This is a genomic window from Streptomyces sp. NPDC007991 (assembly GCF_042958445.1).
Taxonomy (GTDB): domain Bacteria; phylum Actinomycetota; class Actinomycetes; order Streptomycetales; family Streptomycetaceae; genus Streptomyces.
The window spans coordinates 1-57671 of record NZ_JBIBJD010000024.1 but is presented as its reverse complement, the minus strand read 5'-3'; the positions used below and the strand labels follow the sequence as shown (position 1 = coordinate 57671).

46 protein-coding genes and 1 pseudogene (1 of these 47 running past the window's edge) are annotated in these 57671 nt (G+C 72.0%); 22 read left to right on the top strand and 25 right to left on the bottom strand.

The genetic code is table 11. The features are described from left to right. From ACFZDA_RS40655 to ACFZDA_RS40635, 5 genes are all read left to right on the top strand, one after another. Window positions 1-1831: the 3' portion of a BTAD domain-containing putative transcriptional regulator gene (locus ACFZDA_RS40655; RefSeq protein ID WP_391091453.1), read on the top strand. Its footprint begins 1418 nt before the window's first position; the window shows 1831 of its 3249 coding nt (coding positions 1419-3249); the start codon falls outside the window, past its left edge; it ends in the stop codon at window positions 1829-1831. A gap of 190 nt (window positions 1832-2021) precedes the next feature. Next, window positions 2022-3077: a glucose-1-phosphate thymidylyltransferase gene (locus ACFZDA_RS40650; protein ID WP_391091475.1), complete on the top strand. Its 1056-nt coding sequence runs from the start codon at window positions 2022-2024 to the stop codon at window positions 3075-3077. Continuing rightward, window positions 3074-4063 carry a dTDP-glucose 4,6-dehydratase gene (rfbB, locus tag ACFZDA_RS40645; protein WP_391091451.1) on the top strand — a complete coding sequence of 330 codons (990 nt, stop codon included), beginning with the start codon at window positions 3074-3076 and terminating at the stop codon, window positions 4061-4063. The genes ACFZDA_RS40650 and rfbB overlap by 4 nt, the downstream gene beginning before the upstream one ends. Then, window positions 4060-5451, top strand: a complete 1392-nt coding sequence (locus ACFZDA_RS40640; protein WP_391091449.1) for an NDP-hexose 2,3-dehydratase family protein — start codon at window positions 4060-4062, stop codon at window positions 5449-5451. The genes rfbB and ACFZDA_RS40640 overlap by 4 nt, the downstream gene beginning before the upstream one ends. A gap of 35 nt (window positions 5452-5486) precedes the next feature. After that, complete coding sequence (locus ACFZDA_RS40635; protein WP_391091447.1) at window positions 5487-6452, top strand: UbiA family prenyltransferase; 966 nt, start codon at window positions 5487-5489, stop codon at window positions 6450-6452. A gap of 229 nt (window positions 6453-6681) precedes the next feature. Here ACFZDA_RS40635 and ACFZDA_RS40630 read toward each other — a convergent pair whose 3' ends face one another. The 5 genes from ACFZDA_RS40630 to ispH form a co-directional block, all read right to left on the bottom strand. Beyond that, window positions 6682-9096 carry a LuxR C-terminal-related transcriptional regulator gene (locus tag ACFZDA_RS40630; protein WP_391091445.1) on the bottom strand — a complete coding sequence of 805 codons (2415 nt, stop codon included), beginning with the start codon at window positions 9094-9096 and terminating at the stop codon, window positions 6682-6684. A gap of 612 nt (window positions 9097-9708) precedes the next feature. Continuing rightward, window positions 9709-10878 (bottom strand): flavodoxin-dependent (E)-4-hydroxy-3-methylbut-2-enyl-diphosphate synthase, encoded by a 1170-nt coding sequence (gene ispG / locus ACFZDA_RS40625; protein ID WP_391091443.1) that lies wholly within the window; start codon window positions 10876-10878, stop codon window positions 9709-9711. Next, the gene (locus ACFZDA_RS40620; RefSeq protein ID WP_391091441.1) at window positions 10875-12725 is read right to left on the bottom strand and encodes a 1-deoxy-D-xylulose-5-phosphate synthase; all 1851 of its coding nucleotides are present in this window, start codon (window positions 12723-12725) and stop codon (window positions 10875-10877) included. The genes ispG and ACFZDA_RS40620 overlap by 4 nt, the downstream gene beginning before the upstream one ends. 4 nt (window positions 12726-12729) lie before the next feature. Next, on the bottom strand, window positions 12730-13773 hold the full coding sequence (locus ACFZDA_RS40615; protein ID WP_391091439.1) for a polyprenyl synthetase family protein: 1044 nt from the start codon (window positions 13771-13773) through the stop codon (window positions 12730-12732). Window positions 13774-13798: 25 nt separating this feature from the next. After that, complete coding sequence (gene ispH / locus ACFZDA_RS40610; RefSeq protein ID WP_391091437.1) at window positions 13799-14749, bottom strand: 4-hydroxy-3-methylbut-2-enyl diphosphate reductase; 951 nt, start codon at window positions 14747-14749, stop codon at window positions 13799-13801. A 266-nt stretch (window positions 14750-15015) separates the two neighbouring features. Between ispH and ACFZDA_RS40605 the strand changes: the two genes are divergently transcribed. Continuing rightward, window positions 15016-16182, top strand: a complete 1167-nt coding sequence (locus tag ACFZDA_RS40605; protein ID WP_391091435.1) for a transposase — start codon at window positions 15016-15018, stop codon at window positions 16180-16182. Between the two features lie 198 nt (window positions 16183-16380). Here ACFZDA_RS40605 and ACFZDA_RS40600 read toward each other — a convergent pair whose 3' ends face one another. Continuing rightward, window positions 16381-16620, bottom strand: coding sequence for a hypothetical protein (locus tag ACFZDA_RS40600; RefSeq protein ID WP_391091433.1), 240 nt, complete (start codon window positions 16618-16620; stop codon window positions 16381-16383). 503 nt (window positions 16621-17123) lie between these two features. Next, window positions 17124-17885: a GDSL-type esterase/lipase family protein gene (locus ACFZDA_RS40595; RefSeq protein WP_391091431.1), complete on the bottom strand. Its 762-nt coding sequence runs from the start codon at window positions 17883-17885 to the stop codon at window positions 17124-17126. Between the two features lie 415 nt (window positions 17886-18300). Between ACFZDA_RS40595 and ACFZDA_RS40590 the strand changes: the two genes are divergently transcribed. After that, a complete protein-coding gene (locus ACFZDA_RS40590) occupies window positions 18301-19521 on the top strand; it encodes a transposase (RefSeq protein WP_391091429.1) in 1221 nt (406 codons plus the stop codon). A gap of 67 nt (window positions 19522-19588) precedes the next feature. On the opposite strand, the gene ACFZDA_RS40585 is transcribed toward ACFZDA_RS40590, so the two are convergent. Both ACFZDA_RS40585 and ACFZDA_RS40580 read right to left on the bottom strand, forming a co-directional pair. Further along, window positions 19589-21166: an FAD-binding protein gene (locus ACFZDA_RS40585; protein ID WP_391091427.1), complete on the bottom strand. Its 1578-nt coding sequence runs from the start codon at window positions 21164-21166 to the stop codon at window positions 19589-19591. Between the two features lie 192 nt (window positions 21167-21358). Next, the gene (locus tag ACFZDA_RS40580) at window positions 21359-23251 is read right to left on the bottom strand and encodes a helix-turn-helix domain-containing protein (RefSeq protein ID WP_391091426.1); all 1893 of its coding nucleotides are present in this window, start codon (window positions 23249-23251) and stop codon (window positions 21359-21361) included. Between the two features lie 283 nt (window positions 23252-23534). Between ACFZDA_RS40580 and ACFZDA_RS40575 the strand changes: the two genes are divergently transcribed. Continuing rightward, on the top strand, window positions 23535-24308 hold the full coding sequence (locus ACFZDA_RS40575; RefSeq protein WP_391091424.1) for a methyltransferase domain-containing protein: 774 nt from the start codon (window positions 23535-23537) through the stop codon (window positions 24306-24308). A gap of 72 nt (window positions 24309-24380) precedes the next feature. Continuing rightward, entirely contained in the window at window positions 24381-26528 is a 2148-nt protein-coding gene (gene pabB / locus ACFZDA_RS40570) for an aminodeoxychorismate synthase component I (RefSeq protein WP_391091422.1), read from the top strand. A gap of 302 nt (window positions 26529-26830) precedes the next feature. Here the strand turns inward: pabB and ACFZDA_RS40565 are convergent, their stop codons facing one another. From ACFZDA_RS40565 to ACFZDA_RS40550, 4 genes and pseudogenes are all read right to left on the bottom strand, one after another. Beyond that, a complete protein-coding gene (locus ACFZDA_RS40565; protein ID WP_391091420.1) occupies window positions 26831-27499 on the bottom strand; it encodes a transketolase C-terminal domain-containing protein in 669 nt (222 codons plus the stop codon). Window positions 27500-27620: 121 nt separating this feature from the next. Then, window positions 27621-27782 carry a hypothetical protein gene (locus ACFZDA_RS40560; protein WP_391091481.1) on the bottom strand — a complete coding sequence of 54 codons (162 nt, stop codon included), beginning with the start codon at window positions 27780-27782 and terminating at the stop codon, window positions 27621-27623. After that, window positions 27782-28054: pseudogene (locus ACFZDA_RS40555) on the bottom strand (isochorismatase family protein); the annotation flags it as partial. The gene ACFZDA_RS40560 and the pseudogene ACFZDA_RS40555, both read right to left, overlap by 1 nt. Window positions 28055-28614: 560 nt before the next feature. Beyond that, window positions 28615-29472 (bottom strand): BTAD domain-containing putative transcriptional regulator, encoded by an 858-nt coding sequence (locus ACFZDA_RS40550; RefSeq protein WP_391091418.1) that lies wholly within the window; start codon window positions 29470-29472, stop codon window positions 28615-28617. A gap of 209 nt (window positions 29473-29681) precedes the next feature. On the opposite strand from ACFZDA_RS40550, the gene ACFZDA_RS40545 reads away from it, so the two are divergent. Continuing rightward, window positions 29682-30335, top strand: a complete 654-nt coding sequence (locus ACFZDA_RS40545; RefSeq protein WP_391091416.1) for a TetR family transcriptional regulator — start codon at window positions 29682-29684, stop codon at window positions 30333-30335. A 48-nt stretch (window positions 30336-30383) separates the two neighbouring features. Here the strand turns inward: ACFZDA_RS40545 and ACFZDA_RS40540 are convergent, their stop codons facing one another. From ACFZDA_RS40540 to ACFZDA_RS40530, 3 genes are all read right to left on the bottom strand, one after another. Next, window positions 30384-31118 (bottom strand): SDR family oxidoreductase, encoded by a 735-nt coding sequence (locus ACFZDA_RS40540; RefSeq protein WP_086559795.1) that lies wholly within the window; start codon window positions 31116-31118, stop codon window positions 30384-30386. 152 nt (window positions 31119-31270) lie between these two features. Beyond that, on the bottom strand, window positions 31271-32140 hold the full coding sequence (locus ACFZDA_RS40535; RefSeq protein WP_391091414.1) for an NAD(P)H-binding protein: 870 nt from the start codon (window positions 32138-32140) through the stop codon (window positions 31271-31273). Then, window positions 32137-32766, bottom strand: a complete 630-nt coding sequence (locus ACFZDA_RS40530) for a ScbR family autoregulator-binding transcription factor (RefSeq protein WP_391091412.1) — start codon at window positions 32764-32766, stop codon at window positions 32137-32139. Before ACFZDA_RS40530 ends, ACFZDA_RS40535 begins: the two co-directional genes overlap by 4 nt. A gap of 123 nt (window positions 32767-32889) precedes the next feature. On the opposite strand from ACFZDA_RS40530, the gene ACFZDA_RS40525 reads away from it, so the two are divergent. Beyond that, a complete protein-coding gene (locus tag ACFZDA_RS40525; RefSeq protein WP_391091411.1) occupies window positions 32890-33831 on the top strand; it encodes a ScbA/BarX family gamma-butyrolactone biosynthesis protein in 942 nt (313 codons plus the stop codon). Window positions 33832-34045: 214 nt separating this feature from the next. Here ACFZDA_RS40525 and ACFZDA_RS40520 read toward each other — a convergent pair whose 3' ends face one another. Both ACFZDA_RS40520 and ACFZDA_RS40515 read right to left on the bottom strand, forming a co-directional pair. Next, window positions 34046-34183 (bottom strand): hypothetical protein, encoded by a 138-nt coding sequence (locus ACFZDA_RS40520; protein WP_391091409.1) that lies wholly within the window; start codon window positions 34181-34183, stop codon window positions 34046-34048. Between the two features lie 35 nt (window positions 34184-34218). Continuing rightward, entirely contained in the window at window positions 34219-34878 is a 660-nt protein-coding gene (locus ACFZDA_RS40515; protein WP_391091407.1) for a TetR family transcriptional regulator, read from the bottom strand. A gap of 285 nt (window positions 34879-35163) precedes the next feature. On the opposite strand from ACFZDA_RS40515, the gene ACFZDA_RS40510 reads away from it, so the two are divergent. From ACFZDA_RS40510 to ACFZDA_RS40500, 3 genes are all read left to right on the top strand, one after another. Further along, complete coding sequence (locus ACFZDA_RS40510) at window positions 35164-36486, top strand: nucleotide sugar dehydrogenase (RefSeq protein WP_391091405.1); 1323 nt, start codon at window positions 35164-35166, stop codon at window positions 36484-36486. A 107-nt stretch (window positions 36487-36593) separates the two neighbouring features. Then, the gene (locus tag ACFZDA_RS40505; protein ID WP_391091404.1) at window positions 36594-37802 is read left to right on the top strand and encodes a nucleotide disphospho-sugar-binding domain-containing protein; all 1209 of its coding nucleotides are present in this window, start codon (window positions 36594-36596) and stop codon (window positions 37800-37802) included. A 72-nt stretch (window positions 37803-37874) separates the two neighbouring features. Then, window positions 37875-39491 carry a DHA2 family efflux MFS transporter permease subunit gene (locus ACFZDA_RS40500; RefSeq protein ID WP_391091402.1) on the top strand — a complete coding sequence of 539 codons (1617 nt, stop codon included), beginning with the start codon at window positions 37875-37877 and terminating at the stop codon, window positions 39489-39491. Here ACFZDA_RS40500 and ACFZDA_RS40495 read toward each other — a convergent pair. The 3 genes from ACFZDA_RS40495 to ACFZDA_RS40485 form a co-directional block, all read right to left on the bottom strand. Continuing rightward, complete coding sequence (locus ACFZDA_RS40495) at window positions 39472-40302, bottom strand: alpha/beta fold hydrolase (protein WP_391091400.1); 831 nt, start codon at window positions 40300-40302, stop codon at window positions 39472-39474. The two genes, ACFZDA_RS40500 and ACFZDA_RS40495, sit on opposite strands and share 20 nt — an antisense overlap. A 78-nt stretch (window positions 40303-40380) precedes the next feature. Continuing rightward, window positions 40381-41835, bottom strand: a complete 1455-nt coding sequence (locus ACFZDA_RS40490) for a polysaccharide deacetylase family protein (protein ID WP_391091399.1) — start codon at window positions 41833-41835, stop codon at window positions 40381-40383. A gap of 126 nt (window positions 41836-41961) precedes the next feature. Further along, window positions 41962-46035, bottom strand: a complete 4074-nt coding sequence (locus ACFZDA_RS40485) for a helix-turn-helix domain-containing protein (RefSeq protein WP_391091396.1) — start codon at window positions 46033-46035, stop codon at window positions 41962-41964. Between the two features lie 129 nt (window positions 46036-46164). Here ACFZDA_RS40485 and ACFZDA_RS40480 point away from each other — a divergent pair, with 129 nt between their 5' ends. The 8 genes from ACFZDA_RS40480 to ACFZDA_RS40445 all read left to right on the top strand — a co-directional run bounded on the left by ACFZDA_RS40480 (window position 46165) and on the right by ACFZDA_RS40445 (window position 54349). Further along, window positions 46165-47286: a SpoIIE family protein phosphatase gene (locus ACFZDA_RS40480; RefSeq protein ID WP_391091394.1), complete on the top strand. Its 1122-nt coding sequence runs from the start codon at window positions 46165-46167 to the stop codon at window positions 47284-47286. Window positions 47287-47428: 142 nt separating this feature from the next. Continuing rightward, window positions 47429-48346 carry an L-threonate dehydrogenase gene (gene ltnD / locus ACFZDA_RS40475; RefSeq protein WP_391091392.1) on the top strand — a complete coding sequence of 306 codons (918 nt, stop codon included), beginning with the start codon at window positions 47429-47431 and terminating at the stop codon, window positions 48344-48346. Between the two features lies 1 nt (window position 48347). Then, window positions 48348-49634, top strand: coding sequence for a 3-oxo-tetronate kinase (gene otnK / locus ACFZDA_RS40470; protein WP_391091390.1), 1287 nt, complete (start codon window positions 48348-48350; stop codon window positions 49632-49634). Then, window positions 49631-50341 carry an aldolase gene (locus ACFZDA_RS40465; protein ID WP_391091388.1) on the top strand — a complete coding sequence of 237 codons (711 nt, stop codon included), beginning with the start codon at window positions 49631-49633 and terminating at the stop codon, window positions 50339-50341. Before otnK ends, ACFZDA_RS40465 begins: the two co-directional genes overlap by 4 nt. A gap of 49 nt (window positions 50342-50390) precedes the next feature. Next, a complete protein-coding gene (locus tag ACFZDA_RS40460; RefSeq protein WP_391091386.1) occupies window positions 50391-51698 on the top strand; it encodes an MFS transporter in 1308 nt (435 codons plus the stop codon). Window positions 51699-51731: 33 nt separating this feature from the next. Continuing rightward, window positions 51732-52523, top strand: coding sequence for a 2-oxo-tetronate isomerase (gene otnI, locus ACFZDA_RS40455; protein ID WP_391091384.1), 792 nt, complete (start codon window positions 51732-51734; stop codon window positions 52521-52523). 22 nt (window positions 52524-52545) lie between these two features. Then, a complete protein-coding gene (denD, locus tag ACFZDA_RS40450; protein WP_391091382.1) occupies window positions 52546-53592 on the top strand; it encodes a D-erythronate dehydrogenase in 1047 nt (348 codons plus the stop codon). Window positions 53593-53602: 10 nt separating this feature from the next. Beyond that, the gene (locus ACFZDA_RS40445; protein ID WP_391091380.1) at window positions 53603-54349 is read left to right on the top strand and encodes an FCD domain-containing protein; all 747 of its coding nucleotides are present in this window, start codon (window positions 53603-53605) and stop codon (window positions 54347-54349) included. A 107-nt stretch (window positions 54350-54456) separates the two neighbouring features. Here the strand turns inward: ACFZDA_RS40445 and ACFZDA_RS40440 are convergent, their stop codons facing one another. The 4 genes from ACFZDA_RS40440 to ACFZDA_RS40425 form a co-directional block, all read right to left on the bottom strand. Further along, a complete protein-coding gene (locus ACFZDA_RS40440) occupies window positions 54457-55314 on the bottom strand; it encodes a GDSL-type esterase/lipase family protein (protein ID WP_391091378.1) in 858 nt (285 codons plus the stop codon). A 37-nt stretch (window positions 55315-55351) separates the two neighbouring features. Further along, window positions 55352-56425, bottom strand: coding sequence for a GDSL-type esterase/lipase family protein (locus ACFZDA_RS40435; RefSeq protein WP_391091376.1), 1074 nt, complete (start codon window positions 56423-56425; stop codon window positions 55352-55354). Between the two features lie 66 nt (window positions 56426-56491). Next, on the bottom strand, window positions 56492-57547 hold the full coding sequence (locus tag ACFZDA_RS40430) for a glycosyl hydrolase 53 family protein (protein WP_391091374.1): 1056 nt from the start codon (window positions 57545-57547) through the stop codon (window positions 56492-56494). 10 nt (window positions 57548-57557) lie between these two features. Next, window positions 57558-57671 (bottom strand): hypothetical protein (locus ACFZDA_RS40425; protein WP_391091472.1); only part of this gene is annotated, 114 nt, incomplete at its 5' end.

Here is a 57671-nt window from a genome sequence, read left to right as displayed (position 1 = left end):
CCCCGTGGTCTCCGTCTGCCGGCGTCTCGACGGCATTCCCCTCGCCCTGGAGATGGCGGCGACCCGGGTCCGTGCGCTGGGCGTGCAGGAGCTGGCCGCCCGCCTCGACGACCGGTTCACGCTCCTGGCCACCGGGGCCCGGGACGCCCCGGCGCGTCAGCGTACGCTGCGCGCGGTCATCGACTGGAGCTGCGGCCTGCTCGGCACGCAGGAGCGCGCCGTCCTGCACCGCCTGGCCGTGCACGCCGACGGCTGTTCCCTCGCGGCGGCGGAGGAGCTGTGCGCGGGTCCCGGCGTGGACCACGCGGAGGTCCTCGACCTGCTGGCCCGTCTGGTGGACTGCTCCCTGGTCGTCATGACCGACGGGGTCGAGGGGCCGCGTTACCGGCTGCTGGAGTCGGTCACGGCGTACTGCCTGGAGCAGTTGTGCGAGTCCGGTGAACTCGACGCCCTCCAGGTGCGCCACCGCGCCTACTACACCTCCTTCGCCGAGCGCGCCAGGCCGCATCTGCGCGGTCACGGGCAGCGGGAGTGGCTGCGCCGCCTCGACGCCGAGACGGCGAACCTGCGCACTGCGCTGGAGAGCGCCGTGCGCAGCGAGGACGGCGAGGGGGCCTTGCGGCTGGTCAACGCCCTGGCGTGGTATTGGCACCTGCGGGGCCGCAACCGCGAGGCGGAACGCTACCTGGCCACGGCCCTGTCCCTCGTCCCGCGGGCCCCGGCCACCCCGGCGGTCGCCGAGGCGACCGCCTGGCTGGGCGGAACCAGGCTGCTCCTGGGCGGCAGCAAGGCCCCGCTGGCCGAGTACCGTGCCGCGCTGCGCCCCTACGAGGAGCTCGACGAGCCGGCCGGCGAGGCGCACGCCCAGTGGTTCCTGGGGTCCAACCTGTACGGCGTCGGAGACCTGGCGCCCAGTGAGGAACTGATCGAGCGGGCGTTGATGACCTTCCGTTCACTGGAGGACCGCTGGGGCACGGCGGCGGCGCTGAGCAGCCAGGCCTTCATCGCCAAGCTGCGCGGCGACTTCGGCGCCCTGCGCAGGTACGGCGAGCAGAGCCTGGAGATCTTCCGCGAACTGGGCGACCGGTGGGGGCAGTTGCGTGCCATGGTGCCGCTGCAGACCCTGGCGGAGGTGGTCGGCGACTACCGGCAGGCCGGGCGGCTCCTGCGGGACGGGCTGCGCATGGCCGAGGATCTCGGGCTGTGGCCCGAGGTGTCGTTCCACCTCTCGGGTCTCGGCCGGATCTCCCTGCTGACCCGTGACTACGCGATGGCCGGGGAGTACCACGAGCGGGCCAGGCGGCTCGCCGTGGAGCAGTCGGACGACTTCGGCGAGCAGTTCGCCGAGATCGGGCTCGGGATGGGGGCCCGCCGGCAGGGCGATCTGGACACCGCCGAGCATCACATGCGCAACGTGCTCGACGTGCACCGGCGCATGGGCTACCAGCCCGGCGTGCCGTCGCTGATCCTCGCCGAGCTGGGGTTCATCGCGGAGCTGCGCGGTGATGTACGCACCGCCCAGGCGTTGCAACGGGACGGCCTCGCGGCAGCGCGGGAATCGGGTGATCCGCGCGCTGTCGCCCTGGGCCTCGAGGGCCTGGCCGGCGCGGAACTCCTGGCGGGCAGCGCCGAGCGGGCGGCGTGCCTCCTCGGCGCGGCCGCCGCGGCCCGGGCCCGGGTGGGCACTCCCCTGCCCGAGGGCGAGCGCGACGACGTGGACCGGATCGCCGCGGGCGCCCGTGCGCGGCTGGGCGAGGACGGCTTCACGGCCGCTTTCGAGCGGGGCGGGACGCTGAGTCCCGAGGAAGCCGCACAGCAGTCCCCGGCCTAGCGGGCGCTCACCCGCATTGCACCCCCGCCGAGGGCGGGTATTGAAGACTCTGTCACGTCAAGCAGGACATGACAGAGTCCAAGAACATATCGACGAGCGCCCGCAGTGGCGCCGTTAGCCTCACTTACGCACTCCCGGAAAACCCAACGGACATCACCCATTGGCCGAAGAATCAATCCGGAAGGACAAAGTGAAGGCTCTAGTACTGTCCGGCGGGATGGGAACCCGGCTTCGGCCCCTCACCTATTCCACGCCGAAACAGCTGATTCCGGTCGCCGGCAAGGCGGTCCTGGAACATGTCATCGACAATATCCTGGCGGCGGGCATCTCCGATATAGGCGTGGTCGTCGGCCCCCGGGCGGACCAGATCCGCGAAGTAATCGGCGACGGCTCCCGGTTCGGAGCCCGGATCACCTACATTCCGCAGGCCCAGCCGCTCGGACTGGCCCATTGCGTGCTGATCGCCCGGGAATTCCTGGGCGACGACGATTTCCTGATGTACCTCGGCGACAATGTGCTGCCGGAAGGAATCACGGAGATCGCCCGCACGTTCGCCGCGCAACGGCCCGACGCCCAGATCGTCGTCCAGAAAGTCGCCGACCCGCGGGCTTTCGGGGTCGCCGAGGTCGACACGTCGGCCACGGTGACCCGGCTGGCCGAGAAGCCGGCCACACCCCGCAGTGATCTCGCCCTGATCGGGGTCTATTTCTTCACGCCCGCCATTCACCGCGCGGTCGGCCGGATCCGGCCGAGCGCCCGGGGGGAGCTGGAGATCACCGACGCCATCCAGTGGCTTGTGGAGGACGGGGCCTGTGTGAAGGCCAGTGAATACCTCGGTTTCTGGGCCGACACCGGGAACGTCGACGCCGTCCTCGAATGCAATCGCAGGCTGCTCGACGAACTGAGCCCGCAGCGGCTCGGCGAGGTGGACGACGCCAGCGACCTGTGCGGCCCGGTGGTGCTGGCGCCGGGCGCGCGGGTGGTGCGCTCCCGCATCGAGGGGCCGGCCTTCATCGGTCCCGGGAGCGTCGTGGAGGACAGCCACATCGGGCGGTACACCGCGATCGGCGGCGACTGCACGGTGCGGCACACGCACATGGAGGACTCCATCGTGCAGGACGGGTCCTCCCTGTCGGACCTGCGCGGACTGAGCGGCTCGCTCATCGGCAGGACCGCCTCGGTGACGGCCACCCGCCGCCACCGGCTGATCGTCGGAGACCACTCCCGGGTGGAGGTCGCGTCATGAGAATCCTGGTGACAGGAGGCGCCGGCTTCATCGGCTCGCACTACGTGCGCGCCCTGCTCGAGGACCGCTGTCCGCAGGCCGTCGGCGCCCGGGTGACCGTCGTCGACAAACTGACCTACAGCGGCAACCGGGCCAACCTGCCGATCGGCGCGGAGCGTCTGGAGTTCGTCCACGGCGACATCTGCGACGCCGGGCTGCTGCGCGAACTGCTGCCCGGCCACGACTCGATCGTGCACTTCGCGGCCGAGTCGCACGTCGACCGCTCCCTGACGGCGGCGGCCGACTTCATCCGCACCAACGTGCTGGGCACCCAGGTGCTGCTCGACTGCGCGCGGGAGTGCGGAGTGGAGCGGATCGTGCACGTCTCCACCGACGAGGTCTACGGGTCGATCGCGTCGGGCTCGTGGACCGAGACCTCGACGCTCGCGCCGAACTCGCCGTACGCGGCGTCCAAGGCCGCCTCCGACCTCGTGGTCCGCTCGTACTGGCGCACCTACGGCATGGATGTGTCGATCACGCGCTGCTGCAACAACTACGGCCCGTACCAGCACCCCGAGAAGCTCATCCCGCTGTTCGTCACGAACCTCCTGGAGGGCAAGCCCGTGCCGCTGTACGGGGACGGCCACAACGTCCGCGAGTGGCTGCACGTCGACGACCACTGCCGTGCCGTGGAGATGGTGCGCACCGGGGGCCGGGCCGGGGAGATCTACCACGTGGGGGGAGGCGTCGAGCGGACCAACGTGGAACTCACCCACCGGCTGCTGGATCTGTGCGGCGCCGATGCCTCCGCGATCCGCCGGGTGGCCGACCGGCTCGGGCACGACGACCGCTATTCCCTCGACGACACCAAGATCCGCGAGGAGCTGGGCTTCGAGCCGCGGGTGCCGTTCGAGCAGGGACTGCGCGAGACCGTCGACTGGTACCGGGACCACCCCGGCTGGTGGAAGGACATCAAGCGCGCCACCGCAACGGAGGTGAACCGATGAGCACGCTGACGACGACGGCCTCGCGGCACCGCGACGGCCAAACGGCCGACACGGACCGCCTGGTCCGCTCGGCACTCTCCCCGCACGGCCGCGGCCCGCGCACCGAGCAGGTCGGACCGTGGCTGGACGAGCACGCCCGGACCCACAGGTTCCGGGTGGAGCGCATCCCGTTCGCCGGCCTCGACGGCTGGTCCTTCGCGCCGGGTACGGGCAACCTCGTGCACCGCAGCGGCCGGTTCTTCTCGATCGAGGGCATCCACGTCGCCCACCCCGAGAACCCGGTCCCCGAGTGGCGCCAGCCGATCATCAACCAGCCGGAGGTCGGCATCCTCGGCATCCTGGCCAAGGAGTTCGACGGTGTCCTGCACTTCCTGATGCAGGCCAAGATGGAGCCGGGCAACCCCAACCTGCTCCAGTTGTCGCCGACCGTACAGGCGACCCGCAGCAACTACACCAAGGTGCACCGGGGCGCGGACGTGAAGTACCTCGAGTACTTCGTGAACGTGCCGCCGGAGCGGGTGATCTCCGATGTGCTGCAGTCGGAGCACGGCTCGTGGTTCCTGCGGAAGGCCAACCGCAACATGGTGGTGGAGGCCGAGGGCGACGTTCCGCTGGAGGAGGGATTCTGCTGGCTCACCCTCGGGCAGATCGGCGCGCTGCTCCGTCTGGACAACGTGGTGAACATGGACGCGCGTACCGTCCTGGCCTGCGCGCCCGCGCAGCCGGCCGAGCCCAGGGCCCTGCATTCGGACCTGGGACTGCTCTCCTGGATCACCGCCGAACGCTCCCGACATGACCGCCGGGTGCGGTCGGTTCCGCTCGCCGAGGTGACGGACTGGGTGCGCGGCGACTGGTCCATCGAACATGTGCCGGAACGCTACTTCCGAGTGATGGCGGTCGCCGTGGAGGCCGCCAACCGGGAGGTGGCGCAGTGGACCCAGCCGTTGATCGAGCCGCTCGGACTCGGGGTCACCGCGTTCGTGACCCGTCGTTTCGGCGGCGTCCCGCACCTGCTCGCGCAGGCCCTCCCCGAAGGTGGGCTGCTGGACACGCTGGAGCTGGCCCCGACGGTGCAGTGCACACCGGAGAACCACCGCCATCTCGACCCCGCACAGCGCCCCCCGTTCCTGGACCTGGTGCTCGGCGCCGACGACAAGCAGATCCGCTACGAGGCCGTGCACTCCGAGGAGGGCGGTCGCTTCCACCACGCACAGAGCCGTTACCTGATCGTCGAGGCGGACGAGTCGCAGGCACCGACGCAACCGCCTCCCGGGTACTGCTGGGTCACGCCCGGGCAGCTCAACTCCCTCGTGCGGCACAGCCATTACGTCAACGTGCAGGCGCGAACACTGCTCGCCTGCCTCAACACCGCCGCGGTGACGCTCTGAGGGGCGTCCCCGGCCCGACAGTAAGGACTCACTTCATGGCGGCTGCGGGTACGCAAGTAGCCACCGGAACGGGCGTTTCGCCGCGACTGGGGCGGTACGCCAGGCTGGTCAAGTTCCAGTTCGTCCTCGACTTCTTCCTCGCCCTGCTCATCGTGTGGACGGCCATGGAGCCGGACACCCGCTTCGACGGGCCCGTACTCCTGACACTGCTGGTGTTCGCGCTGGGGAAGGTGGGCGTGCTGTCCGCGGTGATGACGCTGGACGACGTGACCGGCGTCAAGGACGGCAGCGACACGGCGAACTACCTCTCCGACGGCAACACCGAACTGCGTCCGCTCAAGCGCAAGCCGTTGCTCACCGGCGAGCTCACCGTGCACCAGGCGCAGCGGTTCGGGTACGTCGCCCTGGGCTGGGGTGCCCTGTGGTGGCTGGTGGCCGTGGTCGTCGCACCCCACGTCCCGGTGTGGGGCGCCGTGGTCACCACGCTGCTCCTCGTCTTCAGCGTGCAGTACTCCTGGGGGCTGAAGCTGAGCTACGTCGGGCTGGGAGAGGCGCTGCTGCTCTTCTCGGCCACGGCGTTCGTGCTGTCCCCCTACTCCCTGACCGTCGGGGAACTGCCCGCCCTGGTCCTGGTGGAGGCTCTGCTGTTCGGATTCGGGCAGCTGCTGATATCGGGTTACTCCAACACCCAGGACATCAGCGGCGACGCGGCGGTCGGCCGGCGCACCGTCGCGGTGATGGCCTCCGAGCGCGGCAACAAGGTGTTCCTGGGGGCGCTGACGGCGCTGAACATCCTGGTGATCCTTGGCCCGTGGGCGGCGGGCTGGATACCCGGCTGGTTCGTGCTGGCGACCGTGCCGCTCATGGCGCTGCGGCTGCGCCAGTACGGCTCGTTCCTGCGCGACGGTCACGCGCTGCTGGCGCGCAGCCGCGGCGTGGTGGTCTTCCGGACGACCGTCGCCTGCGTGCTGCTGTTCAACGTGGCACACCACTGGTCCTGAGCGCGCGGGGCCCGGTACGCGACGCGGTGGCGTCCGCCGCCGCCGAGCCTGCCGGGCCCCGCCTTTCGTGCGCGGACCGCGCGGCCGGCGGCAGCGGCCGGACGGAGAGCGGGGCCTGTCGTCGGGAGCACGCCGCGGGCGCGGGTCCGGCACGCACACCGCCGCGTGGTCGCCGACCGGCATCGGCCGGCAGCGTCGGTGTGCCGCGGCCCGGTCCGGACGACGGGCCTCAGGCCCCGAAGACCCGTGCGTCGGCGGGCCGTGCGGGTGACGGCCGATCCCGGCGCCCGGAGTTGTGCTTGGACATCCAGCTGGCGACCTGGACGCGCGACGTGCACGCCAGCTTGCGCATGATCTTGCGTACGTGGTTCACGGCGGTCCACTCGGCGATGCCCAGCCGGCGGGCGATCTCCCGGTTGGTGAGGCCGTTCGCCACCAGTTCGGCGACCTCGCGCTCCCGAGGGGTGAGCGGGTTGACGGCGCCGTCCGGTGCGTCGGGGTCCGGCTCGACGCCGTCCGAGGGGGTCAGCACGGCGGCGACGGCGGCGTCCGGCTGCGACTTCCGGCCCACGGCCGCCAGCTCCGCGGCCTCGTCGTCGCCCAGGCGCACCCGGGTGAGTGCGGCGACGGCGTCCACCTCCATGCGCACGGGCCCGGGCGCGACGCAGCCGGTGGCGGCCCGGATGCCCGCGGCGGCGCCCAGGGCGCGTGCCGCCCGGCGCCAGGTCTCCATCGACTGGCCGCGGCAGCGGGTCAGCAGGAGCGTGAACTTCTCCAGGCCCAGCGCGCACAGCGCCAGGTGCTTCAACCCGGCGATGCCCTGGAGGGCGGACCGGTACAGGTCGAGGGCACGGTCCTGGTCGCCCAGGGCGAAGGCCACGTCGCCCAGGACGAGGCGGGTGAGCGCGATGCTGCGCACGTCCCGCTGCTGCTCGAAGAAGGCCAGCGCGTCCTCGGCGAGCCGGCGGGCGCCGGCGGCGTCGCCCTCGGCACGGCGGACCTCCGCGAGGATACGCAGCACCTCGGCGTGTTCGGCGCCGTCACCCCCCGCGGTGGCGGCCACACAGTCCTCGAGGCGGCGGTCGGCCTCGGCCAGGTCCCCGCGCTGGAGCGCGACGAGCCCGGCCCCACGCACGCAGGCGGCCACCGCGGCATGGTCGCCCAGTTCCTCGAACGCGGCCCGGGCCTCGGCAAGGCACTCCTCGGCCGCGGTCATCTCACAGGCGCTCATCAGGAGTTCCGCCAGCGACAGACGCGCGGTGGCCTGCTGGCGCAGGGTGAGGCCGTTCCCGGCGTCGAGTCCGGAGCGCAGCCGCGTGATGCCCTCCCTGACCTCCCCGCGGGCCTGCCAGTACTCGTGCAGGCTCGCGGCGATCCTGACCACGCCCGCCGTGTCGCCGGACCGGGCGAGGAAGTCCAGGGCGCCGATGAGGTCCTGCCGCCAGTAGTCGATCAGGAGCAGCCACCGGCTCTGCTCGGGGCCGCGCAGCCCGCTCTCGGCGCTCTCGGCGAGGTCGGCGCAGAACGTGGCGTGGGCCGTGGCGAGTTCGTCGCTCTCCCCCAGGGTGTGCGCCTCCTCCAGCAGGAACTGTCTGGTGAGGCCGAGCATCGAGATGATGAGTTCGCCGTCCGCGCACTCGTCGGTGCGCAGCAGGCTCTTGTCGACGAACATCTCCAGCAGCCGCTGGAGTTCGGTGACGTCGCCCGGCCACATGGCCTGGGCGGTGGGCAGGTCGAAGGCCCGGTGGAACACGGCGAGCCGCCTCAGCAGGGCACGTTCGTGCTTGTCCAGAGCTTCGAGCTGACGGGCGATGGCCGCGCTCATGGCGCGGTGCCGGGACAAGGTGTCGAACTCGGTCCCGGACAGGGCGTCGAGGCCGGTGTCCAGTTCGTCCAGGAGCCGCTGCGGCGAGAGCATCTTCATGCGGGACGCGGCGAACTCGATCGCCATGGGCAGGCCGTCGGTCCGCCGGCACAGCCGGACGACCGCGTCGCGGTTGTGCTCGGTCAGCGCGAAGTTGGGGCGGCTGACGGCGGTGCGTTCCACGAACAGCTTGACGGAGGGGATCTCCCGCAGCTCCGCCAGGCCGGGTTCCCCGTCGGCCGGGGGCAGCTCCAGCGGGCCGAGGCGCAGCAGCACCTCGCCGTAGACGCCGAGCCGCTCGATCCCGGTCATCAGGACGGTGAGCCGGGGGCAGTCGTTGACGAGGCGGGTGACGACCGGTACGAGCGCGGCACGCATGCGGTCGCAGCCGTCCAGGAGGAGCAGGCACCGGCGGGACTGGAGGTACTCACGCAGGAGCGTGTGCACGGGCCGGTCCGTGCCGGTGTCCAGGCCGAGGGTCTCGGCGAGCACGGTCTCGGGGTCCTGGCCCGGGCGGACGTCGTTCAGATCCACGGCCCATCCGCCGTCCTCGAAGGAGCCGACGACGTCGGCGAAGGCCGCCGCGGCGAGTCTGCTCTTGCCGACACCGGCCGGACCGGTGACGGTGACGACGTGGACGGCCGCCTCTCCGAGGAGTCCGCGCAGTTCGGCCCGCTCCTCCTGCCGGCCCACGAGCCCGTGGCCCGCGACGGTGAGCACCCCCGGTCCGCCGGCGCTGAGCTCGTCACTGATGGTGGTGCTCGAACTGATCGGGTACATAGGCAGCCCCCATGGATCAACGGACACACGTGATGAATCGATCCCGCTTGCTCGTGGGCAAGCCCGTGCGCAGGACGAGCCGGGGCGTTGCAGCGCCGTGCCGTGCCGTGCGCGGTGGGCCGGCGCGGGAGGGCAGCGGAGAGCCGGCCGGGCGTCGGCATCGCGAGGCGCCGGGACGGAACGCGCCACGGCCGGAGGAGCCGAAAGGTTCCTCCTCAGCTTGCCGGGCGCGGGAACTCCGGTCCGTGGCCGCGTGCGACTTCCGTCGACGCCACGTGCAGTCACCCCCGTTTCATCCTGTTCCGGACAATGCCAAGGTAGTTCCATCGATATCTTGAGCGAATCGATCCGGCCATGTCGAGGTGCCCACCGCGCGCCTCGCCTGCGACCCGGCGCTTGTTCGGGGGCTCGTGAGCACCCTCGGTATCCTGTTTGTTCGCTTTCGTCGGGCCTCCCGACTCCTCCGACGGGGCTTCGTCGAGGACCCATGCGCACACGGCCGGTTGGCGCAAAACCTCCCCGGGCGGCGGTGGAGAATGTCAACTCCCCGGGCGCAGCACGACGACCCGCGGGCAACCCGCGGGCCGTCGTCGGGGCGGAGCAGGGAGAGGGTCAGGACGGCGTGACGATCACCGGGCCCGGCCCGTCGGCCGACGTGCCCTGCTCCTCGGCGATCCGTACGGCCTCCTCCACCAGCGTCTCGACGATGAGAGACTCCGGAACGGTCTTGATCACCTCCCCCTTCACGAAGATCTGCCCCTTGCCGTTGCCGGACGCCACACCGAGGTCGGCCTCCCTGGCCTCGCCCGGCCCGTTCACCACACACCCCATGACGGCGACCCGCAGCGCGGCGGGGAACCCCTCCAGCGCGGCGGAGACCTTCTCCGCCAGGGTGTGCACATCCACCTGGGCCCGCCCGCAGGAGGGGCAGGAGACGATGTCCAGCCCGCGCTCGCGCAGGGCCAGCGCCTCCAGGATCTGCGTGCCGACCTTGACCTCCTCCACCGGCGGCGCCGACAGGGAGACCCGGATGGTGTCGCCGATCCCCTCCGACAGCAGCGCCCCGAACGCCACCGCGGACTTGATTGTGCCCTGGAAGGCCGGTCCGGCCTCCGTCACGCCGAGGTGCAGGGGGTAGTCGCAGCGCTGCGCGAGCAGCCGGTAGGCGGCGATCATGACCACGGGGTCGTTGTGCTTCACGGAGATCTTGATGTCGCGGAAGCCGTGCTCCTCGAACAGGGAGCACTCCCACAGCGCCGACTCGACCAGCGCCTCCGGGGTGGCCCTGCCGTACTTCTCGAGCAGCCGGCGGTCCAGCGAACCGGCGTTGACGCCGATCCGGATCGGGATGCCGGCGTTCGCCGCCTCCTTGGCGATCTCCCCCACCCGGTCGTCGAACTTCTTGATGTTCCCCGGGTTGACGCGAACGGCGGCGCACCCGGCGTCGATGGCCGCGAACACGTACTTGGGCTGGAAGTGGATGTCGGCGATCACCGGGATCGGCGACTTCCTGGCGATGGCGGGCAGCGCCTGCACGTCGTCGGCCGAGGGGACGGCGACCCGGACGATCTGGCAGCCGGCCGCGGTCAGTTCGGCGATCTGCTGGAGCGTGGCGTTGACGTCCGCGGTCACGGTCGTCGTCATCGACTGCACCGACACCGGCGCGTCGCCGCCGACCGGTACCGACCCCACCATGATCCGGCGGGACGTGCGCCGCCGGGCCAGCGGCGGCAGATCGGCCCCCGGCCTGACAGCGGGCATTCCGAGACCAACCGTCGTCATCGTGTCTCTCCTCCGCGTTCCCGTTCGATGAGGCGGGCCATCTCCCGCTCGAAGTCGATCACCGGGGCGTCGATCCGGTTCTCCGCCGGTTCACTGATCTCCTCCACCACGGCCCTGGCGATCTCCTGCGCGGTCAGTCCGCAGCCCGAGAGCACCTCGGCGCGGCTGCCGTGCTGGAGGAAGCGCCGGGGAATGCCGAACTCCCGCAGCGGAGTGCGCACCCCTTCGTCGCGCAGGAACTGGGCGATGGCCGAGCCCACGCCGCACATACGGCTGTTGTCCTCGACGGTGATGGCCAGGCGGTGCCGGCGCGCCATGTCGGCGAGCGTCGGATTGACCGGCGTCACCCACCGCGGGTCGACCACCGTCGCGCCGATGCCCTGCGCCCACAGCACCTCCGCCACCTGCAACGCCACCCGGGCCAGCGCGCCCACCGAGACGATCAGCACATCGAGCGGCCCGGCCCGGTGCAGCACGTCGGTGCCGGCGAACGTGATCTTCGCGGGTATGTCGTCACCCGTCGGCCCCTTGGGGAAGCGCACCAGGGTCGGGCCCTCCTCCCACTCGACGGCCTCCCCGAGCAGTTCGGCAAGCCGGGCGCCGTCGCGTGGGGCGGCGATCCGCAGCCCGGGCACCACCTGAAGGACCGACATGTCCCACATGCCGTTGTGGCTCGGGCCGTCGTCGCCGGTGACGCCGGAGCGGTCGAGGACGAATGTCACCGCTCTGCGGTGCAGTGCCACGTCCATCAGCAACTGGTCGAAGGCGCGGTTGACGAAGGTGGAGTAGATGGCGACGACCGGGTGGACGCCGCCCAGGGACATGCCCGCGGCCATGGTGACCGCGTGCTGCTCCGCGATGCCCACGTCGATGACCCGCTGGGGGAACCGCTCCTGCATCGGCAGCAGACCGGTCGGCTCCAGCATGGCCGCCGTGATCGCCACGACGTCCGGACGGCGCTCGGCGATGCGGACGAGTTCGCGCCCGAAGACGGACGTGAACGACGGCCCGGCGGAGCCCTTCAGCGGCCGGCCCGTCTCGGGGTCCATCGGCTTGATGGCATGACCCCGGTCCAGTTCGTTCTGCTCCGTCACCGCGAACCCGTGGCCCTTCTCGGTCACCACGTGGACGACGACGGGCCTGCGCAGGACCCGCGCGCGCCGCAGCGCCTCCTCCAGCGCCGTCACGTCGTGCCCGTCGACCGGGCCGAGGTAGGCCAGCCCCAGCTGCTCGAACAGACCGGGCGGCCCGGGCTGACCGTTGCGCAGCTCCCCCAGGTGGTCGGCGAACCCGCCCTGGGTGAGCGCGTAGGAGCGCTGGTTGTCGTTGAGCACGATGACCAACGGCCGGTCCGGGCCGCCCGCGATGTTGTTCATGGCCTCCCACGCCATGCCGCCGGTCATCGCCCCGTCGCCGATGACGGCGACCACGGCCCGGTCGGTGCGGCCCTGATGGGCGTCGGCGCGCGCCAGGCCGTCGGCGTACGACAGCGCCGTGGAGGCGTGGGAGTTCTCCACCAGGTCGTGCTCGGACTCCGCCGGGTTCGGGTAACCCGACAGACCGCCCTCCTGGCGCAGCCGGTCGAAGCCGGCCGCCCGGCCGGTGACGATCTTGTGCACGTACGACTGGTGCCCCGTGTCCCACAGCAGCCGGTCGCGGGGCGAGTCGAAGACCCGGTGCAGGGCGAGGGTCAGTTCCACCACGCCCAGGTTGGGGCCGAGGTGCCCGCCGGTCACGCAGACCCGGTCGACGAGGAAGGTGCGGATCTCCGCGGCAAGAACGTCCAGTTCCCGCGCGCTCAGTTCCCGGAGGCGCTCCGGGCCGTGCACGGTCTCCAGCAAGGACATGCGATCACCGGTTTCGATAGGCGACTTCGAGGGCCATCTCGCTCAGTTCGTCTCGCCACACCGGTTCGATCGCGGCCTGGTCGAGGGCCACGCCGGCGCGTTCCACGAGCGCGTCGATGCGCTCTTCGATACGGGTCCTGCTCTCGCCGAGGAGGTCCAGCAGCGCGGTGGTGTCCCATTCGGGGCGATTGACCAGGCAGCGCACCTGCTGGTCCCGCTCCGCGGCTTCGGCCAGCAGCAGCGTCATCTTGTGCTGTTCCAGGTCGAGTCCGACCGGCTTGCCGGCGACCGTGCTGTCGCCGAACGCGCCGATGAGGTCGTCGCGCAACTGGAAGGCGAGCCCGAGGCACTCGCCGTACTCCTCGAACGCGGTCGTCAGGTCGGGCCGTCCGGCGAGCGCGGCCCCCAGCAGCAGCGGGCGCGTGATGCTGTAGCGGCCGGACTTGCAGATGGCGATCCAGCGCGACAGCTCCGGCGCGATCACGCCCTCCGCGGCCACGGCCACGTCCAGATGCTGGCCGATCTGGATCTCGGTGACCATCTCGCCCCACACGTCGCGGGCCGCGGGCGGCAGGTTCCGGGTGAGGCGGTCGGCGTAGAGCATGGCCAGCACCCCGGAGATCAGGGCCACGCCCTCGCCGTAACGGCGCGACTCGCCCCGCCAGCCACGCTCCGCGTGGACCGTGGCGTGTCTGACGTGCGCGGCGGGGGCGCCGCGCCGGGTGTCGGAGGCGTCGAGCACGTCGTCGTGGAGCAGCGCGCCGGTGTGGATCAGTTCGATGCCGGAGGCGGCGTCCGCCACCATCGGGTCGTCGGGGTCGCCTCCGGCGGCCAGGTATCCGGTCACGCAGAAGGCGGGGCGCAGCCGCTTGCCGCCGGCGTCGACCAGAGAGGTCACCGTGTCCACGGGAACCGCGCCCCGCTCGTCGACACCGCTCCAGCGGGCACGTTCGTCCGCGAGGAGCTCGCCAAGACGTCGCTCCGCCCTGCGCAGCACCTCCGCGCGTGTGCTGCGCACCGAGAGCCGGTCTGTCACCGCGGTCGTCATTTTGCTCCCTCTCCTGTCCGGCCGGTCAGCCGGCCTTGGCCGTGTCGATGAGGTGCGTCGGCGGATGGAAGACCACGTCCTCCTGCGCCACCTGCTCGATCTCGATATCGCGGTAACCGAAGTCCGCGAGCCGTTCCAGAACCTGGTCGACGAGGATCTCCGGGGCGCTCGCGCCCGCGCTCAGGCCCACCACCGACACTCCCTCCAGCCAGTTCTCGTCGAATTCCGTGACATCCGGTACAAGGTGGGCGGGAACACCGAGGCGGCGGGCCACCTCGACCATCCGGAGCGAGTTGCTGGAGTTCCGGGAGCCGACCACGAGCATGAGATCGGAGCGCGGCACGACCTGCTTGACCGCGTCCTGGCGGTTCTGGCTCGCGAAACAGATGTCGTCGGTGCCCGGGCCCCGCAGATCGGTGAAGCGGCGGCGCAGCACCTCGAGGATGTCGCGGGTCTCGTCCACCGACAGCGTCGTCTGGGTGAGGTAGGCCACCGGGGTGTCGGCCGGCAGGTCCAGCCGTTCGGCGTCCTCCACGTTCTCCACGATCAGCGTCCGGTCGGGCGCGTGCCCGAAGGTGCCCTCGACCTCCTCGTGCCCGGCGTGCCCCACCAGCAGCAGCGTGCGCTCCTCCCGGGCGAAGCGTTTGGCCTCCTGGTGCACCTTGGACACCAGCGGGCAGGTCGCGTCGATCACCTCCAGCCGGCGGGCCCGCGCGTTGCTGCGCACCTGGGGGGAGACGCCGTGTGCGGAGAACACGCACACCGCGCCCTCGGGCACGTCCTCCTCGGAATCCACGAACCGCACACCGCGCCGCTCCAGCTGCCGCACCACGTAGTGGTTGTGCACGATTTCCTTGCGCACATAAAGCGGAGCGCCATGGCGTTCCAGCGCGAGTTCGATAATCGATATCGCTCGGCGTACACCGGCGCAGAAACTGCGCGGTTCAGCGAGGATGACTTTCTTCTTGCGTCCCATTTTCACCCGTCTCCGCTGCGTGGTTCGACTCCCGTAGCCGACTGTGCTGTTCAGGTGCGTCCCCGGTCAACCGCATCAGTGGGCTCGGGCTCGAAGCAGTCATGTACCGCAGCCACCCCAACCGCTGAACCTTGCCAGGCCCTTGTCATTCATTAGGGCTGCCTCCGATTCCTAATGTGGAGCGGACCGCACGGCGTGAATTCATCCGGCCGCACGGCGGAATTGAGCGGACCGCACGGCGTGAAAGGAAACGACCGAGGAGTCACATGAGTACTGCTCTCATTCGTCCCGAAGCGGTGCTCGGGGATGCGCTCGAGGACCTGGGCACGGAGCTCTTCGCGACACTGCGCCGCAGCGACCAGCGGCGGCGGGGCATGGAGTACATCCACGGGCTGCTCTCCACCCGCGGCCGGAAGTCCATCCGGAACATGGCAGCGCCGAAGGGCAGCAGCACCGGCCAGAGTCTGCACCACTTCATCTGCAGCTCCACCTGGGACTGGTTCCCGGTGCGCCGCTCCCTGGCCGAGTACCTGACGCGTCTGGCGCCGCCGCAGGCCTATGTCGCCCGCCTCATGACGATCCCGAAGGTGGGACGTCACTCGGTCGGGGTCAGCCGCTACTTCTCGGTCGACGAGGGGCAGGCGCTCAACGCCCAGCGCGCCGTCGGTGTCTGGGGCGTCGCCGACACCATGACGGCGCCGTTCAACTGGCGGCTGTACCTGCCGCAGACGTGGATCAAGGACGGGCTGCGCCGCAACCAGGCGTCGATTCCGTGCGAGGTGGGGCCCGAGACCCTCGGGGACTGCGTGCTGACGGCCTGCCGGGAGAGCCTGGCCGCCTGGGAGCTGCCGTCGCAGCCGGTGGTCGTCGACATCGAGGAGGCCGATCCCGTCGCCACGGTCCACGGGCTGCGTGCCATGGGGTTCCCCGCGATGGTCCGGGTGCACGGCGAACTCCCGCTCACGGTGCGCGACCCGGCACTGACCGGGCACGGCTCGCGCCGGCTGACCGCTCCGGAGATCATGCAGGCGGCGCGGGCGCTGTTCCGGCCCATGGCCCGCCTGGAGACCGTCTCGCGGTCGCTGCCCGCGGTCCGCAGGACCGCTCTGGTCGCCGCAGTCGGGGTGCGGGTGCCCGGTGCGGGGCCGGGCGGGGCACCGCTGTCGCTGGTCGGGGTCAGCGCTCCGGGCCGGCGCGAGCCGGCCGAGATGTGGCTGACCGACCTGCCGCATCCGGCCGCCGCGGTCCTGCGCTTCAGCGACTGTGCCCGGCGGGTCGACCGGGACTTCGACGAGGTGACCTCCCACGTCGGCATCCGCGACTACGTCGGACGCTCCTACGGCGGCTGGAACCGGCACACCACCCTGGCGTCGGCCGCGCACGCCGTCTCGGTGCTCTCCGCACCGGTTCCGCTGGCACGCCAGGCCTCCTGACGCGGTGGGAGAGCCGGCCGGCGACCGCGGAGAGACGTGGACGGCGGGTGCGGGTGCGGGCGCGTGGCAGTGGCGGGGTCAGCGAAGGCCGTCGAGCCTGAAGCGGAAGGCCGCGATGCGCATCCGGCGTGCGTGGTGGAAACGGTGGGCGGCGTGGTTGGTGACGCCCGAGTCGAGCCGACCGGTGGCCGGGGTCGGTCACCGGGTCCCCGACCAGGAGGATCCGCCCCGGCTGGTGGCCAGGATGCGGTGGGTGCACACCACCGGCAGCGGCTCCTGGTCGGCCCGGTCCGGCATGCCCTTGGACAGGGCGACGGCGGGCGCCGTGCACCTCCGGGAATGGACGTAGAGCAGCTCGCGAGCCAGTTGCTCGCCGGGGCCACGAGGTGGCTGTACCTGACGGGTCTGCGCGGCGCCTCCCTGGGAGCCGCGCTTCACCTCATGGCACGACGGCTTCGCGGCGGACCTCGGCGCGACGGCGGACGCCTGACGGACGCGCGTACGACGGGGGTGAACTCCGGCCGGGCGACCAGCGGTCGCCCGGCCGACACGTCTGCCCCGGGGCCGTGCGGCGCGCGCCGCACGGCCGGTCGTCGTGTGGACGGTCGCCGTACTGACGGGACTCTCACGGACGGGCTCGCACGGCCGGTCATCATCGTACGGACGGAACTCGTACGGACACGGCTCGTACGGACGATGCCGCCGGGTCAGTAGTCGAACGGGCATGGATCCGCAGCGGTGCGCCACCGGAACGAGGCCCCGGCCGCTCCACCGTCCTCGGCCGGGCACCGGCACGCAGCCGGCGGTGAGCCGAGACGGCCGTGAGGCGAGACGACGGTGGGGCGGGGTGGCGGTGAGGCGTCCGGGACTGCGGCGCCGGGCGCGGGCCGCTTCGGCACCCGGCCTCCCGACGGCCCCGCGGCCTTCGTCTCGGCCGGTCCTCAGAACTCGTGCCCGCCCTCCTGCCGGCATTCCACCACCGGGCGGGCAAGCCACGGTGCGTGGTAGTCGCGCAACCACCCCTCACCGCTGCGGCGCAGCCGGACGAGCGACGTTCCCGGCTCACGCAGCAGCCGGCCCTCGGAGACGGTGTTGCGCAGCCCGAGCACCCGGGCCGCCTGTGCGGCGACCTGGCGGTGGCCCGCCGGGGACAGACACAGCTCGCCCGCTTCCCAGGCGCGCCGGTCCTGCAGCGCGCGCAGCGACCACAGGTCCACCACCGGGCAGCCGTACCGGTCGGCGATGGCCCGCACGTGCGCGGTGTACGTGGCGGTCCTGCCGCGCAGGTGGCGCAGTCCGGGGATCGGGCGCGGATCGAAGCCGGTGAACAGCAGCACGGTGCGGGCGTGGGCGGACAGTCGCGCCACCGCCTCCTCGGTGCGTTCCGCGAGCACGTCGGGGTCGCCGTCGGCGAGCAGCAGGTCGGCGTTGCCCGCCCAGAAGCTGACCAGGTCGGGCGGGCGCCTTTGGACGACTGCCAGTTGGTCGCTCCCGGTGCCGTCCAGGAACCGTCCGCGCGCCGGCTTCAGGTAGTGCAGCACACCGTCGGACCGCTCCTCGGCGAGCAGCACGGCGAGCCGGTCGGCCCAGTCGGTCGGCGCGCCCTCGGTCGCGGGGACCTCACGGGCCGCGTCCAGAGCGTCGCCGACGGCCGTGTACGACTCGGTACGGCGCCTGTCACCCGTTCTGGATGGTGTGGTCACGTCGGGACTTCTCACCTCTCGGGCCCTGCGGGCCGTGTCCACCGCCTCGGCGGCCGGGCGGAGTGAAACCCGCCGAGACTTCGGCGGCGGACAGAATCCCGTACTCCGCGAGACCGCCAGGCGATGGTCCGGCAGTTTGACGACGAACGGTAGAGGCCCCGGGCCGAGTCCGTCACCTAGCGGCGCCCGTACAGGCGTGTTCCTGCCGTTTTCCGCCGTGGGGGTGATCCGGCCACACCCCTGACCGGCGGTACGGCCGGCCGCCGTGGCCCGGTGCGGCGCCCGGCGGGCGCGCTGGTGGCCCGGGCACCGACGGGCGCGGCGACTAGGTGTTCGGCGCACCTCGTGCCGGAACGGGCCCGGATACGACGGTGGTCGTGCAGCCGCAGGGTTGTCCGACCGGATGGAGAGCGTTGTGAACACGTCTGATGTCACGCGGGAGACCTTCGCCGAACTGGGCTTGAAGCGTCTTCGGGTCCACGAAGCGACCGACAGTGCGATCTGCGACGACGTCCTCGCCGAACTCGGCGCCGCCCTCTTCTCCCGGTTCCGCAGGAAGGACCAGCGGCAGAAGGCCGACCAGTATCTGCAGGGGCTGCTGTTCGCCGAAGGCCGTAAGTCGATCCGCAACATCGCCGCGCATGTGGGCGGTGTGGGCGCCGAGCAGAGCCTGCACCATTTCATCTCCAGTTCGACGTGGGACTGGCGTCCGATGCGGGCCGACCTCGCGGCGTATGTGGAGCGGGCCGGGACGCCGCGGGCCTGGGTGGTGCGCTCGCTGCACATCCCGAAGGCCGGGGAGCACACCGTGGGTGTGGACCGGTTGTTCGCCCCCCAGTTGGGCCACATGTTCCGTGGCCAGCAGGCGTTCGGCCTGTGGTTCGCCTCGGAGGAGATGAGCGTTCCGGTCAACTGGCGTCTGCTCCTGCCCGAGCAGTGGGTGACGGACCACGAACGGCGTGCACGGGCCGAGGTTCCCCAGGAGGCCGGGCGGGAGACGGCGGAGGAGTGCGCCGTCGCCGTGGCCCTCGACACCGCGCGGAACTGGAACGTCACGCGCCGGCCGGTCCTGCTGGACCTGCGCGGCAGCGCCGTCCGCCCGACGCTGGCGCGGCTCGCCCGGGCCCGGGTGCCCGTCGTCGGCCGGATCGGGGCGTCCTGCCGCCTGACGGTGGCCGACCAGGCACTGCCCGGTTTCGGCGCGGGGCCGCTGCCCGCCCATCAGATCATGGAGTCGACGAAGGGGCTGCGCCGTCCGGTGCACTGGCTCGACCCGGCTCGGGGCAACACCTCGCAGACCTCCCTCGCCTCGGTGGTGCGGGTGTCGCTGCTGGACCCGCAGACGGGCCGGCAGCGTCCGATGCTGCTCCTCGGGGAGTGGCGCGACCCGCAGCGCCCGCCGGCCCGGCTGTGGTTGACCGACCTGATGAACGCGCCGGTGGCCCCACTGCTCCGGCTGACGAAGCTGACCCGCCGGGTGCACCGGGACTTCACCGAGACCGGTGAGGAGGTCGGGCTGCGCGACTTCGTGGGACGGTCCTACCGGGGCTGGCACCGGCACATCACCCTCGCCTCGGCGGCGCACGCGGCGGCCGTGCTGTCCACCGACAGTCCCGGCCTGGAATACGTGGCCTAGGCCCGACAGGGCCCAGGGCGAACTGCCGGGTGGGGCGGGACATCCGCCCCACCCGGGCCGCGTCACGTCAGCTGTTCGGCAACTCGATGGACTGCGGGTGGCGGAAGAAGTTCCGCGGGTCCCACTCGGCCTTGATCCGCTGCAGCCGCGGGTAGTTGTCCTTGTAGTACAGCTCGTGGCAGGACGTGCCGGACCTGTTGAACGCCGGGTCGCTCAGGTCGTTGTCCGGGTAGTTGATGTAGCAGCCGTCGGTGACGTCGTTGGGCACTGGGACGCCGCCCGTGTCGGCGTACAGGTCCTGATACAGCGACCGCAGCCAGGCGACGTTCCGCTCGTCGTCCTCGGCCTTGTGCCAGTACGACTCGAAGTACACCAGCCAGAGGGCGTCGCGGTGGGTGGCCGCGGTGTCGGCGTCGTCCAGCGCGCTGATCTGTCCGCGGACGGAGTTGATGACCAGGAAGCTGTACGGGTTGGGGTTGGAGGTCTTCGTCAGGTACCGGTAGATGGTCTGCACCTGGTGCTCGGGGAAGGCGTCCTTCATGTAGGTCGACTTGTGAGAGGTGCGCAGACTGGGGCTGGTGATCGTCTCGCCGGCGGTCATGGTCGCCGCGGTGGCCTTCAGGAAGGGCTGCTCCGTGATGGAGTTGCTCTGCGGCTGGACGCCGAGCGAGTCGGCCACGAACGCGATGAAGTCGTCCACCAGTCTCCGGGCGTCCGGCACGGTCGAGTCGATCTGCGCGACGACGTTGAAGGTGCCCGAGTCGGCGTGCTGGAGGAAGATCCAGTGGCCGAGGTCGATGTACGGCGAGTCGAGGCCGCCGTGGGTCTTGGACCAGTCGGCGTACCGGGCCATGAAGGTGGCGAACGCCTCCTCGGTGATCTGGTCCCACGACCAGGCCGCGAAGATGGAGAAGACGGTGGACGGCGCCTTCGGCAGCAGGTCGCCCGGGCTGCCCTCGGCTCCGCGGCTGCGCATCCAGAAGCGGGTGACGACACCGAAGTTGCCTCCTCCCCCGCCGGCGACAGCCCAGGCCAGGTCGTGGTAGGGGTCCTCCGGGTCGCGGGTGGCGACGACGGCGCGCACCTCGCCCCGCTCGTCCACGGTGACGATCTCGACGGCGTAGAGGTGGTCGCTGAGGATGCCGTGCTTGCGGGAGAGGATTCCGTACCCGCCGCCGGAGAAATGGCCGCCGGCGCCCGTGGCGTAGCAGCCGCCGCCGGGCAGGGTGACGCCCCAGCCGATGTGAAGGTTCTCGTAGATCTTCAGCAGTGTGGCGCCCGGTTCCACGACGAAGGCGCCGCGGTCCTCGTCGAAGCCGACGTGGTCCATCAGCCGCATGTCGACGATGATTTCCGTCTCGTCGTTGAAGACGAGGTTCTCGAAGCAGTGTCCGCCGCTGCGCACGGCGACGCGCTTGTTGTCGCGGACCGCCTCCCTGACGATCTCGACGACCTGCTCGGTGGTGGACGGAAGGCGGATCGCCTCGGGAGAGGCCACGTGCCGGTTGTTGCCGTGGCCCCTGATCATGTCCGGGTAGCGGGCGTCGTCGGGCGTCACCGTGGGGATGGCGTCGCCGTGACGGCGCGGCGCAGCGTTGTGGGGGGTCGCCGGAGCCGGGTGCTGGTTGGCTACGGTGCTGTTCACTCGGTTCACGCTCCCGTTTCGTGAGCTGCTCGTCCAGCGAGCTCGTTCGCTTGCTGCACCACCAGCCTCGGCGCCTGGACGGGGACGTTCCGGAACTCCCACGGGTTGTTTGTCAGGTACACCGATCCCGGACGCCGTGAAGTGGTGTGGACCGGCCAACGGCAGGCGCTTTCCGGTCACCCCCGTCCCGGCTCACTCCCCCTCGCCCGCCGCTCCCGCCCCGCCGCGCTCCCGCAACACCCCCCGGGTCCGCTGCAGCCGCAGCGCCAGTTGCACCTCCAGGGCCCTCCCCGGCTTCTGCCACTCGGTGCCGAGGAGTTCGGTGATGCGCTCCAGGCGACGCGAGACGGTGTTGGGGTGCACGTACAGCGCCTCGGCGGCGTTGGTGGGGCTGCCGCCCGAGGCGAAGTAGGCCTCGAGCGTGCGGGTGAGGTCGGTCAGGCGCTCGGCGTCGTAGGCGAGGACGGGGCCGATGGCCGAGTTGATGAACGCGTCCACGTCGTAGTCGTCGGACAGCAGCAGGCCCAGAAACCCCAGGTCCTGGGCGGAGGCCGCGCAGCCCACGCCGGCGAGGGCGGTGAGGGCGTCCAGGCAGCGCGTGGCCTCGCGGTGCATCCGGGCGATCGAGGCGGCTCCCCAGTCCGGACCCGCCGCGCCCACGGACACCGGGTGGCCGAGCAGCGGGGTGAGTTCGCCGGCGACGGCCCGGGCGGCGGCGGAGGCGTCCGTGCCGGGCAGCAGCAGGACGATGCAGCCGCCGTGCACGGTCTTCAGCCCGGACATCCGGTACGCGTAGGAGGAGGCCCACACCACGGCCCGGCCCTGCTCGCCGCCTTCGGGCCGGGCGACGACCACGACGTGGGGCTGTTCCAGGTCCATGTCCAGTCTGCGGGCCCGCTGCGCCGTCTGGTGCGGTGGGGACGCGGTGGCGGACACGGCCAGCAGCTCGTCGAGGAGTTCGTCGCGCACCGGTCCCTCGGCGGCGGCGGCGCTGCGCTGCATCAGCAGGTGCACCGCGAACGCCTGCGCGGTGGTCTGCAGCAGCCAGCTGTCCTGCCCCACCAGCTGGGCCACCGGCCGCAGCACCACGACGCCGAGGTCCTCCGTGCCGGCGGTGACGGGAGCGACCCAGGTGCGGTCGTCGGCCTCCACCGGCCCGCGCTGGGCGTGCGCGGCCAGCACGGCCCTGGCCACCGCGTCCTCGTCCAGGTCGGGCATCTCCCCCGCGGCGGCCAGGACCCGGCCGGCCGGGTCGCGCATCTGCAGGGCGCCGTCCAGCGCGTCGCCGGCGGCCTTGGCCACGGTGGTCAGGTCGGCGCCCGCGACGAGCAGGCTCATGATGCGGCTGTAGGACTCCCCGAGCTGTTCCAGGCGGGCCAGGCTCGAGCGCGCCCGGAACCCCTCGAGTTCGAGGTCGGCCAGCTGCGCATGAGCCTGTTGCAGCACGCCGGTCCTCTCGATCGCGACGGCCGCGAGGTCGGCGAGGGAGCAGATCAGGCCTATCTCGACGGGCGTGTAGTGCCGCACCTTGCGGTCGGCTCCGTAGAGCACGCCGACCGCACTGTCACCGCAGCGCAGCGGGACGGCCATCAAAGCGTGCAGCCCCTCGGCCTCGACCACCTGGTCGATGCTGTCGGCGTGGGCGATGGAGTCGTCGTTGAGGTAGTCGGCTGTCCACAGCGGCGCCCCGGATATCAGCGCCTGATGGCCGAGGCCGCTGCCGCTCTCGACGCTGAGTCCGGTGTTGAGCGCGGTGGTGGCGCCCTCCGAGGTGTGGATGACCATGTGGCCGTCGTCGTCCCGCAGGGCGACGTAGGCCATGTCGAAGTGGAGCAGCAGCCTGACCCGTCGAGTGATCACGCTCAGCAGCGTGTCCAGGTCGTACGGGAACGTCAGGTCGCGCGCGGTGTCGACGAGTGCGGCGTACCCGGCCTCGCGCTGCTGTCTGCGGTCCACGGAGGCGTGGACCTCCCGGGCGAGCTGCACCGCCCGTTCGAGGCGGGCCAGTTCCCCGGGGTCCGGGTCGCTGCGGCGGGCCCGTTGCAGCAGCGCCTCTAAACGGCTGGGCGGCGCCTCTTCCGCCAAGAGGGAGAGTACGGCGAGTACGGAATCGTCCTCTGGTGCGTGAAAGCCCGACATGTTCCATCCCCCGTTCGTCGAGCCGAGCGTGGCTCGGCGCGGCAGAACCTAGTTGGCGCGACTTCGGCACGTCAACGTTGGGCTGACCGCTCGCGCACCGCTGTGCCGGGAGCACCGCTGCGGCGCCTTCCCGGTGTTCCGGGACCACCTTCCTGCCGGGCACCACTCTGCCCGAGGCTCGTGCCGCCGGCGCGGGGCCGAACGGCTCCGCCACAGGAAGGAGCTCACCTTGCAGATCCGAAGCCACGAACGTTCGCTCGAGCGCAGCCGCATGGCGCGCACCGACCGCGACCGGCCGCGGCGCTTCACCATGCGGGGCCGTGAGTGGGACCTGCTGCCGGACGTGTTCGCCCCGCCGTACTCACCGTCGACGGACGCGGCCATGGAGCTGCTCGGCTTCATGGAGGGGACCCAGGTCCCGCGGCAGGGATCGTTCCTGGAGATCGGCTGCGGCACCGGCATCATCGCCGTGAGCGCGGCGCTGGCGGGCTGCGACCGGGTGCTCGCCACGGACGTCAACCCGTACGCGGTGGACAACGCGGCGCGCAACGCGCTCCGGCACGGCGTCGGCGACCGGGTCCGCGCCCTGCACAGCGACCTGTTCGACGCGATCGACCCGGCTGAGCGCTTCGACACGGTGTACTGGCACTCCAACTTCGTCCTGGCCCCGGCCGATCACCACTACGAGTCGATCCACGACCGCGCCTACGTCGACGCGGGGTACGCCGCCCACCGCCGCTACCTGCGGGATGCGCCCCGGTGGACCACCGCCGGCGGCTCGGTCCTGCTGCACTTCAGCAACCGGGGCGATCTGGTCCGGCTGCGCGAGCTGGCCGACGAGACCGGGCGCGAGCTGGACGTGCTGCGCAGCCTGCGGGCCCAGGAGGGCGACGACGTGGTCGAGCACATGCTGATCAAGGTGTCCGCGGTCCGGGCCGGCTCCGAGGCGGACGGGGCCCGCACGCGTCCCGCGGTCGTCCCGCCGGTCCGTACCTCCGGCTGAAGCCACCGGGATCCGTCCGCGCGGACGCCGCGTCCGCCCCTGCCGACCCCATGACGAAGAACGGGACAGACCATGCGCATCCTGCTCGTCGACAACTACGACTCGTTCACCCACAACCTCGTCCACTACCTGGCCCGGATCACCGGTCAGGAGCCGGTCGTCATCCGCAATGACGACCCGGACTGGCACATCGGGCGGCTCTCCGAGGTCGACGCCGTCGTGCTGTCCCCCGGCCCCGGCACTCCGGAGCGCGCCGCCGACTTCGGGATCTGCCGGGAACTGGTGGAGCGCTGCGAACTCCCGCTGCTCGGTATCTGCCTGGGGCATCAGGGCGTTGCCCTGGCGCACGGCGCGGCCGTCGTCCGGGCGCCGGAGCCCCGCCACGGCCGTCTGTCGCCGGTGCTGCACCACGGCGACGAGCTGTTCCGCGGCATACCCTCGCCGTTCGAGGTGGTGCGTTACCACTCGCTGGCCGTGACCGACCTGCCCGACGGTGTGGAGGGTACGGCGTGGACGCCGGACGGTGTCCTGATGGCGCTGCGGCACCGCGACCGGCCGATGTGGGGGGTGCAGTTCCACCCGGAGTCGATCCTCACGCGGCACGGCAAGAAGCTGCTGCGCAACTTCGTGGATCTGGCCCGCCGGTGGCGCGAGCGGCACCCGGCGCACCCGGATCGTGCGCGGGTCACGGAACCGGTCACGCCGGTGGCCGCGGCGGCGAAGGAGCGCCGCGCGGTCCGTGAACTGCGCGTCGTCGTCGACCGGTTGGACACCCGGTGGAGCGACGAGGCCGTCTTCGCGGAGCTTTTCGGCGCGAGTGAGCACGCCTTTTGGCTGGACAGCAGCACCGGCCGCTCCTCCCGCGGGGCGCTCGGCCGCTTCTCCTTCATGGGGGACGCGTCGGGGCCGCTGGCCCGGATCGCCGAGGCCGACGTGTGGACGAACACCACCACGGTGCGCTCGGCGACGGGCACCGAGGTGGTCTCCGGGGACTTCCTGACGTGGCTGGACCGCGATCTCGCCGCCCTGAGGACGACGGTGCCGGAGCTGCCCTTCGACTTCGCCCTCGGCTGGGTCGGTTATCTGGGCTACGAACTCAAGGCCGAGTGCGGCGGCAGCGCGGTGCACCGGGCATTCGAGCCGGACGCGGTGATGGTCTTCGCCGACCGGGGCGTGGTGTTCGACCACGCGACGCGCACCACGTATCTCCTCGCGCTCGTGGAGGGGGACGACCGCGAAGCCGCGCGCCGCTGGATGCGGGACACCGCCCGGCGCCTGGACCGGCTGTCGGGTCGTCCGCAGGCCGAGCCGCCGACGGCGGTCCCTGGTGCGGAACTCACCCTGCGGCACGGCCGGGAGGAGTACCTGCGCAAGATCGACGCGGCGATGCGGGAGATCGCCGCGGGCGAGAGCTACGAGGTGTGCCTGACCAACATGGCCGAGGCGCGGGGCGTCTTCGATCCGTGGGCGAGTTACCGGCTGCTGCGCCGGGTCAGCCCCGCGCCTTTCGGGGCGCTGCTCACCTTCGGTGAACTGTCGGTGCTCAGCACCTCCCCCGAGCGGTTCCTTCGGGTCGGCGCGGACCGCCGGGTGGAGTCGAAGCCGATCAAGGGGACCAGGCCGCGCGGGGCCACGCCGGAGCAGGACGCGGCGCTGGTGGCGGAGTTGCTGACGGACGAGAAGGACCGTGCGGAGAACCTGATGATCGTGGACCTGGTCCGCAACGACCTCGGCCGGTGCGCGGAGATCGGGTCGGTGGAGGCCGACGAGATCTTCCGGGTCGAGACCTACGAGACGGTCCACCAGCTGGTCAGCACGGTGCGTGCGCGGCTGCGCGAGGACCGCTCCCCCGTGGACTGCGTGCGGGCCGCCTTCCCGCCGGGTTCGATGACGGGCGCGCCGAAGATTCGCACCATGGAGATCATCGACGAGCTGGAGGCCGGGCCGCGCGGGGTGTATTCGGGGGCGATCGGCTACTTCTCGTTGTCGGGCGCGGCCGACCTCAGCGTGGTCATCCGAACGGCGGTGCTCACTCCCGGCCGGCTCCGCTACGGCGTGGGCGGTGCGGTGATCGCTCTGTCCTCTCCGGAGGGCGAGTTCGAGGAGACGGTGGTCAAGTCCCGGCCGCTGCTGGCGCTGACGGGGGGCGCCTTCCCCAGGGGCCGGACGCCGCTCGCCGGCCGGCAGCCGCAGGCGCGGGCCGGTGCGGGGGCGCGTTGACCCTCGGCGCGCGTCCGGGGGGCCGGGGGCACGGTCGTGATGTGCGGCCGGGCCCCCGTCGGCCGGCGCGGGGCACGGCCCCGGGCCGGCGGATACCGGCGACCGGGTTCCTCGTACGGCCGGGCGGCGTAGGGGGATCGAGCGGGGGAAGACAGCCGATTGAGGGGGGCACCGACGGACGGCTGTCTTCCCCGCCGTCCGTATACTCCCGACGTTCTCCCGGCGGGACAACGCGGAACCAGTCGCTTTGTCAGGTCCATGCCATCTCGCACGGGCGCGGCGCGGTGCGGCCCCCACGCCGCTCACCGGGCCCCGCGCAGCCGGGCCCGCGCGGCGGCGGCCACGCGTTCCGGGGTGAAACCGGGCTGCTGCCGGAGCGCGCGGTAGGCGCCACGCTCTGCGAACTGCCCGAGACCGACCGTCTCTCCCCCCGCGGCGAGCATCGCGTACCAGCCCAGCGCGAGGCCCGCCGACACGGACACCCGGACCCCCGCGCCGGGCGGCAGCACCGAGTCGCGGTACTCCCTGCCCTGGGTCCGGAACACCTCGGCGCTCGGCATCGACACCACGCGGGTCGCGGTGCCCTCCCGCTGGAGGATCTCCCGCGCCCCCAGGGCGATGGGAACCTCCCTCCCGGTGGCGACGAGGACGACCTCGGGGGTGCCGCCGTCGGCCTCGGCGAGGACGTAGCCTCCGCGGGCGGCACCGTCGGCCGGAGCGCCGGTGTCGCCCGCGTGCGGCGGCGCGGGCCGCTCCCGGCGGCCGGGCGGGGCTCCCGCGGGGACCGCCGGGAGCAGCGCGCCCCGAGCCTCCCGGCCCGCGGCGTGGACCGGGGGCCGGTCGGTCCCGGCCGTGGGCCCGGGACGGGCGTGTGCGACGACCGCCGCGGCGTCCCTCGCGCCGCGGTCGGGTCCGCCGCGGCCCGCCGGAACCGTCCGGCCGGCCGCTGTCCTGCTGTGCTGGGTGTCCATGGGCGCTCGGACCTCCGCGTCGAAGGAAGCCGGCGGGATGAGTGTCACGGCGACGGAACCACTGCCGGGGTCCGGGCGGGTACGGTGCCGAATCCGCCCGGAGCTGGCCGGCGCGTGGTCGTCACACGAGGTACATCCCCTTGGCGAGTTCGGTCAGTCGGGCGGCCACGATGCGCGGTCCGCCTCGGGTGAGCAGGGACTCGGCGTGGAACTGCATCGAGGCGAAGTTCCGGGCGCGCAGGGCGTGCACCTCGCCCGTCCGCGCGTCACGGCTGACCTCCACGACGTCAGCACCCCCACGTGCGCGTACACGCCGCAGACGATCAGCCGGTCCCGTCGGTGGGCACGCATCCGCTGAAGCAGTCGCGTCTTGAAGAACGCGCTGTGGCGCCATGTGGTGAATGGCCAGTCGCCGGGGGCGGGGGCGACCTCGGCCAGGAGGCCGCGCTGTTCCGGCGTCATGCCGCCGGGCCGCGCCGTGTACCTGACGGGGATGCCCTGTGCGGCGCGGTGCTCGCGCAACGCGGCGGCGTTCGCCAGAGTCGCGCAGGCCGGAGCCGAGCGGCATCGGGTAGCTGTCGATGGACGGCAGACCGGCCATGGAGATCCTCTCGTCAGACGTGGACCGGGCACCCCGGACGGGGCGGGAGGTGACGGCGGGACCCGCCTCGCCCGGAGCGCTTCCCGACCGTCCGCACGCACCGCCCGGCCGTCCGGCGGGCCTTCGTCGGGCGGCCGGTCACCGGGGAGCCGTGTGCTCGCACATCAGGAGGCACCGGCGGTCGCCGGGCGGCCCGGAAGGGGCGGCTGGGGGACGGGCAGAGGGCGGGAACTCGGGTCATGGCGGAACTTCTCGCGACGGCAGTTTGTCCCGCCGATTGTGTGGAGCGGGCACCGGCGGGCCCAACGCGCCGGCCCGGACTACGTCAAGTGGCGCGAAGTCCGTCACGTCACGCGCCGGACCGACTGGCTCACTCTGCCGGTACTCGCCCGGGACGGGGCGGGGTGACGGCCGGCGCGCCGAAGTGCCCGAGGGGCCCGACGGCGATCGTCGGGCCCCTCGGGCCGTTACCGCGGGCGGCACGGCGAAGCGGGCGCGTGCCGGTGATGGTGGGTCAGGACCTGCTGAGCGCCACGGAGCGGGACTTGCCCATCGTGCCGTAGCGCGCGGCCGCGGCCGGACGAACACGCGGATCCGGCACGGCCCGCCCGAGCGGGCGCTGCCCGGGCCCCGGTGCCCGGGCGGTGAGGACGAAGCGGGACCCCGACGGCGGCTGGGTCAGCCGCTGGTAGGCCGCCAGGGCTTCCCACTGGTCCATGCACCGCTCCAGGGCGGCGGGCAGCTGGTCGCGCACTCGGTCGGGCACCTGCACACGCGGCAGATCGGCTGCCAGCTCCCGGTAGCGGCCCAGGCGCAGTTCCGCCTCGACCCACCGGCCGAACGCCCGGTCCCGGGACTGCCGCAGGCGGTCGATCTGAGCGGCGAGATGCGGTCCGGGCGCGATGTCCGCGAACGGTTCGCCCCGCCACAGCCCCAGCGCCTCCCGCAGGCGCCGGGCCCCGGTGAGCAGGTCCCCGGCGGCCAGGGCGCGGTAGCCGGCTCCGGCGGCCCGCTCGAACTCCCAGGCGTCGCTGGTGGTCCCGTCGCCACGGAGCTGGTACCCGCCGGGCATGTCGGCCAGGATGTCGGCGGCCCGCCGCTCGCAGCGGCCCCGTTCCGAGGCCGTCCGCTCACGGCTGCGCAGGGCGGTGGCGGTCAGCTCGCGCAACTCGACGACGTAGGACTGCAGCATGGCCTTGGCCTGGTGGGGCGGCCGGTCGGGCCAGAGGTCCTCGATCAGCAACCCGCTCGGCACGACACGACCGGCGAGCACCGCCAGCAGCGCCAGCACCTGCCGCGGCTCGGCCGCCGAGGGGGCGATGGGCGTTGCTCCCTCCGTGACGACCAGTGCCCCCAACACCTTGATGTCCATGTCGACCCCCTTGCGCGGTGATCATGGATTCCACCGCACCGGCTTCATCAGCACCAACGAATGGCAAAATAGTAGTGTGCTTTTTGTTTTTTTGTAAGTCGGACCCCGCGACCTCACGGCCGACGCTCCGTAAAGTGGTGGTGACTACGGGGGGTGTGGCACGCCGACGGCAACGGACAGCCGTCGTACGCGGGTAAGGAGGGGCCTCGGTGAAACAGGCACGAGCCGCCCGGACGCGTCAGGCCCTGGTGCAGGCGGCCGCGGCGGAGTTCGACCGCAAGGGGTACGACGGCGCGTCCCTGACCCGGATCAGCCGTACCGCGGGCCTCTCCATGGGCGCCCTCACCTTCCACTTCGCCAGCAAGCAGCAGTTGGCCGAGGCGGTGTGCGCGGAGGGCGAGGAGATCACCCGGGCAGTGGTGCAGCGGATGGTCGGAGCCGGGGAGCCGGCCCTGCGGGCCGCCGTGGCCCTCACCCTGGCTCTCGTGGCGCTGCTCGAGGACGAGGCGCGGGTCCGGGCCGCCGCACGGCTGGCTCGCGAGCGCAGGGCCGAACAGCCGGACGGCTGGACCGAGTTGTGGGCGCCCGTGCTGCGCGAACGGCTGCGGTCCGCATCGCCCCACGAACTGGGCGGCGATGTGGACCCGGCAGCCGTCGCCACGCTGTGTCTGCTGCTGGTGCGGGGAGCCGAGACCACCGCCAGGGAGCACGCCCTCACCTGCGGCACCCCGGCGCAGGACGTCATCGGGCAGTTCTCCGACGTGTGGCGGCTCGTCCTGAAGGGCGTGAGCGCCGCCCCGGGCACCGGTTCCGGCAGGACCGGCGAACGCCGCGTCATCCCCCGCCCCAGCCGTTCCGGCTGACCGGACGGTGAGCGGGCGTCCGCCGCGGCGGGCCCCGGCGGCCGGGGATCAGACGGCGCTGCACCCGCCGTCCACGGGAACCGCGCCTCCGGTGACGAAGGACGACTGGTCACTGCACAGCCAGCCGGCGGCCCGCGCCACCTCCAGGGGATCGGCCATCCGTTTGATGACGGCCCGCGCCCCCGCGGCGGACTCCAGCTCCGGGACCTTCTCCAGTGCCTGTTCGATCAGTTCGGTGCGGGTGGTCCCCACCATCAGGGCGTTGACCCGGATACCGCGTGCGCCGTACTCCGCGGCGGCCGCCCGCGTCAAGCCGAGCACCGCGTGTTTGGCGGCCACATACGGAGCCAGCACACCCGTGGCGAACGCGCCCGCGGTGCTGCAGGTGTTGACGATCGAACCGCCCGACTCCTGTTCCAGCATGACCGGGATCTGCTGCTTGAGGCAGTTCCACACCCCCCGCACGTTGACGTCCATGATCTGGTCGTAGAGGGCGTCGTCGGTTTCGTGCAGCGCGGTCCCGAGCGTGCCCCAACCGGCGTTGTTGAAGGCGGCGTCCAGGCCGCCGAAGACGTCGACGGCCGTGGTGACGGCCCGTCGCACATCGTCCGGGCGGGTCACGTCGCCCACGGCCACCGCCACCCGGCCCCCGTCGTCCGCGATCTCTCCGGCCAGCGTCCTCAGGTGTCCCTCGCGCCGGGCCATCATGACCACCGACGCCCCCTGAGCGGCGAAGAACCGTGCGGCGGCCCTCCCTATGCCGCTGGACGCGCCGGTCACCATGACGGTCTTCCCTCGCAGCAGCCCCTGACCGCCCACGTCGTCCACCATGTGTCCCCCTGCTCTCGTGTCGTCGGCCGCCTCGGCCCGGCGATGCCGTGCGCGGCATCGGGTCGGCCGGCCTGCGGCACGCCGACCGCAGGCCTGGCCGGCGGTCAGCTGAACGCCGCCGCGTGGTCGGCCGCCCAGGACGCGAAGGTCCCGGGCGGCCTTCCGATCAGTCGTCCGAGGTCGTCGCCGACCTCGCAGGAGTCTCCCGCCCGTCGCCGCTGCGCCGCCTCGAGCAGAGCCTCGGCCACGGCGCCGGGCAGACGCGCGGACCAACGCGCCAGGGCCTGCTCCGCGGTGAGTTCCTCGAACGCCAACGGCCTCCCCACCACCCGGGCGAGGATCTCGGTCTGCTCGCGCGCGCCGATCGGCTCCGGGCCGGTCAACGCGTAGGTCACTCCTTCGTGCCCCGCCTCGGTCAGGGCCCGCACCGCGGCCTCGGCCACGTCCCGGGGGTCGACGCACGCGGTGCGCGCGTTCCCGTCCAGGGCTCGGACAACCGACTCCTCGCGGATCGACGAGGCCCAGGACAGGGTGTTGGACATCGGCGTGCGCATCCGCAGCACCGTCCAGGCCAGGCCCGAGGTGTGCAGCATCTGCTCGCTCTGTCGGTTCCAGCGGGCGATGAGGTCGTTCGCGGACGGGTCGGCCACCGCGAGCCAGGACAGCTTGACCGCCTTGCGTACACCGGCGGCCCGGGCCGCGTCGAGGATCTGCGCGTCGTCCTGCGGGCGCAGCGGGTTCGCCGTGACCACGAAGACCGCCTCGGCCCCGGCCAAGGCGCGCTTCAGGGCGGGCCCGTCGCGGTAGTCGCCGACCACCGTCTCACCGGGCAGTTCCAGTCGCCGGGCCTTGGACGCGTCACGCACCAGCGACCGCACCGGTCCTCGCCGGGCCAGCGCTCGGGTCACGTGCCGGCCCACCGCTCCGGTGGCGCCCGTCACCACGACCCGGGGAGCAGCGTCGCGCGCGCTCACCGCGCCTTCCCCCTCGCCTCGCCGAACTCGATCCGCTGCGCGGCGCTGGGAGTGGCCACCGAGGGGAGCAGGAACCGCCAGATCTCCTCGACCCGGTAGGGCAGGTCGAGGTGGTCGCTTTCCAGACGGGCGTGCATCTGGGCGCCCGTGCACGCGTTGACCAGGAGTCTGGCCAGCCCCTCCGGGTCCGCCCCGGCCCGCAGTTCGCGTCTGCGGCGGGCCACCTCGAACTCCTCCCTGAGCACCTTCGTCCACTGCTTGTGGGAGTTCTCGCTCCGCTCCAGGAACAGTTCCTGGTCCATGACCAGACGCGCCCCGGCGAGCAGGACGGGGTCGTCACGCAGCCGGTACGCCCAGGTGAGCGTCAGGTCGACGGCGCGCTGCAGCCCCTCGGACTCCAACGGCGGCACGACCAGATCGGGTTGGCTGGCGACGATCTCGCGCGCCAGCATCTCCTTCGACCGGAAGTGGAAGTACATGGCTCCGAGCGTCAGCCCCGCCCGCTCGGCGATCTGGGTGACGCTGGCCCGGGAGAAGCCGGACTCCGCGAAGACCTCAGCGGCCGCGTGTATCAGAGCCGCACGTGTGCGGACGGCCCTCTCCTGCTTCACAGCCCGGACACCCATGTATCGCCTCGTAAAGACTCGACAAAAAGAAAACAGTTCTTTATTTTATTCAGCACCGCGGGTCACGCAAGACTTCACAGCCTGTCACCTGCCCGACACGTCGTTCCTGGGGAGCGCAGACGTATGGCAACTGACACCACCGGCAAGATCGACATGGCCGCCGGCACGCCCGAGGAGCTGACCGGGCTGCTGGTACGCAAAACGGTGCGGAACGAGGCCCTCATCGCCTCGTGGGACCAAGTCCGCCACGCCACGCAGGCGGTCACCGGGCGCTGGCCGGTCGAGCACCACTTCTACGTGAGGGGCAGGCACTACTCCCCACTCCTCGTCACGGAGACCATCCGCCAGGCACTCGCCCTGCTGACCCACACCACGCACGAGATACCGCTGAACCACCGGCTCGGCTGGGAAAGCGTCCGCTGCGACGTGGATCCCCGCGCTCTGGCGGTGGGCGGCGAGCCCGCCGAGATCGAGCTGCTGATCACGCACACCGGCGTGACCAGGCGCCGGCTCGGCTCCGTCCACCTGTCCGCGCGGGTCGGGGTCCTGCGCGACGGCGCCCATCTCGCCACCGCAGAGCTGAAGTACACCACCCACCCCCCGGCGATCTACGACCGGCTGCGCGGCGAATACGCCGACGCGCGCGAGGCTTTCGCCCGGGCGCTGCCGCTCACCCCGCCGGCGCCGCCCTCGCGAGTCGGCGTCAAAGCGGTGAAGGACGTCGTGCTGACGCCCACGGACACACCCCATACCTGGACGCTCCGGCTCGACACCAGTCACCCCGTGCTGTTCGACCACCCACACGACCATGTGCCGGGCATGGTACTCCTCGAGGCGGCCGGGCAGGCCGCGCACGCGCGGTTCATGTCACGGTCCTCCACGGCCGTCTGCTTCGACACGGCCTTCCTGCGCTATGTCGAGTTCGACCAGCCCTGCCTGATCACGGCGGAGCCCGCCGAGCCGGACGCGTGGGGCAGGAACCGCGTCAAAGTGAGCGCCGCCCAGGCGGGCCGGGTGGCGTTCACCTCCACGGTGACCTCCGAGCCGACCGTCGCACGCCGCTGAACTCCGCAGGCCCCGAGGCCGACGTGACCGGCTGACCGGCCTCGTCGGCCTCGGGGCCTCCTGGGCTTCACGACTGAACGGCGACAAAATCTCCGATGAGCAGCGTTCTCGCCGACCCGGCCGTCGGGCCCACCGCGCGGCCCTCCTCGGTGCGTCCGACGATCTCCAGGGTGAGGCGGAGCTTCTCGGCAGCACAGTCGGCCAGCCGCCCGGCCTAACCGCCCTCCGCCCACACCAGGCGGATGGAGAAGGACAGCCCGCGCAGCCGCTCCGGCGAGGGGACGGCGGCGTCGCGGTCCCGCCCGCTCGCCGCGGTCACCGCGACGGCCAGGACCAGACCGCGGCAGTCCACCAGCAGGTGCCGCTAGAACCGGTTGGCGTCTCGGGTCAGTCGTCGCCGGCGGCGCGCTCCTCGTCCCCGGCCGTCCCGTCGCCGTCTTCGGGTGCCGCTCCCAGCAGGACCTCGATGCCCGCGCGCAAGTAGCGCTCCAGCGTGGCGTCCGGCGCCGAGGCCAGGGCGGGCGGGCGTATCTCCGTGCGCATCAGGCTGGTGCCGAGCATCCAGGCCGCCAGGAGTTCCGCCCTCAGGTCGGCGTCGGGGCCGTCGAGACGGGCGGCCAGACGGCGGGAGAACACGTCCGTGAAGTCCGCCCGCAGCCGCGCCACCGCCTCGTCCCGGCCGGAAGACCGCAGCACGGACAGCACCGGATGCGGGAAGCCGCCCTCCCTCGACGGCCCCATGAGCAGCGCGCAGAACCAGTCGGGGATCGCCTCCACCGGCTCCGACAGCAGCGGCTCGAATATCTTGCCGGTCCCCGAAACGTCGTTGAACAGCGCTTCTTTCGAGCCGAAGTAGCGGTAGACGAGGGCGGCGTCCACGCCCACGTCGCCCGCGATGTCGCGCACGCTGGTGCCCTCGTAGCCGTACTTGCCGAAGCGGAAGGCCGCGGCGGCCCGCAGCGCGGTGCGCGTCGCCGAAGCCGAGCGTTTGTGGGCGGGCCGGTGAGCCACCGCCTCGGCCGCCTCGCCGTTGTGCACTCCGGTCATGTACCGCACCTCCGTGGTCCACGGCCCTCTGGCCATCCGCCCATGTTCCAGTCTGCGGCGCCTGTCTCAAAGTCACCGACCCATGTCATCAATCGTTGACTTACGTTATCGCCGCGTGCGATACCTGACTCGGGTCAACGATTGATGACCTGAGTCCTCGCTTACCCGGGCCGTACGACGTAGTCGGCCCTTCCAGGTCCGCCCGCACGACGCGATCGAGTACGCCTACGCGCGCCCTTCGGCCTCGCACGCGGGCACCCCACCGACCGGAAAAGGTGATCTTCTGTGCCTGCTCGACGCGTCACCGTGATCGGCACCGGCTACGTCGGACTGACAACCGGCGCCTGTCTGGCCTCCCTCGGGCACTTCGTGGTGTGCGCGGACGCCGACCCGCACAAGGTCGAGCGACTGCGCGAGGCCCGGGTCGACATCCTGGAACCCGGTCTGCCCGAGACCGTCCGGGACGCCCTGGACGCGGACCGGCTCGACTTCACCGGCGACACCGCGGCCGCCGTCGCCGAGGCCGAGGCCGTTTTCCTGTGCCTGCCCACGCCCATGGGCGCGGGCGGCGCCGCCGATCTCGCCGCCGTGGAGGCCGTCGCCGCGCAGATCCGCGACGTCCTGCCGCCCGGCTGTGTCGTCGTCAACAAGTCGACCGTGCCCGTCGGTACGTGCGAGCGCGTCGCCGCGCTGCTCGACCGGGACGACGTGGCCGTGGTGAGCAACCCGGAGTTCCTGCGCGAGGGCCGCGCCGTCCAGGACTTCCTGCATCCCGACCGCATCGTCATCGGCGCAGCGGACCGGGACGCCGCCCGGCGCGTGGCCGGCCTGTACGCCGGACTGGACGCACCGCTGGTGCTCACCGACCCCGCCAGTGCCGAACTGACCAAGTACGCGGCGAACTTCTTCCTCGCGATGAAGCTGTCCTTCGCCAACAACCTGGCCACGGTCTGCGAACGTTTCGGCGCCGACGTGGGCGATGTCGTCGAGGGCATCGGCCGGGATCCGCGCATCGGCTCCGCGTTCCTGCGGCCCGGGCCCGGCTGGGGCGGCTCCTGTCTGCCCAAGGACACCCACGCCCTGCTGACCGTGTGCGAACGGGCCGGGGCCGACTTCCCCCTGCTGCGCGCCACGATCGAGACCAACGTCACCCACCAGCGGCAGCTCGTCGACCGGGTCGCCGCCGCCTGCGGACGCGGGGCGGACGGCTCACTGCACGGCGTACGACTCGCCCTGTACGGCCTGACCTTCAAGGCAGGCACCTCCGATCTGCGCGACTCGCCCGCGCTGTCCGTCGCCCGGCTGCTGCGCGAGCGCGGCGCCGAACTCACGGCGTACGACCCGGCGTTGCGCGAGGAGCGGCCCGACCTGAGCGATCTGGTCGGCCTCGTCGACGACCCGGTGCGTGCGGCGGAGGGAGCGGCGGCCTGCCTCGTCCTCACCGAGTGGCCGGAACTGCGGGACCTCGACTGGGCGGCGATCGCCGCGCGGATGTCCGGCCAGGAGGTCCACGACTTCCGCAACCTGCTGGACGCGGACCGGCTCGCGCGGGCCGGGCTGCGCTGGCAGGGCATCGGGCGCGCACAGGCACCGGCGCGGGTGGCGTGACGTCTGCTCCCTGCCTCCGCAGACGACACAAGCCCCAGAAGACACACACGAGAAGACACGTACGAGAAGACACATGCGAGAAGAATTCAGAGAGAAAGGCTCACTCCATGCGGGTTCTGTGCACCACGCTCGGCAGCCCCTCCCATGGGCGCGCTCAGCTGCCCCTGCTGCGCGCCCTCGCCAAGGCCGGGCATCACGTGCTGGTGGTCACCACCGAGGCCCTCGTCCCCGTCTTCCGTGACGACGACGTACGGGTGAACGCCGCTTTACCGGAGTTCGATCCGCTCGCCGCCGTGGGCCCCTACCTCGCCCAGCTCGGCGACGCCCCCGACCTGACGGAGCCGACGGACGCGCTGACACGGCTGCTGATGCGCAACGTGGCCGGGCCGGGGATCAAGCCGCACCTGGACATCCTGCTCGCCCTCGCCCGGGAGTTCCGGCCCGATGTGATCCTGCGGGACGGCATGGACATGGGTGCGGTACTCACCGCGGAACTGCTCGGCGTGCCGCAGTTGCCGACGCCTTCCGGTTTCAGCAATCTCCTGGACCCCGCCGAGGTGCTGCCGCAGTTGAACGAGCGGCGCGAGGAGCTGGGACTGCCCGTACGGGACGACCCGCTGTCCCTCGTGCCGCACGGCCGCGTCGACTACGTGCCGCCCGCCTTCTCGTTCGCCCGGCACCTGCCCCAGACCTGGGCGTACCGGCAGACGGTGGACGTCGAGCGGGGCATGGTGCTGCCGGAGTGGGCCGCCGCACTGCCCACGGACCGGCCGCTGGTGTACGCCGCGATCGGTACCGCCCTGCCGAAGATGCGGGCGCGCATGGAGGACCGGGAGACGCCTCTGCCCGTGAAGCTGCCGGACGCCGGCGAGAGTCTGCGGGCGATCGTGCGGGCGGCGGCCGAGCTGGACGACTGCACGGTGGTCGTGTCGACGTCCGGACTGGCGGTGGACACCGAGGGGCTGCCCGGGCACGTCCATGTCGCCGAGCGGGTGCCGCAGCCGCTGCTGCTGGAGTCGGTCGACCTGTTCATCACCCACGGCGGCTTCAACAGCATCCGTGAGGCGATGCGCACGGGCACGCCGCTGGCGGTCCTGCCGCACTTCGGGGACCAGCCCGCCAACGCGGAGCGGGTGGCGGAGCTGGGCCTGGGCCGTCACGTCACGGACCGCAGCGCGGCCGGCATCGCCGAGGTGTCCCGCAAGCTCCTCGCCGACCCCGAACCGCGGGCGCGGGCCCGGTCGGCCCAACTGGCCATGCTGACGCTGCCGGACGTCGAGCAGGCGGTCGACGACCTGGCCGGCCTCGCCGGCTGACCGCCCCGGGAACGCGTGCCGGCCGCCCTGGCAAGGTCGGCCGGCCTTCCCGCCCCACCCCGAGGACGACACGTGACCTTCTCCGACACCCAAGAACAGGGCGCGGCCGGGGACATGCCCCCGCGGCTCAGTCACCGGCAGATCACCACGGTCATGTCCGGGCTGGTGCTCGGCATGTTCCTGGGGGCGCTGGACCAGACGGTGGTCTCGTCCGCGCTGCGGACCATCGCCGACGACCTGCACGGGCTGACCGCCCAGGCATGGGTGACCACCGCGTATCTCATCACCGCCACCATCGCGACGCCGCTCTACGGCAAGCTCTCCGACATCCACGGCCGCAGGCCCGTCTACCTCGCCGCGATCGCCCTGTTCACCGTCGGCTCGCTGCTGTGCGGATGCGCCACGTCGATCTACGAACTCGCGGCGTTCCGCGCCGTGCAGGGTCTCGGCGGCGGCGGGCTGATGTCGCTGGCGATGACGATCGTCGCCGACATCACCACCCCGCGCGAACGGGGCCGCTACCAGGGCTACTTCATGGCCGTGTTCGGTGGCGCGAGCATCGTCGGGCCGCTGGTGGGCGGCGCGTTCGCGGACCGGGCCGACCTGCTGGGGATCGCCGGCTGGCGCTGGATCTTCCTGATCAACGTGCCGCTCGCCGCGGCGGCCGCCGCGGCGAGCATGCGTGTGCTGCGCTTCCCGCACCGGCGGGTGGGGCACCGGCTCGACTACGCCGGGGCGCTCGCCCTGGCCGTGGGCCTCGTCCCGCTGCTCACCGTCGCCGAGCAGGGCCGCACCTGGGGGTGGGACTCGCCCCGGGCCCTGCTGATGTATGCGATCGGTGTGGCGGGGCTCGCGGTGTTCGTCGTGGTGGAGCGGCGGTCGGGCGATGCCGCGCTGCTGCCGCCGCGCCTGTTCCGTATCCGGACCTTCCGGCTGGGAGTGGGGCTGCACTTCGTCGTCGGCATCGGCATGTTCGGCGCGATGACGACGCTGCCGCTCTATCTCCAGCTGGTGCGGGGCATGAGCCCCATCGAGGCGGGCCTGGCGACGCTGCCCACGGTCGCCGCGAACCTCGCGGTGACGCTGCTGACGGGCCGGATGATCGCCCGGACCGGCCGGTTCAAGGTCCATCTCGTCGCCGGTGCCGGCTCGTTCACCGCCGCGATGCTCGTGTTCGCCACGCTGCGCGTGGACAGCCCGCTGTGGCACCCGGCGCTCGGCATGGCCCTGATGGGCGCGGGACTCGGTGCGTCGATGCAGACGCTGACCACGCTCGCGCAGAGCGAGGTGCCCCGTACGGACATGGGCGCGGCGACGGCGTCCGTGAACTTCTTCCGCTCCACCGGCGGTACGGTCGGCACCGCGGCGTTCCTGTCGATCCTGTTCACAGCGGCGGCCGGCGGCATCGCCGAGCGGCTGGCCGAGGCCCGCCGCGACCCGGTGTACCGCCACCTTCTGGCCCAGCCCGACACCCAGCACGCCCTGACGGGCGTCCTCCGGCCCGGCGGCGGCGTGAACCTGGAGGACTCCGCCTTCCTGCGCACGCTCGACCCGGCCGCGGCACTGCCGTTCCTGGAGGGCTACGTCACCTCGATGCGCCTGGTCTTCCTCACCGGGGCCGCGGTGTCCCTGGCCGCCTTCGCGCTGGCGGCCTGGCGGGTCCCGGACCTCACACTCTCCGACGAGTAGCCTCCGCCGGAGCGCTGCCCCCGGTGGTCGCCGCCGGGGATCGCCGGACGGGAAGCATCGTGGGGATCGGCTCCTTGGTGAGGAAGTCGAGGATGATCCGGTTGACCTCGCGCGGCTTCTCCATGAGCAGCGCGTGCGACGTTCCCGGCACGACGGCGAGTTGGGATCCGGGGATCGCGCGATACAGCGCGATCGTGTGTTCGAGGGTCATCAGGTCGTCGTCCCCGACGAGGACGAGCGTGGGCGCCGTGATACGAGCCAGGTCCTCGGTGCGGATGGTCGGCTCGGTGCGGAACATGGCGGCCAGCTTGCCCACGACGACCGGCCAGTGGGCGGCGCCGTCGGGCGACACGGCTTCGTACGCCTCGCGGAACATGGCCAGCTCCGGTGCGTCGGGCGCTATCCGGTCGAGCATCTTTGGAGCCGCGCCGCTCTGTGGGCCCGGGAGGAAGTTGGCCCCGATGGCCACGACCTTCCGGACCAGGCCGGGGCGGGCGATGGCGACGAGCAGGGCGATGACGCCGCCGTCGCTCCATCCGACGAGATGGGAGGGACCGCCGACGACCTCTTCGATGAAGGCGACGGTGTCATCGGCCATGTCCTGGTAGGAGAGCGGCCCGTCGACGTCGGGTGTGTGGCCGTGCCCACGGCGCTCGGGAAGCAGCACCCGGAAGTTCGCCGCGACATCGGGCCGCTGAGCCTGCCATGTCTCGTTCGTGCAGAGGCCGCCGTGGAGAAGGAGCAGCGGGTCTCCGGTGCCATCGGTCTCGTACCACGTCCTGACGCCGGGGAGTTCCACGTAGTCACCCATCGCTCCGGGCCTTTCCGGGATGCCGCCGTGGACTTCCAGTCTCCGCCGCCGCCCGGACGACCTGCAATGCGAGCACCGTCAGAGGGTGGCGCGCAGATGGCTGACGGTGACGAAGTGGTAGCCGCGGGCGGTCAGGGTGCGCAGGATCTGCGGGACCGCTGCGACCGACGTGGGGTGGATGTCGTGCATCAGGACGACGTCGTTGCGCCGCATCTTGGCGATGACGGTCCGCGCGACCTTGTCGGCGTCGCGGTACTTCCAGTCCTCCGTGTCCACGTCCCACAGCACCGGGGAGAGACGGGTGGCGGCCCGGACCCGGCGGTCGACGGCGCCGTAGGGCGGACGGAAGAGGGTGGGGGCCTTGCCGGTGGCGGCCTCGATGGCGGTGCTCGTGCGGTTGAGCTGGGAGACGACCTGCCCGCGGGCGAGCTTGGTGAGATCGGGGTGGTTCCAGGAGTGGTTGCCGATCTCGTTCCCGGCGCGGGCGGCGGCGCGGACCAGGCCGGGGTGGGCGGCGACGTTCTGGCCGACGGTGAAGAAGGTGGCACGCGCCTTGTACCGCGCCAGGTAGGTCAGCAGGGTCGCGGTCTCCGGTGCTGCCGGTCCGTCGTCGAAGGTCAGCGCGACGCACCGGACCTTCTTGCAGTCGGTGTCGTCGTCACCGGAAGCGGTGTGGGTGGGGAGGGCCTGCGCGGGGACGTGCGTCGCGCCCAGGTCGAGCGACGGGCTGGGGGTCACCGTCTGCCGCTGGGCACGCTTCCCGAACGCGGACAGCCAGGGGGTGACCGCCCCCTTGGAGAGGGTGACCGTGACGGCACCGGCGGCCGGTACGGCCACGTCGCCGCGGTCGAAAGCCACCCGCAGCCCGCCGTCGGCGGTGAACGCCATGTCGTCCAGGGCGGCGGCGCGGGAGGCCGGGTCGGAGAACGTGTCGTCGACGAAGGCGGCGTCCACGCCTTCGCGTCCCTTGAGCCGGTCCTTCAAGGCGCTGAGGAAGGCGTCCCGGGAGCCGTCGGCGACAAGTCCGAGGGCGGTGCGGTACGCGCCCGCCCTGCCGTCGTACCAGTACGTCGTCGCCGACAGCCCGGAGCCGGCGCTGCCGGGGTCCTGGGTGCTGAGCCGGACGCCGAGGACGTCGCCGGAGGCCACCAGGAACTGGTGACTGATGTTGAGCTCGCCGCTGTCCGCGCCGCCCGTGCCGTCCTGGCAGATCGCCGAATCCGAGCGGAAGGCGGCCAGGCGCCGCTCCACGTACTTCTTCATCGCTGCCGTCATCGTCTCGGCACCGGGCACGTCGGGATAGCTCGTCGCGAAGGGACACGACTTGTTCTCGCTGCTGTCGCTGACGATCTCCAGACCCTTGATCTTGGACGGGTCGACGCCGCGGACGGAGGACGGCTCGGGGCTGGAGCCGGGCTGCGCGGAGGCCGGACCCGCGGACCCGGACGGCTCGCCGGGTCCGGACGAGCAGGCCGCCGTGAAGGAGAGGGTGCCGAGCAGCAGAAGGGAGGGAACCAGAGGGTGCATGCGCATGAGTGAGACCAGAACCTGACTGAGGGGATTCGCGTACACCGCCGACGGGACGCCGCGGTCGTTCTGGTCATGGAGCGTGCAGGTCAGAGGCGTTTTTCAGCGACCCGGAACGGCCTGTGAAAAAAGTCAATCCCCACAGACGGGCTCGTACGGCGCGTCGGGGACGTAGGTGCGCCACTGCGCCTCGGTCAGTCCGCCACCGGTACGGGCGCAGATGGTCCGGACGGCCCGGTCCGGGGCGACGGGGAAACGCTGGAGCGGCACGTTCGGGCCGCTGGCGTACACCGTGCCGCCGTCCTCGGCGAAGGCGAGGGACCGGATCTCGTCGCCGGGCGTGGGCAGGTCCGACCCGAGGAGCTGCTGCCCCTCGGTGTCCCACAGCCGCAGGGTCCCGTTCGCGCCGCCCACGGCCAGCGTGCTGCCGTCGGACGAGAAGGCGAGCGCCTCCACCGCCTCCGGCTCGCCCTCGAAGACCGTGTCGGAGGTGCCGGTCAGTGCACCCGCGCGGTGGCGGAGGTCACCGTCCCACAGCGTGACGTGCCCGGTGGTGTCGCCGACGGCGAGCCGGGAGCCGTCGGGGCTGAAGGCCAGCGCCGTGACCTCGCGGCCGTCGGCGAGCGCCCGCCCGGTGACCTTTCCTGACACCGGATCGGCGTATTGATCGTCGGAGCCCACGAGCAGGCCTCCGTCCGGCCGTACGGTCAGGGCCGCCCCGGACGGGCCGGGCACGGCCCGGGACCGCCGGCGCTTCCGGGTGTCCCAGACCTCCGTCACCTGGCTGCCCGCGGCATCGCGGACGGCCAGCAGCGTGCGGCCGCCCGGCCCCAGGGCGAGGGCGGTGGCCGGGCGGTCCGCCGCGCCGGACGTGTCGAGGACCGTCCGCACCCGATGACCGCGCACGTCCCACACGGTGAAGCGCAGCCGCAGTGAGCCGTGCGACGACACGGTGTCGGCGACGGCGAGCGCACGGCCGTCCGGGCTGAACGCCAGCAGCGGGGTCCCCTCGTCGGACGGGGTCGACAGCGGGCCGAGCGTCGCGTGGGCGCGGACCGTGCCGGTGCGCGTGGAACGCAGCTCGAACCGGTAGCCGCCGCCGGACCGGATGACGGTGGCCAGGGCGGCGCCGCCCGGGCTCAGCAGGCTGCCGTCGGCGGGCGTGCTCTGCCACCGCGGGGTGAGACGGTCGGTCAGGTCGAGGGTGTGGACCGTGGCGCCGTCGAGGTAGCGCAGGAGGCGCCGGCTGCCCGCGTCCCAGGTCAGCCCCCTCGTGTCCGCACCGGACAGCGGCCGGTGGAAGACCTGGGTGCCGCCGGTGGCCAGCCGCCAAACGGCGAGCTCGTGGTCGTCCGCCGTGGCCAGGAACTCCCCGTCGGGAGAGAGGCCGGCCTGCGTGAAGCCGGCGTCATCACCACTGGTGAAGTCGTCGAGTGTGCGACCGCCGGCAACGTCCCACACCACGGCCGTCGTGCCGTAGACGGCGGCCAGCCGCTTGCCGTCCTGGCTGAACGTCAGCAGGCGTGAGCCGCCGTCCGCGCCGGTGCCGGTCCCGCACAGGGTCTTGCCGGCCTTCTCCCAGTCCCCTGGCAGTCGCTTCCCGCCGGCCGCGTCCCACAGCTGGAGCGGCCCGTCGGCCGGGCAGAGGGCTAGCAGGCGTCCGCCGGGGCCGACGGCCGCGGAGGAGAGGGGGCGCGCAATGCCGGTGCTGAGCAGGACCTTGCCGTCGCTCGCCCGGTGCAGCCGGACCGTGCCCGGGCCGTCCAGCGGACTGGTGAGATACGCGCTCCCGTCGTCAGCACTGCCCTGCAACGTCACATCGCCCAGATCGGCGGCGGGCCTGCCTCGGGGAAGGCCCCACAGCGTCTCGTCCCCTTCCGGTCCCATGATGTCGAGGAAGCGGGAGTCGGGACCGGTCGCGACCACTTCCGTACCGCTCGGCAGGTGGTGGGTGGCGGTGACCTTGTGGTCGGCCACGTTCCTGACGGGCACCGTGCCGTCGTCGACGCTGAGCAGGGTCCGGCCGCCGTCGGTGAGGAAGCGCCGGACGTCTCTGCCGACCCGGGGGTCGGTGAAGGCGTCGCGTTCCGGCTGCGCCAGCCCACCGAGCAGCGCCGAGCGGGACTCGGTGAGCGGAGCGGTCTTCCACGCGGCGACCCCGAGCAGGGCGGCCGTGCGCGGATCGGTGGAACGGAGACTGCCAGCCACCGTGGCCAGGCGGCGGGCCGTGGCCTTGGCGGCCTCGTCCTCACTCACCCGGTCACGCTGCCAGGCGATCAGCCCGGCGGCCAACGCCAGCACGAGGCCCACGGCCAGCCCGACGACCAGGAACCGCGTCCGCCGCGCGGCCCGGCTCTCAGCCTCCCGCTCGGCGCCCCGGGCGGCGAGCGAGGCGGTGAGGAAGGCCCGCTCCAGGGGGGTGAGGTCGTCGTCGGGGTCGGACGGCCGGGTGGGGGCGCTGTCGAGGCTGAGGCGCTGGGCGGGAGCGTCATCCGGCCCGACCCGCCGGGTGAGGCCGACGTCCGGCTGAACCGGGCAGTCGGGGACGTCGTCCGGCTGAACCGGACGGGTGGGGCCGCTGTCAGGCCCGGCCGGCCGAGTGGGACCCTCGTCGGGCCCGGCCGGCCGAGTTCGGCCGCCGCCCCGCCGAACCGACCAGGTGAGCCCACCGCCGCGCCCAACCACCCCGGTGAGGCCCCCGCCCCGCCGAAGCCGGCGAGGGAGGCCGGCGGTCATCCGAACCGGCCTGGCAGGACCGTCACCCGGCCGAACCCACCCCATGGAGCCTTCGTCCGACTGCCGTGCGAACAGTTCCTCGGCCCGGGCCAGCCGGGTCCCCCGGTACAGCGCACCCGGGTCGCGTTCCAGCTCCTCCCAGCCGCGAGCCGCCTCGCCGAGCCGGCGTTGCGTGCGGAGGCGATCGCGGCCCTCCTCGATCCAGCCGGCCAGGCGTGGCCACCCGGTGATCAGCGCCTCGTGTGCCAGCTCCACCGTGTCGCCGTCCAGGGTGACCAGACGGGCGCCGGCGAGGCGCTCCAGCACCTCCCGCGCGCCGCCGCCGAGTTCGGCCCGGGAGGCCGGGCGGCGGGTGTCGGCCGTGCCGTCACCCGGCGCGATCAGCCGCAGCAGAATCCGCCGGGCGACACGCCCCTGCTCCGCCGACAGCCCGCCGTACACCTCCTCGGCGGTGGCGGCGATCGCGCCGCGTACGCCGCCTGCCTCCTCGTACGCCGCCAAGGTCAGCATCCGGCCGCGACGGCGGCGCCAGGTCTCCAGCAGGGCGTGCGAGAGCATGGGCAGCGCGCCCGGCCGGTCGACGACCTCGTCGACGATCCGGGCGGTGAGAGCACGTTCCACGGTCAGGCCGGCGGTGGCGGCCGGGCCGGTGATCACCTCGCGCAGCTCGTCCCGGCCCAGCGGCCCGACCAGCATGCCGGCCCGGCAGACGGCCTCGGCCAGCTCACGGTGGTCGGCGCAGTGACCGTAGAAGTCACCGCGGACCGCGACCACCACGCGCAGCCGGCTCTCCGGCCGCGTGGCCGCCAGCAGCAGACCGAGGAAACGGTCGCGTTCCGCGCGGTCGCGGCACAGGGTGAACAGCTCCTCGAACTGATCGACGATCACCCAGGTCTCCGCCTCGCCGTCGCGCGCGACGAGCGCCCGCTCGTGCGTGTGCGCCGGCCGCTCCCCCGGCGTGAGCACCCGGATCACCGCCGGCCGCTCCGCCCCGGCCGCCTGCCGCAGCCGCGGAATCAGCCCCGCCCGCAGCAACGACGACTTGCCGCTGCCGGACGCCCCGAACACCGCCGCGAACCGGTGCTCGCGCACCAGTTCCCTCAGAGCGGTGACGAGCTCCTCCCGACCGAAGAACAGATCGCTGTGGTCCGGCTCGAAGCGGGCCAGCCCCCGGTACGGCGGCCGCTCGTCCGGCGCGGGCGCACGGACCTCGGCGTCCGTCTCCCGCCAGCGTCGTTCCCACTCGTCCGGGTCGCCGTCCAGCGCCTCGGCGTAGGCCCGCACCACCGCCAGGGTCGGCAACTGCTCGCCGGCCGCCGCCTGGGACACCGCGGTGATCGAGTAGCCGGCCCGCTGGGCGATCTCCCGGTACGGGGGCTTCCCGGCCTTCTCCCGCAGCACACGCAGATCGTGCGCAAGCCGCTGTACGGGACCGGCGTCGGGGTCGACCGGCTTCTCGCGTCGCCCCACCGGGACACCTCTCAAACACGCAGCTCGATGAACAGGCGTTCAAGCTATGTTTTCGCCCGATCTCGCGCAATCTCCGCGTGAGGCCTGCATAACGTACGGGAGAGACCACGATCTGCCCGGGGAGTTCCCATGATCGACACCCGCCGGAGAAGACCGTCGGACGCCCTTGAGGCGATCGAGCCTCCGAGCAACGTCGAACTGGCCGTCGGCGTGATCTCGGTGACGGCCCTGGTGGAGATCCTGGGCACGCTGTCCGGGTCGGCGGTGTGGCTCCTCGGTCTCCTGGTCTTCCTCCCGGGTACGGCATCGGCGCTGTGCACGGCCGCGCAGACGAGGTTCGTCGCCGCCTGGACCACGGTCATCGTCACGCTCACCGTGCTGCTGCGCGGCAGCGAGGTGGGCCGCTCGCTCGACCGCGCCCTGCTGGTCGTGCTCACCCTCGCGCTGGGAGCGACCTCCGTCTACGCCTGCCAGCGCCGTATCAGGCGCGAGCACGAGATGCTCCGCCTGCGCTCCACCGCCGCCGCCATGCAGCGGCACATCCTGCACCCCCTGCCCCTGGTCACCGACGACGTCCTGGTCAACGGCGTCTACGAGCCCGTGCAGGAGGACCGGCTGGTCGGCGGTGACATCTACGAGGTCGTCGCCTCGCCCTTCGGGACACGGGTGCTGATCGGTGATGTGCAGGGCAAGGGGCTGGCCGCCGTCGGGGCCGCGTTCGCCGTGATCGGCGCCTTCCGTGAGGCGGCCCACCGGGAACCCACGCTCACCGCGCTCGTCGACACCCTGGACGCCGCGGTCGTCCGGCACAACTCCTACGCCGAACAGAGCGGCGACGACGAACGGTTCGTCACCGCACTCGTCCTGTCCGTCGACGCCCACACCGAGGCGCAGATCGTCAACTGCGGGCACATCCCGCCCCGCCTGATGCACGACGGCGTCGTCGCGGCACCGCCGCTGGAATCCGGTGTGCCGCTCGGTCTCGCCGAGCTGTCCCGCGAACCGACGACCGTGGGCTGGTTCGACTTCCCGGCCGGTTCGACCCTGTTGCTGACCACGGACGGCCTCACCGAGACCCGTGCCACGGACGGCACGTTCTACCCGGTCGACGAACGCCTGGCGGAACACCTCGCCCTCTCCCCCACCGAACTGCCCCGGGCCCTGTACGAGGACGCCCGCGCCTTCGCCGGCGGGGTCGACCAGCACGACGACGTCGCCGTCCTGACCGTCCGCCGCTCGCCCTACCGCTGACCGGCACTCCGGCTGCCCCTTCGTCCCCTGTGAGCGACATCACAGCAAGCAAATCATTGCCCTCAGGTCATCATATGACCTGATCTCCCCGGGGAGAGTCGGAGCCGACCCCTCCGGACGACACGGCAAGACGAGGATGGGCATGGACGACGAGAACAAGCCCGCACGAGTGCGTGTGGGTGTGGTGGGACTGGGAGCCATGGGCCTGGGGATGGCCCGCAGTCTGCGGAACGCGGGCTACGACGTGGGGGTCCACGACCTGCGGCCGGAGGTTGCCGCGGCCTTCGCCCGCGACGGCGGTACGGCGTTCGCCTCCTGTGGCGGGCTGGCAGCCGCGGTGGACGTCCTGGTCGGCGTGGTCGTCAACGCCGAGCAGGTCGAGTCCGTGCTGTTCGGTGCCGACGGGGCGGCCGGCCGGCTCCGCCCGGGCTCCGTCTTCGTCATGTGCTCCACGGTCGACCCGGGCTGGTCCGCGCGGCTCGAAGACCGCTTGGCCGAGTCGGGTGTGCTCTACCTGGACGCCCCCATCTCCGGGGGCGCCGCCCGTGCGGCGGCCGGCGAGCTCACGATGATGACGTCCGGCTCCGCCGCGGCGTACTCCCTCGCCGACCCGGTGCTGGAGGCCATGAGCAGCACCGTCTACCGCCTGGGCGACCGCGCCGGACTCGGCTCGAAGGTCAAGATCGTCAACCAGCTCCTCGCGGGCGTGCACATCGCCGCCGCGGCCGAGGCGATGGCCCTCGGCATCAGGTCCGGCGTTCCCGCCGAGGCGCTCTACGAGGTCATCACGCACAGCGCCGGCACCTCCTGGATGTTCGAGAACCGCATGGCCCATGTGCTCGCCGGCGATTACACGCCCCTGTCCGCCGTCGACATCTTCGTCAAGGACCTGGGGCTCGTGCTGGACTCCGCCCGCCCGGAGCGGTTCCCGCTCCCCCTCGCCGCCACCGCCCACCAGATGTTCCTCCAGGCGTCGGCGTCCGGGCTGGGGGCCGAGGACGACAGCGCGGTGATCAAGATCTTCCCGGGGATCGACCTGCCCGAGCCGGTGGAGGCGTGACATGGGAATCCGCCTGGGATGCATCGCCGACGACTTCACCGGCGCCACCGACCTGGCCAACAACCTGGTGCGCGCGGGCATGCGCGTCGTCCAGCTGATCGACGTGCCGCCGGCCGGCGCCGGACAGGCTTTGGACGCCGACGCCGACGCCGTGGTCATCGCCCTGAAGTCGCGGACGGTTCCGGCCGCCGACGCCGTCGCGGCCTCGCTCCGGGCACTCGCCTGGCTGCGGTCGCTCGGCGCCGAGCAGGTGTACTTCAAGTACTGCTCCACCTTCGACTCGACACCGGCCGGCAACATCGGGCCGGTCACCGAGGCGCTGATGGACGCGCTGGGCACCGACTTCACGGTCGCGACGCCCGCGTTCCCCGACAACGGGCGCACGGTCTTCAAGGGTCATCTGTTCGTCGGTGACGTGCTGCTCAGCGAGAGCGGTATGCGCCACCATCCGCTCACCCCGATGACCGACTCCAACCTGGTCTCCGTCCTCGGCGCGCAGACCACGCGGGCCGTCGGCCTCATCGACCACACGGTCGTCGCGGGCGGCGCCGAGGCGATCCGGGCCCGTATCGACGCCCTGCGCGAGGACGGTGCCGGGATCGCCGTCGCCGACGCCGTCTCCAACGACGACCTCCTGCGCCTGGGCGCGGCGGTCCGGGGGCTTCCGCTGGTGACCGCCGGTTCGGGTCTGGCGATCGGCCTGCCCGCGAACTGGGGGTTCGAGCCGTCGCCTGCCGCCGCGCGGCTGCCGCCTCCCGGCGGGCACCGGGCCATCGTCTCGGGATCGGTCTCCGTCGCCACCAACGGCCAGGTCGACCGGTACCTGCGCGGCGGCCGGCCCGCGTTCCGCGTGGATCCGCTGCGCGTGGCGGCCGGTGAGGACGTGGCGGGGCAGGCCCTGGCCTTCGCCGCGTCACATCTGGACGACGGGCCGGTCCTGGTCTACTCCACCGAGCCGGCCGACGCGGTCCGCTCCGTGCAGGGCCGGCTCGGTGCCGCCGAGGCCGGTGACCTCGTGGAGCGGACGCTGGCCCGCGTCGCACAGGGGCTGGTGGAACAGGGTGTCCGCCGGCTCGTCGTCGCGGGCGGTGAGACCTCGGGGGCGGTCGTCCAGGCGCTCGGTGTCACCGGGCTCCGGATCGGACCGCAGATCGACCCCGGTGTCCCGTGGTGCGCGGCCACCCTGCCCGACGGGGACACGCTCCACATCGCGCTCAAGTCCGGCAACTTCGGCGGCCCCGACTTCTTCACCTCCGCCTTCGCCGTGCTGGACGAGGGGGCCGCATGACCGAGCAGCCGGGCACCACCGCCGGGACCGGCCACGACGAGGCCGTCGACAAGGCTGTCGACGCGGCGCGCGACGAGATCGTCCGCGTGGGCACCAGCCTGTTCGCCCGGGGCTACGTCCACGCCGGCGCCGGCAACATCAGCGCCAAGGCCGGCGAGCACCACCTGATCACCCCCACCGACGCCGCCCTCGGGTTCCTCGATCCCGGCCGCCTGGCCGTGGTCGACGCCCGGGGTGAGCAGATCGCGGGTGACCGCGCCAGCAAGACCCTGACCCTGCACCGGCGCATCTGCTCCGCCGACCCCACGGCCCGGTTCGTCATCCACACCCACTCCACGCACCTGGTCGCGCTCACCCTGGCCGGCGTGTGGAGCGAGGACGACGTGCTGCCGCCCCTCACGCCGTACTACGTGATGAAGGTCGGGCACGTCCCGCTCATCCCCTACCACCGGCCCGGCGACCCGCGCGTGGCCGACCTGGTGACCGCCCGCATCGCCGCACACGCGGCGAGCCGTACGCCCCTGCGGGCCGTGCTGCTCGACCGGCTGGGCCCCGTCGTCTGGGGACCCGACGCGGCCACCGCCCTCGCCGTCCTCGAAGAACTCGAGGAGACGGCACGTCTCTGGCTCCTGACCGACCGTCGCCCCGAGCCGCTCCCGTCCCACGCCCTCGACGAACTGAGGTCCGCCTTCAACGCCGCGTGGTGACCGCTCCCCGCCCGTCAGAGAATTCCCCGAGCCGCACGAGGGATCACCCATGTCCATGCCCATAACGGCGTCGGCATCCGCCGACGCCGCCCGTGAGAACGCCGTCTTCCGCAAGGTCGTGCGGCGTATCGTCCCCTTCCTGGTCCTGTGCTACGTCGTCTCCTACCTGGACCGGGTCAACGTCGGATTCGCCAAGCTCCAGATGTCCGACGACCTCGGCTTCAGCGAGGCCGCGTACGGCCTCGGCGCCGGACTGTTCTTCATCGGCTACTTTCTGTTCGAGGTGCCGTCGAACCTGATGCTCCAGCGCGTCGGCGCCCGCACCTGGATCGCCCGGATCATGATCAGCTGGGGCCTGGTCTCGGGGGCGTTCATGTTCGTCCACAACGAGGCGATGTTCTACGTCCTCAGGTTCCTCCTCGGAGCCGCGGAGGCGGGGTTCTACCCTGGGGTGATCCTGTACTGCACGTACTGGTTCCCCTCCCACCGCCGGGCCCGGGTGATCGCGCTCTTCATGTCCGCCATCCCGGTGGCCGGCATCTTCGGCAACCCGCTCTCCGGCTGGATCATGGACCGGTTCCAGGGCGTGAACGGCTGGGAGGGCTGGCAGTGGATGTTCCTGCTGGAGGCGATCCCGGCGCTCCTCATCGGTGTGGCCACGCTGTTCTACCTGGACAACAGCGTGCGCGCCGCGAAGTGGCTCACCGACGAGGAGAAGGCCGTCGTCGAGCGGGCGATCGCCGAGGACGCGGCGCACCAGACCGTGCACGGCCGGGTGTGGGACGCCTTCCGTGAGCCCAAGGTGTGGCTGATGTGCCTCATCTACTTCTGCTTCGTGATGGGCCAGTACGCCCTGGCGTTCTGGCTGCCCACGTTCATCGAGTCCACCGGTATCGAGGGCAACCTCGCGATCGGCCTGCTCAGCGCGGTGCCGTTCCTGGCCGCGCTCGTCACGATGAACCTGCTCGGGCGGTCGGCGGACAAGCGCCGTGAGCGCCGCTGGCATCTGGTGGTGCCCAGTCTCATGGGCGCGGCCGGCTTCTCGCTGGCGGCGGGCTGGGCCGGGTCGACCGCGCTGTCCCTGGCCGCGCTGTCCATCGCCGCGGCGGGCGTGCTGACCTGCGCGCCGCTGTTCTGGTCCCTGCCCACCGCGTTCCTCGGCGGCACCGCCGCCGCGGTCGGCCTCGCAGCGATCAACTCGGTCGGCAACCTCGCCGGCTTCGTCAGTCCCTACATGATCGGCGCGCTGAAGGACGCCACCGGCTCGACGTCACTCCCGATGTACGTCCTGGCCTTCAGCCTCGTCGTCGGCGCCGCCGCGGTGCTCACCACCGACAAGCACGTCGTCAACCGCTGACCGGGCTTTCCCGGTCCCCACACAGGAGCCAGCATGCCGAGGTTCGCAGCGAACCTGTCGATGATGTACACCGAGCACGATTTCCCCGACCGTTTCGCCGCGGCCTCGGCGGACGGCTTCACCGCCGTCGAATACCTCTTCCCCTACGCCTACGACGCCACGGAGCTGCGCCGCAGGCTCGACGACCACGGCCTCAGGCAGGTGCTGTTCAACGCCCCTCCCGGAGCGTGGGAGTCCGGAGAACGCGGGATCGCGGCGCTGCCCGGCCGTGAGGCGGAACTCCGCTCCGGGATCGCCCGGGCCCTGGAGTACGCCGCCGCACTGGACTGCCCGCGGCTGCACGTGATGGCCGGGCTCGTCCCGTCCGACGCCACGCCGAAGGAACGGGCCGAGCACCGCGACACCTACCTGGCCAACCTCGGCTGGGCCTCCGAGCGAGCCGCCGCGCTGGGCGTCGACATCCTGATCGAGCCGATCAACGGCCGCGACATGCCGGGCTACTTCCTGTCCCGGCAGGCGGAGGCGCACGCGGTCGTGCGGGAGGTGGGCGCCCCGAACCTCAAGGTGCAACTCGACCTCTACCACTGCCAGATCGTCGAAGGCGACCTCACCACCACCCTGCGTCGCGACCTGCCGACCGGCCGGGTCGGTCATCTGCAGATCGCGGGCGTGCCCGACCGCCACGAGCCCGACCGGGGCGAGCTCGACGTGCACCACCTGTTCCGGGTCGTCGACGACCTGGGCTTCGACGGGTGGATCGGCTGCGAGTACATCCCTCTGGCCGGCACGAGCGAAGGCCTCGGCTGGCTGGACGGCTACCGTTGAACGACTACCGAGGAGACACCGCATGAGGATCGTCATCACGGGCGGCTTCGGCTTCCTTGGACGACAGGTCACCGGCGCCCTGCTCAGGACACGCACCTTCCGCGGTGCGCCGGTCGGCCGGCTGGTGCTCGCCGACCGGATCGTGCCGCCCGGGGCTCCGGAGACGGCCGACCCGCTCGTGGAGACGGTGCGGGGTGACCTGGCCGCGTGCCTCGACGAGGTGTTCGCGGAGCCGGTGGACGTGCTGATCCACCTCGCCGCCGCCGTCTCGGCCGAGTGCGAGGCCGACTTCGACCTGGGCATGAGCGCCAACCTGGACACCACCCGCGCGCTCCTCGAAGCCGCCCGGGCGCAGTCGGCAGCCGGCGGACCCGTCCCGCGCCTGGTGTTCGCCAGCAGTGTGGCGGTCTACGGCTCCGACCCGGCGCTGCCGCTCCCCGCGGTGGTCAGCGAGTCGACGCTGCCCACGCCCCGGTCGAGCTACGGCATCCAGAAACTCGTCTGCGAGCAGCTCGTCGCGGACTACACCCGCCGGGGCTTCCTCGACGGACGCGTGGCCCGCCTGATGACCGTGTCGGTGCGGCCCGGCAAGCCGAACGCGGCCGCCTCCGGCTTCCTGTCCGGCATCATCCGCGAGCCGCTCGCGGGCCTGCCCGCCCGCTGCCCCGTGCGTCCCGGCCTGCGGGTGGTCCTGGCATCGCCCCGGCGCACGGTCGAGGGGATCCTCCGCATCGCGCAGGCCGAGCGCGGTACCGGGAGAGGCCGGTTCGAGGGCGGACTGCCGGTCAACCTTCCGGGGCTCGCGGTCTCGGTCGCCGAGATGCTGGCCACGCTGCGGCAGCTGGCCGGCGACGCCGTCGCCGACCTGGTGACGATCGCGCCCGAGCCTGAGGTCGAGGCCATCGTGGGTTCGTGGCCTTCCGCCTTCGACACCACGCGGGCCGCGGCGCTCGGGCTCCGGCCCGATCCGGACTTCGCGGCGGTGGTGCGGGACTACGTCGCCGACCACCGTGACGCGGTCCTGGTCGACGGGCCGCTCACGGCGGGGCAGCCGGGTGAGGGTCTATAGACTGAAAACCATGTTTTCCAAGGTGCCCGGGCCGGTCCGGCTCGCCGATCAGGTCGCCGCGACGCTCTCCGAGGAGATCGAGTCGGGGCGGCTCGCCGAGGGTGACCGACTGCCGACCGAGGTGGAGCTGGTCAAGCAGCTGGGCGTCAGCCGCACCGTGGTGCGCGAGGCCCTGTCGAGGCTCCGTAACGCGGGTCTGATCGAACCGCGGCAGGGCATCGGCGTGTTCGTCCTGCCGCGGCGCACCCGCCCGCTCGACCTCGACGCCGCCGACACCAAGGCGAAGGTGCTGCAGATCGTGGAGGTACGCCGGGCCATGGAGGGCGAGGCGGCCGGCCTCGCCGCCACCCGGGCCACACCGCACGACCTCGCGCGGATGCGCCAGGCACTGGACACGATCGACTCGGCGGTCGCGGCCGGCGGCGACGGCGTGGACGAGGACCTCGCCTTCCACCGGTCCATCGCCGAGTCGACCGGCAACGCCGTGATGGTCTCGACGGTGCGGTACCTGGGCGACGTCTCGCGCGGAGGCATCCGTGTCACGCGCGCGAACGAGGCCCGCCGGAACGACTTCATCGAAGCGGTCCGGGACGAGCACCACGCCATCCTCGCCGCCATCGAGGCAGGCGACCCCGAAGCGGCGCGCGCCGCCGCACGCCGCCATATGCAACACGCCGCCGGCCGGCTCCAGGACGCCGACGACAGCTTCTGGACGGAGACGGAAGACCTGGCCGTGGATCTCGGCACGGCTCCCTGACGGCGAGCGGGCCGACGTCAAGGGCCGGCCCGGGCTACTCCGACAGTGCGGCTCCTGCACCTCCGGCCAGAGTCTGGCAGTGGCAGCCAAACCGGCCGCCCCGGGCGCTACCTGAGATACGCGGCGAGCGGGAGGTTCTGCCGTCGCACGTCACCGGCGACGAGCCCGGCGATCTGCTGCGCTCCGTAGGTTTCGAAGTGCGTGTGGTCGTCGCAGAAGAAGGCGCCCACGGGGCCCGATCCGTAGTCGCCGTTGTGCGGGCAGAAGCGCAGGCTGTTGTAGCGCGAGACGCTGAGTGTCTGCAGGTCGACGACCGGCGCCCCGGTCGCGGATCCGGCGGCGAAGGTCTGGGAGACGAAGCCGCGGTTCTTGGTCGCCGTGCCGCCGGAGCAGGTGATGGCGGCCACGGGCGTGAGCAGCACCGGGTGCGCGCCCCGGGCCAGGGCGGCCTTCGCCATCATGGTCATCAGCTGCTGGTAGCGGGCCGGGCCGACGTGCCGGGGGCAGGTCGAGGAGGAGTCGTTGATGCCGAACTGGATGAAGAGATAGTCGCCGGCCTTCATCCCTGTGCTCGCGTTCAGCATCGCCTGCCAGCGTGACGAGTACGTACCGGACGTGAGACGGCACTCGCCGTCGGAGCCCTTGGTGCTGCTCACGTTCCCCTCGTACAGCCAGGTCTGGATGCTGCGGCCTCCCACCGCTTGGTTCCTGACCGTCACGTCGGTGGTGAACAGGGCGTCGAACTGGCTGCCCCAGCCGACCGGGCAGCGGGCGGCGCCCGGGTTGGCCATGGTGGAGTCACCGGCCAGCCACACGGTGACCGGCGCGGCCGCCGCTCGTACCGCCGGGGCGTTGGAGGCACCGGTGCAGTTCGCCGCGACGCCGCTGGCCGACGCGGGGCCGGCGCCGAGGCTGGACAAGGCGATCACCAGTGCGGTCGTGAGGAGTTTCCGAAGGTTCTTCATCAGGTCCTTCCCAGGGACGGGCGCCGCCGCGCCTCGGTCAGCGCAGATACGCGGCCAGGGGCAGGCGCTGCTCCCGGATGCTCTGGAGCACCAGCCCGCCGATCTGCGTCGCGCCGTACTGCGAGAAGTGGGTGTTGTCCGTGACGCCGTCGACGGAGGAGCGCAGGAAGAGCTGGGCCGAGGCGGACGGGCCGAGGGACTCCACCAGCGTCCTGCTCTTGGCGGTCAGATCGATCACCGGCACCTTCTGTGCCGTGCCGACCGCGCGCGTCTGGGCGGGCAGGTCGACGCCGACGCCGTTGACGTGCAGCGCCGTCGCCGTGAGCCGGTTGCCGTCGAACAGCCGGCGGACCGGCGGGGTCACCAGGACCGGGACTCCGCCCTTCGCACGGACCTGCGTGATCATGGAGGTCAGGTTGCTGCGGAAGGCGGACGCGCTGGTCTGCTTGTCGTTGTGGCCGAACTGGATGAACACCGCGTCGTTCGCCCGGACCTTCGACAGCAGGGCCCGAAAGAGCGCCGAGTTGGAAAGGAAACTGCTCGAACTCTCCCCCGAGTCGGCGTAGTTGGCGATGACCGCGCCGGGCCCCACCGCCGGCGTGATCATCTGGCCCCAGCCGGTGTAGGGGGCGGCCGGCTGGTCGCACACCGTCGAGTCACCGGCCAGGTAGGCGACCAGCGGCTGGGACGCCGGTTTCACGGAGACGGCCGACACCTGCGGGTCGGTCCCCGCGAACCGGATGTCCAGACCGGGGTTCCCGGTTCCGCCCTGGCCGGTCGGCTGACCCTCCGGCTGCCGCACGTTGACCGTGAACGAGTACGTGGCGACGGCACCGGCCGCCGTCCTCGTCGCCGGAAGCATCAGGCGCCGGGCCTCCACCCACATCTCGGTCTGCCCGGCGGAAGCGGCGCCGCCGACGGAGACCGTCACGTCGTAGTTGCCGGGTGCGACCGCGTAGTGACACTTGATCGGCGAAGTTCCGGAGCAACCGGCCGGCAGCGCCCGCGTGGCGGCGTCGGCATGCGCCGCACCGGCTCCGACCAGTGTCGCGAGGGTCAGGAGGCCCGCTGCACCCAGCCTGACCCCGCGCCCTTGAACAGTGACTGTCATGCCCATTTCAATCCACTTCCCATCGTCGACCGGAGGGGATGCCCTGGCTGGGGCCACGTCCTTGACTCAGGCCTGGGTGAAGCCGTTCATGATGACGGTGGGACGCTGCGTGGCGGAGTCCCAGGCGCCCATGGTGTAGCCGGTGAACGGGGACATGCACTCCGGCTCCCAGTAGAAGATGCCCTGCCCCCCGTTGGCCTTCAGCGCCTTGATGTAGGCGACCAGCGAGGCCTGGGTCGAGGAAGCCCGGTCCACCCGGCCGCCGAACTCGCTCTGGAGGAACGGCTTGCCGTAGGCGTCGGAGATCCTCTTCATGTTCGCCACGATCCCGGGGGCGAGGTCGGCGCTGCCGTACGAGGAGAACACCGACATGTCCCACTTGCCGCCGTTCGCTGCGTAGCGGCTGAAGAACGTCGTCATCACGTCGTACTTCTGCGGCTGGGCCAGGTGGATGCACACGATCGAGTTCGGGGACACGGCCTTGACCTGGGTGTACGCCGCGTTGAGCAGCCCGGTCAGCTGCGCCGGGTTGGAGACACTGCCGACGGGGCGGCAGATTCCGCTGTTGATCTCGTTGCCGATCTGGACCCAGGTGGGGAGCACGTCGTTGTTCCTCATGACCGTCATGGTCTGGTTCACGTAGGTGCTCATCGCGGTCCGCATCTGGCTGTAGCTCATGTTCCGCCAGGCGGCGGGCGGGTTCTGCACGCCGACGGAGTTCCAGGTGTCGCCGAACATGTAGTCGAGCATGATCGACATTCCGGCGGCCTTGACCCGCTTGGCGAAGGCGGCCACCTCGTTGATACCGCAGTGCCCGTCGGTGGGGCTGCTGGAAGGGTTGACGAACGTGCGCAACCGCACCGCGCTGATGCCGTACCCCTTGAGAATGGTCAGGAGGTCCTGCTTCTGACCGCTCGCGTTCTTCCAGGAGAAGCCGCGCGCCTCCATCTGCGGCACCCAGCTGATGTCGACGCCCTTGACGAAACCCGCGGCGGCGTTGGCCGGCGTCTCCAGTTCGGCGAACGCGGCGGCGGTGGCGATCGCCCCGGCGGTGGCGGTGGTGGCCTTGAGCAGGGTCCTGCGGCTGATACGCCCGCAACCGGCTGCCTCGATGGGATGCATGATCTCTCCTTCAGGGCGTGTAGACGGTAGGACGGGGAGCGGTCGGCATGGCGTTGCCGATGAAGAAGCTCGGGTGCGGGGGCTGGTTGTAGGCGGTGTTCTGCCAGGCCAGGGCCGTGCGGTA

Bases quoted from the DNA above. Each gene is read 5' to 3' on its own strand.
- rfbB (WP_391091451.1), top strand. From the start codon at position 3,074: ATGAGAATCCTGGTGACAGGAGGCGCCGGCTTCATCGGCTCGCACTAC.
- ACFZDA_RS40640 (WP_391091449.1), top strand. From the start codon at position 4,060: ATGAGCACGCTGACGACGACGGCCTCGCGGCACCGCGACGGCCAAACG.
- ACFZDA_RS40635 (WP_391091447.1), top strand. From the start codon at position 5,487: ATGGCGGCTGCGGGTACGCAAGTAGCCACCGGAACGGGCGTTTCGCCG.
- ACFZDA_RS40630 (WP_391091445.1), bottom strand. From the start codon at position 9,096: ATGTACCCGATCAGTTCGAGCACCACCATCAGTGACGAGCTCAGCGCC.
- ispG (WP_391091443.1), bottom strand. From the start codon at position 10,878: ATGACGACGGTTGGTCTCGGAATGCCCGCTGTCAGGCCGGGGGCCGAT.
- ACFZDA_RS40620 (WP_391091441.1), bottom strand. From the start codon at position 12,725: ATGTCCTTGCTGGAGACCGTGCACGGCCCGGAGCGCCTCCGGGAACTG.
- ACFZDA_RS40615 (WP_391091439.1), bottom strand. From the start codon at position 13,773: ATGACGACCGCGGTGACAGACCGGCTCTCGGTGCGCAGCACACGCGCG.
- ispH (WP_391091437.1), bottom strand. From the start codon at position 14,749: ATGGGACGCAAGAAGAAAGTCATCCTCGCTGAACCGCGCAGTTTCTGC.
- ACFZDA_RS40605 (WP_391091435.1), top strand. From the start codon at position 15,016: ATGAGTACTGCTCTCATTCGTCCCGAAGCGGTGCTCGGGGATGCGCTC.
- pabB (WP_391091422.1), top strand. From the start codon at position 24,381: ATGCGCATCCTGCTCGTCGACAACTACGACTCGTTCACCCACAACCTC.
- ACFZDA_RS40565 (WP_391091420.1), bottom strand. From the start codon at position 27,499: ATGGACACCCAGCACAGCAGGACAGCGGCCGGCCGGACGGTTCCGGCG.
- ACFZDA_RS40550 (WP_391091418.1), bottom strand. From the start codon at position 29,472: ATGGACATCAAGGTGTTGGGGGCACTGGTCGTCACGGAGGGAGCAACG.
- ACFZDA_RS40540 (WP_086559795.1), bottom strand. From the start codon at position 31,118: ATGGTGACCGGCGCGTCCAGCGGCATAGGGAGGGCCGCCGCACGGTTC.
- ACFZDA_RS40530 (WP_391091412.1), bottom strand. From the start codon at position 32,766: ATGGGTGTCCGGGCTGTGAAGCAGGAGAGGGCCGTCCGCACACGTGCG.
- ACFZDA_RS40525 (WP_391091411.1), top strand. From the start codon at position 32,890: ATGGCAACTGACACCACCGGCAAGATCGACATGGCCGCCGGCACGCCC.
- ACFZDA_RS40515 (WP_391091407.1), bottom strand. From the start codon at position 34,878: ATGACCGGAGTGCACAACGGCGAGGCGGCCGAGGCGGTGGCTCACCGG.
- ACFZDA_RS40505 (WP_391091404.1), top strand. From the start codon at position 36,594: ATGCGGGTTCTGTGCACCACGCTCGGCAGCCCCTCCCATGGGCGCGCT.
- ACFZDA_RS40495 (WP_391091400.1), bottom strand. From the start codon at position 40,302: ATGGGTGACTACGTGGAACTCCCCGGCGTCAGGACGTGGTACGAGACC.
- ACFZDA_RS40490 (WP_391091399.1), bottom strand. From the start codon at position 41,835: ATGCGCATGCACCCTCTGGTTCCCTCCCTTCTGCTGCTCGGCACCCTC.
- ACFZDA_RS40480 (WP_391091394.1), top strand. From the start codon at position 46,165: ATGATCGACACCCGCCGGAGAAGACCGTCGGACGCCCTTGAGGCGATC.
- ltnD (WP_391091392.1), top strand. From the start codon at position 47,429: ATGGACGACGAGAACAAGCCCGCACGAGTGCGTGTGGGTGTGGTGGGA.
- otnK (WP_391091390.1), top strand. From the start codon at position 48,348: ATGGGAATCCGCCTGGGATGCATCGCCGACGACTTCACCGGCGCCACC.
- ACFZDA_RS40465 (WP_391091388.1), top strand. From the start codon at position 49,631: ATGACCGAGCAGCCGGGCACCACCGCCGGGACCGGCCACGACGAGGCC.
- ACFZDA_RS40460 (WP_391091386.1), top strand. From the start codon at position 50,391: ATGTCCATGCCCATAACGGCGTCGGCATCCGCCGACGCCGCCCGTGAG.
- otnI (WP_391091384.1), top strand. From the start codon at position 51,732: ATGCCGAGGTTCGCAGCGAACCTGTCGATGATGTACACCGAGCACGAT.
- denD (WP_391091382.1), top strand. From the start codon at position 52,546: ATGAGGATCGTCATCACGGGCGGCTTCGGCTTCCTTGGACGACAGGTC.
- ACFZDA_RS40445 (WP_391091380.1), top strand. From the start codon at position 53,603: ATGTTTTCCAAGGTGCCCGGGCCGGTCCGGCTCGCCGATCAGGTCGCC.
- ACFZDA_RS40440 (WP_391091378.1), bottom strand. From the start codon at position 55,314: ATGAAGAACCTTCGGAAACTCCTCACGACCGCACTGGTGATCGCCTTG.
- ACFZDA_RS40435 (WP_391091376.1), bottom strand. From the start codon at position 56,425: ATGACAGTCACTGTTCAAGGGCGCGGGGTCAGGCTGGGTGCAGCGGGC.
- ACFZDA_RS40430 (WP_391091374.1), bottom strand. From the start codon at position 57,547: ATGCATCCCATCGAGGCAGCCGGTTGCGGGCGTATCAGCCGCAGGACC.